Source organism: Mycolicibacterium sarraceniae, assembly GCF_010731875.1.
GTDB lineage: Bacteria > Actinomycetota > Actinomycetes > Mycobacteriales > Mycobacteriaceae > Mycobacterium > Mycobacterium sarraceniae.
The window spans coordinates 2,784,171-2,841,452 of record NZ_AP022595.1 but is presented as its reverse complement, the minus strand read 5'-3'; the positions used below and the strand labels follow the sequence as shown (position 1 = coordinate 2,841,452).

50 protein-coding genes and 7 pseudogenes (1 of these 57 cut by a window edge) are annotated in these 57,282 nt (G+C 66.4%); 32 read left to right on the top strand and 25 right to left on the bottom strand.

Going from position 1 to position 57,282, the window contains the following annotated elements; genetic code table 11:
• The 3 genes in view from G6N13_RS14270 to G6N13_RS14260 are tightly spaced (at most 8 nt apart) and all read right to left on the bottom strand, a layout consistent with a single transcriptional unit that may run on beyond the window.
• Positions 1-1,039, bottom strand: the 5' end (the start) of a protein-coding gene (locus G6N13_RS14270) for a beta-ketoacyl synthase N-terminal-like domain-containing protein (protein ID WP_163697980.1). It extends 5,408 nt beyond the left edge of the window; 1,039 of the gene's 6,447 nt are visible here — the first part of the coding sequence; it begins with the start codon at positions 1,037-1,039; the stop codon falls past the left edge of the window.
• Positions 1,036-7,785, bottom strand: a complete 6,750-nt coding sequence (locus G6N13_RS14265) for a type I polyketide synthase (RefSeq protein WP_163697978.1) — start codon at positions 7,783-7,785, stop codon at positions 1,036-1,038. Before G6N13_RS14265 ends, G6N13_RS14270 begins: the two co-directional genes overlap by 4 nt.
• A gap of 8 nt (positions 7,786-7,793) precedes the next feature.
• Entirely contained in the window at positions 7,794-9,404 is a 1,611-nt protein-coding gene (locus tag G6N13_RS14260) for a PfaD family polyunsaturated fatty acid/polyketide biosynthesis protein (protein WP_163697976.1), read from the bottom strand.
• A gap of 268 nt (positions 9,405-9,672) precedes the next feature.
• Between G6N13_RS14260 and G6N13_RS25170 the strand changes: the two are divergent.
• The 6 genes and pseudogenes from G6N13_RS25170 to G6N13_RS14235 form a co-directional block, all read left to right on the top strand.
• Positions 9,673-9,876, top strand: a pseudogene (locus tag G6N13_RS25170) (IS21 family transposase); the annotation flags it as partial.
• A gap of 182 nt (positions 9,877-10,058) precedes the next feature.
• A complete protein-coding gene (locus G6N13_RS25725) occupies positions 10,059-10,649 on the top strand; it encodes an FAD-dependent oxidoreductase (RefSeq protein WP_268949019.1) in 591 nt (196 codons plus the stop codon).
• Positions 10,579-10,785 (top strand): FAD-dependent oxidoreductase, encoded by a 207-nt coding sequence (locus G6N13_RS25160; RefSeq protein ID WP_235677760.1) that lies wholly within the window; start codon positions 10,579-10,581, stop codon positions 10,783-10,785. The genes G6N13_RS25725 and G6N13_RS25160 overlap by 71 nt, the downstream gene beginning before the upstream one ends.
• 38 nt (positions 10,786-10,823) lie before the next feature.
• Complete coding sequence (locus tag G6N13_RS14245) at positions 10,824-11,054, top strand: hypothetical protein (RefSeq protein WP_163697974.1); 231 nt, start codon at positions 10,824-10,826, stop codon at positions 11,052-11,054.
• A gap of 73 nt (positions 11,055-11,127) precedes the next feature.
• A complete protein-coding gene (locus G6N13_RS14240; protein ID WP_163697972.1) occupies positions 11,128-11,400 on the top strand; it encodes a hypothetical protein in 273 nt (90 codons plus the stop codon).
• Positions 11,393-11,536 carry a hypothetical protein gene (locus G6N13_RS14235; protein ID WP_163697970.1) on the top strand — a complete coding sequence of 48 codons (144 nt, stop codon included), beginning with the start codon at positions 11,393-11,395 and terminating at the stop codon, positions 11,534-11,536. The genes G6N13_RS14240 and G6N13_RS14235 overlap by 8 nt, the downstream gene beginning before the upstream one ends.
• Before the next feature lie 212 nt (positions 11,537-11,748).
• On the opposite strand, the gene G6N13_RS14230 is transcribed toward G6N13_RS14235, so the two are convergent.
• The 3 genes from G6N13_RS14230 to G6N13_RS14220 form a co-directional block, all read right to left on the bottom strand.
• Positions 11,749-12,423, bottom strand: coding sequence for a pyridoxamine 5'-phosphate oxidase family protein (locus tag G6N13_RS14230; RefSeq protein WP_163697968.1), 675 nt, complete (start codon positions 12,421-12,423; stop codon positions 11,749-11,751).
• Positions 12,424-12,427: 4 nt separating this feature from the next.
• Positions 12,428-13,597 (bottom strand): alpha-hydroxy-acid oxidizing protein, encoded by a 1,170-nt coding sequence (locus G6N13_RS14225; protein ID WP_163697966.1) that lies wholly within the window; start codon positions 13,595-13,597, stop codon positions 12,428-12,430.
• Between the two features lie 70 nt (positions 13,598-13,667).
• On the bottom strand, positions 13,668-14,537 hold the full coding sequence (locus G6N13_RS14220) for an LLM class flavin-dependent oxidoreductase (protein ID WP_235678078.1): 870 nt from the start codon (positions 14,535-14,537) through the stop codon (positions 13,668-13,670).
• Positions 14,538-14,632: 95 nt separating this feature from the next.
• On the opposite strand from G6N13_RS14220, the gene G6N13_RS26200 reads away from it, so the two are divergent.
• Positions 14,633-14,953, top strand: coding sequence for a VOC family protein (locus G6N13_RS26200; RefSeq protein ID WP_407663734.1), 321 nt, complete (start codon positions 14,633-14,635; stop codon positions 14,951-14,953).
• Here the strand turns inward: G6N13_RS26200 and G6N13_RS14215 are convergent.
• The 6 genes from G6N13_RS14215 to cysD form a co-directional block, all read right to left on the bottom strand.
• Positions 14,849-15,973, bottom strand: coding sequence for a TDT family transporter (locus G6N13_RS14215; RefSeq protein ID WP_235677759.1), 1,125 nt, complete (start codon positions 15,971-15,973; stop codon positions 14,849-14,851). The genes G6N13_RS26200 and G6N13_RS14215 overlap by 105 nt on opposite strands.
• Positions 15,974-16,087: 114 nt before the next feature.
• Positions 16,088-16,561, bottom strand: coding sequence for an Rrf2 family transcriptional regulator (locus G6N13_RS14210; protein WP_163697960.1), 474 nt, complete (start codon positions 16,559-16,561; stop codon positions 16,088-16,090).
• 40 nt (positions 16,562-16,601) lie between these two features.
• Complete coding sequence (locus G6N13_RS14205) at positions 16,602-16,859, bottom strand: hypothetical protein (RefSeq protein WP_163697957.1); 258 nt, start codon at positions 16,857-16,859, stop codon at positions 16,602-16,604.
• A gap of 569 nt (positions 16,860-17,428) precedes the next feature.
• On the bottom strand, positions 17,429-18,163 hold the full coding sequence (locus G6N13_RS14195) for a 3'(2'),5'-bisphosphate nucleotidase CysQ (protein WP_163697956.1): 735 nt from the start codon (positions 18,161-18,163) through the stop codon (positions 17,429-17,431).
• Positions 18,160-20,010 carry a sulfate adenylyltransferase subunit CysN gene (gene cysN, locus G6N13_RS14190; protein WP_163697954.1) on the bottom strand — a complete coding sequence of 617 codons (1,851 nt, stop codon included), beginning with the start codon at positions 20,008-20,010 and terminating at the stop codon, positions 18,160-18,162. Before cysN ends, G6N13_RS14195 begins: the two co-directional genes overlap by 4 nt.
• Entirely contained in the window at positions 20,010-20,939 is a 930-nt protein-coding gene (cysD, locus tag G6N13_RS14185) for a sulfate adenylyltransferase subunit CysD (protein WP_163697952.1), read from the bottom strand. Before cysD ends, cysN begins: the two co-directional genes overlap by 1 nt.
• A gap of 229 nt (positions 20,940-21,168) precedes the next feature.
• On the opposite strand from cysD, the gene G6N13_RS14180 reads away from it, so the two are divergent.
• Genes G6N13_RS14180 through G6N13_RS14165 form a run of 4 tightly spaced genes read left to right on the top strand, consistent with a single transcriptional unit; the run spans position 21,169 to position 26,605 of the window.
• Entirely contained in the window at positions 21,169-22,146 is a 978-nt protein-coding gene (locus tag G6N13_RS14180) for an oligopeptide ABC transporter permease OppB (RefSeq protein ID WP_163697950.1), read from the top strand.
• On the top strand, positions 22,143-23,072 hold the full coding sequence (locus G6N13_RS14175; protein ID WP_163697948.1) for an oligopeptide ABC transporter permease OppC: 930 nt from the start codon (positions 22,143-22,145) through the stop codon (positions 23,070-23,072). Before G6N13_RS14180 ends, G6N13_RS14175 begins: the two co-directional genes overlap by 4 nt.
• Positions 23,069-24,910 carry an oligopeptide ABC transporter ATP-binding protein OppD gene (locus G6N13_RS14170; RefSeq protein ID WP_163697945.1) on the top strand — a complete coding sequence of 614 codons (1,842 nt, stop codon included), beginning with the start codon at positions 23,069-23,071 and terminating at the stop codon, positions 24,908-24,910. Before G6N13_RS14175 ends, G6N13_RS14170 begins: the two co-directional genes overlap by 4 nt.
• Before the next feature lie 42 nt (positions 24,911-24,952).
• Entirely contained in the window at positions 24,953-26,605 is a 1,653-nt protein-coding gene (locus G6N13_RS14165; protein ID WP_163702107.1) for an oligopeptide ABC transporter substrate-binding protein OppA, read from the top strand.
• On the opposite strand, the gene G6N13_RS14160 is transcribed toward G6N13_RS14165, so the two are convergent.
• A complete protein-coding gene (locus G6N13_RS14160; RefSeq protein ID WP_163697943.1) occupies positions 26,595-27,872 on the bottom strand; it encodes an alpha/beta fold hydrolase in 1,278 nt (425 codons plus the stop codon). The genes G6N13_RS14165 and G6N13_RS14160 overlap by 11 nt on opposite strands.
• 128 nt (positions 27,873-28,000) lie before the next feature.
• Here G6N13_RS14160 and G6N13_RS24320 point away from each other — a divergent pair.
• Positions 28,001-28,380 (top strand): annotated as a pseudogene (locus G6N13_RS24320) (acyl-CoA dehydrogenase); the annotation flags it as partial.
• Positions 28,373-29,153, top strand: a pseudogene (locus G6N13_RS14155) (hypothetical protein); the annotation flags it as partial. The pseudogenes G6N13_RS24320 and G6N13_RS14155, both read left to right, overlap by 8 nt.
• A gap of 6 nt (positions 29,154-29,159) precedes the next feature.
• On the opposite strand, the gene G6N13_RS14150 reads toward G6N13_RS14155, so the two are convergent.
• Both G6N13_RS14150 and G6N13_RS14145 read right to left on the bottom strand, forming a co-directional pair.
• On the bottom strand, positions 29,160-31,781 hold the full coding sequence (locus G6N13_RS14150) for an AAA family ATPase (protein WP_163697940.1): 2,622 nt from the start codon (positions 31,779-31,781) through the stop codon (positions 29,160-29,162).
• Positions 31,778-32,929, bottom strand: a complete 1,152-nt coding sequence (locus G6N13_RS14145; RefSeq protein ID WP_163697938.1) for a metallophosphoesterase family protein — start codon at positions 32,927-32,929, stop codon at positions 31,778-31,780. Before G6N13_RS14145 ends, G6N13_RS14150 begins: the two co-directional genes overlap by 4 nt.
• 147 nt (positions 32,930-33,076) lie before the next feature.
• On the opposite strand from G6N13_RS14145, the gene G6N13_RS14140 reads away from it, so the two are divergent.
• On the top strand, positions 33,077-33,553 hold the full coding sequence (locus G6N13_RS14140) for a SixA phosphatase family protein (protein WP_407663929.1): 477 nt from the start codon (positions 33,077-33,079) through the stop codon (positions 33,551-33,553).
• A gap of 69 nt (positions 33,554-33,622) precedes the next feature.
• Here G6N13_RS14140 and G6N13_RS14135 read toward each other — a convergent pair whose 3' ends face one another.
• Both G6N13_RS14135 and G6N13_RS14130 read right to left on the bottom strand, forming a co-directional pair.
• The gene (locus G6N13_RS14135; protein WP_163697934.1) at positions 33,623-34,171 is read right to left on the bottom strand and encodes a DUF3558 domain-containing protein; all 549 of its coding nucleotides are present in this window, start codon (positions 34,169-34,171) and stop codon (positions 33,623-33,625) included.
• Entirely contained in the window at positions 34,168-34,734 is a 567-nt protein-coding gene (locus tag G6N13_RS14130) for a DUF3558 domain-containing protein (protein ID WP_179964985.1), read from the bottom strand. Before G6N13_RS14130 ends, G6N13_RS14135 begins: the two co-directional genes overlap by 4 nt.
• A gap of 166 nt (positions 34,735-34,900) precedes the next feature.
• On the opposite strand from G6N13_RS14130, the gene G6N13_RS14125 reads away from it, so the two are divergent.
• Together G6N13_RS14125 and G6N13_RS14120 are read left to right on the top strand one after the other, a co-directional pair.
• The gene (locus G6N13_RS14125) at positions 34,901-36,655 is read left to right on the top strand and encodes an ABC transporter ATP-binding protein (protein WP_163697932.1); all 1,755 of its coding nucleotides are present in this window, start codon (positions 34,901-34,903) and stop codon (positions 36,653-36,655) included.
• Positions 36,652-38,559, top strand: coding sequence for an ABC transporter ATP-binding protein (locus G6N13_RS14120; RefSeq protein ID WP_163697930.1), 1,908 nt, complete (start codon positions 36,652-36,654; stop codon positions 38,557-38,559). The genes G6N13_RS14125 and G6N13_RS14120 overlap by 4 nt, the downstream gene beginning before the upstream one ends.
• A 14-nt stretch (positions 38,560-38,573) precedes the next feature.
• Here G6N13_RS14120 and G6N13_RS14115 read toward each other — a convergent pair whose 3' ends face one another.
• Together G6N13_RS14115 and G6N13_RS14110 are read right to left on the bottom strand one after the other, a co-directional pair.
• The gene (locus tag G6N13_RS14115; protein ID WP_163697928.1) at positions 38,574-40,004 is read right to left on the bottom strand and encodes an APC family permease; all 1,431 of its coding nucleotides are present in this window, start codon (positions 40,002-40,004) and stop codon (positions 38,574-38,576) included.
• Positions 40,005-40,042: 38 nt separating this feature from the next.
• The gene (locus G6N13_RS14110) at positions 40,043-41,140 is read right to left on the bottom strand and encodes an alcohol dehydrogenase catalytic domain-containing protein (RefSeq protein ID WP_163697927.1); all 1,098 of its coding nucleotides are present in this window, start codon (positions 41,138-41,140) and stop codon (positions 40,043-40,045) included.
• 125 nt (positions 41,141-41,265) lie between these two features.
• On the opposite strand from G6N13_RS14110, the gene G6N13_RS14105 reads away from it, so the two are divergent.
• Positions 41,266-42,720 (top strand): PucR family transcriptional regulator, encoded by a 1,455-nt coding sequence (locus G6N13_RS14105; RefSeq protein WP_163697925.1) that lies wholly within the window; start codon positions 41,266-41,268, stop codon positions 42,718-42,720.
• A gap of 32 nt (positions 42,721-42,752) precedes the next feature.
• Here the strand turns inward: G6N13_RS14105 and G6N13_RS14100 are convergent, their stop codons facing one another.
• The gene (locus tag G6N13_RS14100) at positions 42,753-43,328 is read right to left on the bottom strand and encodes an ATP-binding transcription factor AbmR (protein WP_163697923.1); all 576 of its coding nucleotides are present in this window, start codon (positions 43,326-43,328) and stop codon (positions 42,753-42,755) included.
• 64 nt (positions 43,329-43,392) lie between these two features.
• Positions 43,393-44,553, bottom strand: a complete 1,161-nt coding sequence (locus tag G6N13_RS14095) for an adenylate/guanylate cyclase domain-containing protein (protein ID WP_163697921.1) — start codon at positions 44,551-44,553, stop codon at positions 43,393-43,395.
• 19 nt (positions 44,554-44,572) lie between these two features.
• Here G6N13_RS14095 and G6N13_RS14090 point away from each other — a divergent pair, with 19 nt between their 5' ends.
• Both G6N13_RS14090 and G6N13_RS14085 read left to right on the top strand, forming a co-directional pair.
• Positions 44,573-44,983 (top strand): TSUP family transporter, encoded by a 411-nt coding sequence (locus G6N13_RS14090; protein ID WP_235677758.1) that lies wholly within the window; start codon positions 44,573-44,575, stop codon positions 44,981-44,983.
• Positions 44,984-45,027: 44 nt separating this feature from the next.
• On the top strand, positions 45,028-45,408 hold the full coding sequence (locus G6N13_RS14085; RefSeq protein ID WP_163697919.1) for a DNA-deoxyinosine glycosylase: 381 nt from the start codon (positions 45,028-45,030) through the stop codon (positions 45,406-45,408).
• Positions 45,409-45,426: 18 nt separating this feature from the next.
• On the opposite strand, the gene G6N13_RS14080 is transcribed toward G6N13_RS14085, so the two are convergent.
• Positions 45,427-46,818 carry an amidase gene (locus G6N13_RS14080; RefSeq protein WP_163697916.1) on the bottom strand — a complete coding sequence of 464 codons (1,392 nt, stop codon included), beginning with the start codon at positions 46,816-46,818 and terminating at the stop codon, positions 45,427-45,429.
• Between the two features lie 36 nt (positions 46,819-46,854).
• Between G6N13_RS14080 and G6N13_RS14075 the strand changes: the two genes are divergently transcribed.
• A complete protein-coding gene (locus G6N13_RS14075; protein ID WP_163697914.1) occupies positions 46,855-47,286 on the top strand; it encodes an HIT family protein in 432 nt (143 codons plus the stop codon).
• 10 nt (positions 47,287-47,296) lie between these two features.
• Complete coding sequence (locus G6N13_RS14070) at positions 47,297-47,734, top strand: nitroreductase family deazaflavin-dependent oxidoreductase (RefSeq protein ID WP_163697912.1); 438 nt, start codon at positions 47,297-47,299, stop codon at positions 47,732-47,734.
• A gap of 16 nt (positions 47,735-47,750) precedes the next feature.
• On the opposite strand, the gene G6N13_RS14065 is transcribed toward G6N13_RS14070, so the two are convergent.
• Both G6N13_RS14065 and G6N13_RS14060 read right to left on the bottom strand, forming a co-directional pair.
• Complete coding sequence (locus G6N13_RS14065; protein ID WP_163697910.1) at positions 47,751-48,782, bottom strand: LLM class flavin-dependent oxidoreductase; 1,032 nt, start codon at positions 48,780-48,782, stop codon at positions 47,751-47,753.
• A gap of 38 nt (positions 48,783-48,820) precedes the next feature.
• Complete coding sequence (locus tag G6N13_RS14060) at positions 48,821-49,648, bottom strand: uracil-DNA glycosylase (RefSeq protein WP_163697908.1); 828 nt, start codon at positions 49,646-49,648, stop codon at positions 48,821-48,823.
• A 54-nt stretch (positions 49,649-49,702) separates the two neighbouring features.
• Between G6N13_RS14060 and G6N13_RS14055 the strand changes: the two genes are divergently transcribed.
• The 4 genes from G6N13_RS14055 (at position 49,703) to G6N13_RS25910 (ending at position 53,005) form a co-directional block, all read left to right on the top strand.
• Positions 49,703-50,944 (top strand): multidrug efflux MFS transporter Tap, encoded by a 1,242-nt coding sequence (locus tag G6N13_RS14055; protein WP_163697907.1) that lies wholly within the window; start codon positions 49,703-49,705, stop codon positions 50,942-50,944.
• Between the two features lie 18 nt (positions 50,945-50,962).
• Positions 50,963-52,324 (top strand): FAD-binding oxidoreductase, encoded by a 1,362-nt coding sequence (locus G6N13_RS14050; protein WP_163697905.1) that lies wholly within the window; start codon positions 50,963-50,965, stop codon positions 52,322-52,324.
• Positions 52,325-52,521: 197 nt separating this feature from the next.
• Positions 52,522-52,773: a hypothetical protein gene (locus G6N13_RS14045; RefSeq protein ID WP_163697903.1), complete on the top strand. Its 252-nt coding sequence runs from the start codon at positions 52,522-52,524 to the stop codon at positions 52,771-52,773.
• Between the two features lie 142 nt (positions 52,774-52,915).
• Entirely contained in the window at positions 52,916-53,005 is a 90-nt protein-coding gene (locus G6N13_RS25910; protein ID WP_163697901.1) for an FAD-linked oxidase C-terminal domain-containing protein, read from the top strand.
• On the opposite strand, the pseudogene G6N13_RS26195 reads toward G6N13_RS25910, so the two are convergent.
• A pseudogene (locus tag G6N13_RS26195) lies at positions 53,002-53,913 on the bottom strand (LuxR C-terminal-related transcriptional regulator). The gene G6N13_RS25910 and the pseudogene G6N13_RS26195 sit on opposite strands and share 4 nt — an antisense overlap.
• Positions 53,914-54,051: 138 nt before the next feature.
• Between G6N13_RS26195 and G6N13_RS25895 the strand changes: the two are divergent.
• From G6N13_RS25895 to G6N13_RS26190, 7 genes and pseudogenes are all read left to right on the top strand, one after another.
• Entirely contained in the window at positions 54,052-54,165 is a 114-nt protein-coding gene (locus G6N13_RS25895; protein ID WP_322789267.1) for a hypothetical protein, read from the top strand.
• 29 nt (positions 54,166-54,194) lie between these two features.
• A complete protein-coding gene (locus G6N13_RS14025) occupies positions 54,195-54,398 on the top strand; it encodes an urease subunit gamma (RefSeq protein WP_163697898.1) in 204 nt (67 codons plus the stop codon).
• The gene (locus G6N13_RS14020; RefSeq protein WP_163697897.1) at positions 54,358-54,753 is read left to right on the top strand and encodes an urease subunit beta; all 396 of its coding nucleotides are present in this window, start codon (positions 54,358-54,360) and stop codon (positions 54,751-54,753) included. The genes G6N13_RS14025 and G6N13_RS14020 overlap by 41 nt, the downstream gene beginning before the upstream one ends.
• A gap of 1 nt (position 54,754) precedes the next feature.
• Positions 54,755-55,836: pseudogene (locus tag G6N13_RS14015) on the top strand (urease subunit alpha); the annotation flags it as partial.
• 307 nt (positions 55,837-56,143) lie between these two features.
• A pseudogene (locus tag G6N13_RS14010) lies at positions 56,144-56,641 on the top strand (cytochrome P450); the annotation flags it as partial.
• 68 nt (positions 56,642-56,709) lie between these two features.
• A complete protein-coding gene (locus G6N13_RS14005; RefSeq protein WP_163697894.1) occupies positions 56,710-56,985 on the top strand; it encodes a transposase in 276 nt (91 codons plus the stop codon).
• 37 nt (positions 56,986-57,022) lie between these two features.
• Positions 57,023-57,271: pseudogene (locus G6N13_RS26190) on the top strand (IS3 family transposase); the annotation flags it as partial.
• Positions 57,272-57,282: the final 11 nt, after the last annotated feature.

The window sequence follows — 57,282 nt, the reverse complement described above, 5'->3', positions numbered from 1 at the left end:
CCGTGATGGTGTGACCGAGATTGCCTTTCAGCGCGCCCAGCTTCAGCGGGACGTCACCGTAGGCGGCCGCGATGCTCTGCAGCTCGGTGGCGTCACCCAGCGGTGTGCCGGTCGCGTGGCAGTCCACGTAGTCGATATCGGCAGGGGTCAGCCCCGCCTGCTCGAGCGCCGAGATCATAGCGCGGGTCTGACCACCCACCGCGGGTGCCAAGAAGCCGCTCTGCCGGCCATCGTTGGAGAGCCCAACACCCATGATCACGCCGAGGATGTGGTCGCCGTCGCGCTCGGCGTCGTCGAGGCGCTTCAGAGCCACCAGGGCTGCGCCCTGTGCGGGAACCAGACCATCGGCCTCGGCGTGGAAGGGACGAGACCGGCCCGACGGGCTCAGCGCCTGCAGCGAGGTGAAGCCAAGATGCAAGAACAGGTCGTCCGAGCCGTTGACCCCGCCCGCGAGCATGACGTCGGCGTCGCCGTCGTGCAGGGCGTCGCACGCCAGTTTGATCGCGTAGAGCGATGACGCGCAGGCAGCGTCGAGCGCATACACCGGGCCATTCATCTCCATCGCACCGGCGACCAGGTGCACCGGCAGCCCGGAGGAGAACCGGTTGCGTGGATCGTCGTTGCCGTTGCCCGTCCAGACGGCCTCGACGAACGCGGTGCCCATGGTGCTCGGATACGACAGGTTGCCCACGATCAGACCGGTCCGCGGTGCCGCGAGCGGCCCGCCCAGTGCCTGCTGCGCACACTGAGCAAGCCACGGCACGATCGGATCGAGCCGGTCGAAATCAGTTATCCGCGAGGCGAATTGGGTCAAGTCGAAGGAAGTCTCCACATAGCCGCCGGTCGCCGACGACACCCGCAGACCTGGTTTGTCGCTGGCCAGCAGCTGGCCGGGATCCACACCGCGCCAACCATCGCGTGGCGTGGGCGTCAGCAGGCAGCGGCCACCCAGCGAGGCGTCGAACAGCTCCTCCGGTGTGGTTGCACCGGGCAGGACACAACTGCGTCCGACGATCGCGACCGGGTCGAACCCGCTCACGCCGGCGTGTCCGCGGCGCCGCCCGCAGCGTAGAACTCCACACCCTCGAGGGTCGCGACGAGTGCGCCGTCGGAGGTTTCGTACGCGATATCGAAATCGACCCGCTTATCGTTCACCGGGTGCGCGGCCAACCGGCAACGCGCGATACTGGCGTCAGCGAACGTCCGGTGCAGCACAACCCGGCCGATCCGGATCGGCAGCACCAGGGGACGTCCCTGCGCGCTCGCCCACACGATGCCCAGCTGCAGGCCGCCATCGATGCCGGCAGCGTCGATCGCCCAGCCGTTCTGCGGCCAGCCGAGATCGCCCAAGCCTTTCAGCGTGGCGCTGCCACCTTCAGTTCCGAACGTGTCGAGCGCCTCGATGACGGCAAACTGCGGCCCGTGGAACAGCGGGCCGGCGTATGCCTCGTCGACGCCGAGCGGCCACGCCGATCCTGACACCTGCGGAACCGACAGTTCCGGGGCCGCAACGGCCGCGGTGTCCACCGTGGCGCGGTAACGCGCCCGACCCGAACCGTCAGTGATCGAGACGGTGTAGGACGAACCGACGGGTTCGAAATCGATGGTGAGAGCTTGCCGTTCACCTTCGGTGAACGTGACTCCCGACAGCACCTGGAAGTCACGGACCACCGGGCACGCATCGGCAACGACACCGCGTGCCGCACGCAGTATCGCGTCCAGCGCGATCACCACCGGCACCACCACCTGGCCACGGACCTGATGGTCGGTGAGCACCGGCAGGTTTTCGGCCGACACATCCCAGTCGAGGCGGGTGGCGCGCAGCCGCGGCTCGGCCGGCGCGGCTACCACGACCGCGGTGGCCGACGACCGGCACAACGCATGGTCGGCGAAGAACTGGGCACCCTCAGCGATCGGGATGACACCCACACCGCCGGCGAGGAACCGGCTCTTCAACGTCGCGTCGACCATCCCGCCATCCCAGGGGCCCCAGCCAAACGCACGCACCACGCACTCGCCGTTACGGCGAGCGGCTTCCCGGGCCGCGATGGCCTCCAGGGCCGCATTGGCCGACGCGTACGCGGACTGCCCGGGATTTCCGGCCCGTGCCGCGATCGAGGAGAACAGCGAGATGAAGCGCAGTTCGTCGGTTGCCGTTGCATCCAGCAATGCTTCTGCACCAACGAGTTTGGTGGTGAACACCTTGACGAACCCATCGTCGTCGAGGTCTTCGAGGCGCTTGTCGGCCAGTACGCCGGCACCGTGGACGACGCCGACGATCGGACCGAAGTTCTGCCGAACCTCGTCGAGCACACTGCGCAGTGCGGCGTCGTCGGTGATGCTGGCCGCGAAGTAGCGGGCCGGGGTGCCTTGCCGCTCTGCGGTCGACAGGGTGGCGCGAACCTCCCGCTCGGCGAGCAGGCTTTCGGCTTGCGCCCGGGCCTGCGAGAGGCTGAGCTGCTCGCCACGAGCCCGTGCCGATGCTGCCAACGCGGTGGCGATCTCGGCTGCGGTGGTACCCGTCGGCTCGTCGCCGGTGAACTCACGCAGGGGCGTGCGTCCGAGGAGAGCCAGCCGCAGGCCATAACGCTTGGCCAGCGCCAGGGCCGACTCCGCCGTGACGCCACGAGCACCACCGGTGACGACGACCACGCCGCCCGGGGTGACACTGATCGCCTCCCCTTCGCCGACTAAGGATTCGATGTCGTCGACGGCAACCAGCCGGGTGCCATCAGCACGCAGGGCGACCTCGATACCGCTGCCACCTGCCAGCAGCTCGGCCGTCAGCCGTTCGGCGTCGAGGGTTTCCATATCGACGGCCCGTACCGAAGCGTTGGGCCATTCCCAGCCGGCGGTCTTCACCAGGCTCGCAACACCGACCGGGACGTCCGCCGCGATGAACCGGGCACCGGTCGACTGGACGGTGACGAACAGCCGCGTCGGCGCGCTGCTCTTAGCGACGCTGCGGGCCGCGTGAAACGCACTCACATGGACCGCGACACAGTCTGCCGGTGTGCGCGCCGGGGCCAGCGCGGCCAGGCTGATGACGGCACCCGCTTCGGCGGGAGCCTCATCGACCGTCCGCGTCTGGATCCCCCGGGAGCTCAGCGAGCGCTGGAGGGCATCGGCGAAGGCAGGGTCTTCACGGGTGATGAAAACGACGCCGTCACGCAGGCCTGCCATCGCCAGCCCGCTGGGCGGGGCAGCCCGAAACTCCGCCTCGGTGCAGGACAGAGCGACCAGCTCCGGCTCAGGCGCTGAATGCTGAACTGCGGCAGCCTGTTCGGTGCGACCGTCGGCGGCGAACCCGGAAACCGTATCGACCACATCCTGCAGAGTGCGCAGGTTCGCGAGTTCCGACGCCGGAATCTCCGGAGCGCCAGGGAACTTCGCCTGCAACGCCGCCAAAATCTCGACCTGCTTGATCGAATCGATCCCCAGCTCGGCTTCCATCTCCATGCCCAACCCGAGCATGTCAACCGGATAACCCGTCTTCTCCGACACAATCTCCAACACCACAGCACCAGCCGAAACCGATGGCTCCGCGACCGCAGCAGGTGCTGTGGCAGCGGCAGGTGCAGCGAATCCGGAGACGGTGTCGACGACATCCTGCAGGGTGCGCAGGTTCGCCAACTCGGAGGCCGGAATCTCCGGAGCACCAGGGAACTTGGCCTGCAGCGCTGCGAGAATCTCGACCTGCTTGATCGAATCGATCCCCAGCTCGGCCTCCATCTCCATGCCCAACCCGAGCATGTCAACCGGATAACCCGTCTTCTCCGACACGATCTCCAGCACAACCGCACCAGCCGACGGACCAGCCGACACAGCCGGCGCAATCACCGGAGCGGCAGGAGAAGCTACCGCAGGCGCAAAGTCCGCGATCGTATCCACCACATCCTGCAACGTCCGCAACCCGGACAGCTCAGAGGCCGGAATCTCCGGAGCACCAGGGAACTTCGCCTGCAACGCCGCCAAAATCTCGACCTGCTTGATCGAATCGATCCCCAGCTCGGCTTCCATCTCCATGCCCAACCCGAGCATGTCAACCGGATAACCCGTCTTCTCCGACACGATCTCCAGCACAACCGCACCAGCCGACGGACCGGCCGACACAGCCGGCGCTACCGCGCCGACAGCCGCAGGTGCAGATACCGCAGGCGCAAAGTCCGCGATCGTATCCACCACATCCTGCAGCGTCCGCAACCCGGACAGCTCAGAGGCCGGAATCTCCGGAGCGCCAGGGAACTTCGCCTGCAACGCCGCCAAAATCTCGACCTGCTTGATCGAATCGATCCCCAACTCGGCTTCCATCTCCATGCCCAACCCGAGCATGTCAACCGGATAACCCGTCTTCTCCGAAACAATCTCCAACACCACAGCACCAGCCGACACAGCCGGCGCAATCACCGGAGCGGCAACAGGTGCGGGCGCCACGGCCTCAGGTGCGGCAACCGCGACGGGCGCGGCAACCGGGGCGGGTGCGGCAACCGGGGTGGGTGCGGCAACCCGTGCGACGGCCACCGGGGGTGCGACGACCGGGGCGGCTACCGCGGGCGCGGCAACCTGTTGCGGCGCAACGGCTGCCAGCGCTCGAGGCACCTGCGCAACGGTTGCCGACTCGCCCACGATATGCGCCATCATCTGAGTGGACATGTCCAGGAAAGCCTGGTGACTCTGGGTCACCACGTCCATATAGCGCTGGTGCTGCTCGGCGGTCTCTTTCTGAATGCTGTCGATGATGCTCCACACATCGCCCGACACCGGAACCGCAATAGCTTCAGCAACCTGTGCCTGAACCGGCACCTGCTGCTGAACCACCGACGGCTGGGCTTGGGCCACCGGCGCGGGCGCGGAGCCCGCGGGTGTCTCCATCCGCTGTACCGCCGGCGCGGGTGCTTGTTTCGCTACCGATGCAGATGCCACTGCCAGCGGTGCGCTCGGCGCGCTCACCCGCGTGCGCTTGGGCGTGATCGAAACCTTGCCGTCCGCGGGCGGGTACGGCTTACCAAGGTTAGCTCCGCCGACCTTGACGGCATGCTTGGGCGGCACAACGAATTTCGCCGGCTCGGCGTAGTGATCAAATAGCGCGACGAGGTCGAGTGCCACACCGTCGGCGGCCAGCGCGGCCAGTCCCCGATGCCAGCCGCGGAGCCCGTCGGCCTTCGGGTCGTCCAGCGCCACCGCGATGTGTGGTGCCGAGCCGAGGATCTTCCCGACAAGACCGGTCAGAACCCGTCCGGGTCCAACCTCCACGAAGCGGGTCACCCCGTCGCGCGACATCGTCTCGATCATTTCTCGGAAGCGCACCATCTGCGCAACCTGATTGCCGAGTTGTTCGGCAACGTCCTCACCGTACGGCTGCGCCGTGGCGTTCGCGTAGACCGGGAAATTCGGCTGCCCGATCTTCAGCGTCTTCAGGTACGACGTCAACGGTGCCGAACTCGCGGCCACGATCTCGGAGTGGAATGCCGAGGCCACCGGCAACCGAACCGCCGTCCAGCCCTTCGCTTTTGCCGCGTTCTGTGCCCATCCGATATCGGAGTCGTAGCCGGCCAGCACCACCTGCTTGGGCGCATTGTCGTTGGCGATGACCAGCGATCCCGATTCCGGTTGGGTGGCCAGCAACGCGCGCACCTCATCGGCGGTCGCCGAGACCGCCAGCATCGCGCCGTCCTTGCCCTGGCCCGCTTCGTTCATCAGCGTGCCGCGCATCCGCGCAGTCTCGACGAGACGCTCGGTGGGCAGGACGCCAGCCGCGGCCAGCGCGGTGACCTCACCGAAGCTGTGGCCGGCGGCCGCCGTGGCACCGACACCCAGGACATCAAGCAGCGCAAGCTGAGCCAGGCTGGTTACGGCGATGGCCGGCTGCGCGTTGGCCATCGCGGTGAGCTCTTTTTTCTGCGCGTCTGCCGCGGACGCTTCGAAGGCGGGCTCCGGGAAGACAACACCGGCCAACTCGATCAGATCACCTTCGAGCCCATCCCACACCGCGAGCGCTTCCGGGAAGCTCAGCGCAAGATCGGCCCCCATACCGACATACTGGCTGCCCTGGCCCGGGAACAGGAATGCCGTCTTACCTTCGCGTGCCGGTCCGAAACCGACGGCGATGTTCGCGTCCTTGAGCTCAGCGGCCTTACCGTCGGCCAGCGCGCTGCGCAGCCGTTCAGCTACGACGCCAAGCGATTCGGCATCGGTGGCAACCAGCCCCGCTCGTGCGGGCTGGGACGCATCGAATTCCTCGGCGGCCTCGAAAGCAATACGGGCAAGGCTCTCGCCGGAGCGGGCGGCCGTCACGATGTCTGCGGCCCGCTTCTGCAGCTCGGCCTCCGACGGTGCGCTGAGCGCCACAAGCTCACTGGGCAGAGCCCGCAGCCGCTTGGCGCGATGCTCGCCCTGGTATTCCTCCAGTGTCACGTGGAAGTTACTGCCGCCGAAACCGAAGGAGCTGACCGATGCCCGTCGGGGCTGGTCGCTCTTACGCACCCAGGGCCGGGTCTGCGCGTTGACGTAGAACGGTGACTCCTCGATCCCCATTGAAGGGTTGGGGCGATCTACCTTCAGAGTGCCCGGGAGCGTCGAATGCTGCAGCGCAAGAACGGCTTTGATGAGCCCCGCGGCACCGGCGGCTGCCTTGGTATGGCCGATCTGGGATTTCACCGACCCTAGTGCGATTCGGGCCGAGCTGTCGGTGAATACCGACTTCAGCCCCGCGAATTCGGCGACGTCGCCGGCTTTGGTCGCGGTGCCGTGCGCCTCGACGAGTTCGACCGTCGACGGGTCGTAGCCGGCGCGCTCGTAGGCGCGCCGGAGTGCCTTGGCCTGCCCCTCGGACCGCGGCGCGTAGACGCTGGACGCGCGGCCGTCGGAGGAGGAACCCAGGCCGCAGATAACCGCATGGATCTGGTCCCCGTCGCGCTCGGCATCGGCGAGGCGCTTGAGCGCCACCATGCCGACACCCTCACCGATGATCGTGCCGTCGGCACCCGCGGAGAACGGCCGGCAGTCACCGGTCGCCGAGAATGCCGGTGTCTTGGAGAAGCACATGTACATCATCACGTCGTTGAGTGCGTCGACCCCACCGGTTAGCACCACATCCGACTCGTGCAGATACAGCCGGTGCAACGCCGACTGCAGCGCCGAAAGCGAACTGGCGCAGGCGGCATCGGTGACGAAGTTGGCGCCACCGAGGTTGAGACGGTTAGCCACGCGACCGGCGATGACATTGCCGAGCAGACCGGGGAACGTGCTCTCCTGCCACGGCACATAGTGATCGGCGATGTCCTGGCAGATCTCGTCTGCCTCGTCCTCGGGTAAGCCGTTCTCCAGCAGTGCTTTACGCCAAATCGGCCGCTGCATCCGCGAACCCATCTGCACCACCAGCTCGGTGGTCGAGGCAACCCCGAGCACCACGTCGACCCGGTCCAGGTCAACCTCCACACCTTCGCGCTGCACCTCGTCGAGCAGCTGCCTGGCGGCGATCAGCGCGAGGATCTGCCCGGTATCAGTCGACGGTAATGCGTTGGGGGGCAGGCCGAATTTCACCGGATCGAAGTCCACGGGGTCGATGAAGCCGCCGCGCTTGCAGTAGGTCTTGTCCGGCACTTTCGGGTCGGCGTCGAAGTAATCCTCGATCAACCAGTGCGAGGGCGGTACCTCGCTGATGGCGTCGCGGCCCGCGGTGATGGTGCGCCAGAAGCCGGTGAGCCCCGACTCGCCCGGGTAGATCGCCGACATGGCGACCACCGCGATCGGAGTGGCAGAGGGCTGGTGCGTGTTGTCAGTCAAGGTGACCCTTATCCGAGGGGACGTGGACGGAAATCAAAGGCGGAAGGCGGCATCGCGACGCCCGAAGCGCGAAGCTGCCCGGCTCGTGTCACAGTTGCCGCGCCCTCAAGGAGATTGAGGGCGATCTGGCGAACCGTGCGCGCCTCCACCGGCTCGAGGAAACTTCCCCGCACCCATTGGTTGAAGGCTCCCATCGCTGGACCACACCAGATCTGGTAGTCAGCGCGGCGTTCAGTGTTACCGTCGCGCGCCCACTGCGAACCCGTGAACAGGTACCAGCGAAATACCAGGGCCATGCGATGTCTGGGGTCCGCCGCAGCGCGCTCCACCTGGTGTGGATCGCTCTTGGCGAAGAACGCCTCGGTATCCGCCCAGATGTCGGCGACACTGCGCCCGAGGACCGTCTTTTCGAGGCTCGCCAACTCCTCCGCAGGGGCTTCCTCGAGAGAGGAGTAGCGGCGATAGAAGTCAGCCAGGCGGTGCCCGCGCTGGGCGAACATCGTGCCGCGCTTGAGAACCTGCACGGTCACGCCCATTTCGAACATATCGGCGGCGGGCGCCATCGCCACATCGGTGGATTCCGCCAGCCCCAGCAGGGTTCGCGCGTCGGGTGACAACCCACTCTCCACCGCCGACTGGTTGACCGAACCGGTCAACACATAGGCCGCGCCTGCGGCGAACGCGGCGGCGACGGCGGCCGGGGTACCCAGCCCGCCGGCTGCTCCGACGCGCGGCAGAACTGAGTAGCCGTAGGCGGCGGCGATGTCGTCGCGCAGGCTGATCAGTCGCGGAAGCAGCACGGTCAGCGCGCGGTTGTCGGTATGCCCGCCCGAATCCGCTTCGGCGGTGATGTCTTCCGCAATCGGGATCCGGCTCGCGAGCGCGGCTTCCTCGGCGGTGAGACGGCCTTCGGCGACCAGCGTGCTCAGCATCGCTTCCGGTGCGGGCGAGAGGAACTGGCGGGCGACCTCATCGCGGGAGACCTTCGCGAAGATATGGCCGGCCCGAACGACCTGCCCGTGCGCGTCGCGACGCAGACCTTTTGCGGCGTAGAGGACAACCGCGGGCGTGAGACGCATGAACGCCGACGCGGACACGTAGCGGACACCGAGGCGATGGAACAGATCGACGGTCGCCAATTCGACGCCGTCGCTCTGGACGTTGTGGATCAGGTTGGCACCCCAACCGGCGGAGTCCCGGCCCAGGGCGGCCTGAATCTCCAGCACACCCGCTTCGACGGTGGCGAGGTCCAATCCGGCACTGCCGTAGAACGCCATCACGCCGGCGCGCACACCCTCGACGGTCATCTGCGGCGTCGCGATGCCGCGGGCCATCTCGCCGACGACATAGGGAAATCGCACACCGTGGGTCGCGGTGAAACTACGCTCGCCGAGCCATTCGGGATAGATCGCCGGCAAGACGGCAAGCAGGCCCTGGCTCAGGACCTCGGGCGTAAGTTCCCCGCCGCCGTCGAGGAGTACAGCGCGCGGCCCCTGGACCGAGTTCACGACGGCAACCGGCCTCCGAATTGCTGCCAGTGCGTCGCCGACGTCGGGTCGATCAAGCAGCGCTACAGAGGTGCCATTCGTCGGATGAGCGTTAGCCAAGGTGGCCTGCATGAGCAGCGACTCTAGCTTTACGCGCTCGACAAATCCTGGTTTTAGAACACGTTGACGCGGCCAGCGACCTACCCGCGGGTAACTCTCTGCGGGGATCCTACGTTGCCGCGTGTCAGCGTCGTTGCCGAACTTGATCGCGCTCACTGAAATTCCCCACTTTCGTTCATCGAAACTCCCTACCTGTGGGGCCCCGCCGAGATGGGCGGACCTGCCTCGATGCTGGTGGTGTCAAACGCCTGCAGCGCTGGCGAAGGAGGCCCTCTTTCGCATGCTCACAGGAGAGACCGATGTGGAGTTAACCGCCCTGCGCAGACGTGGTTGGACGATCCCGGCGATCGCCAAACACACCGGGTTCGACCGCAAGACGGTCCGCAAATACCTGGCCGGCGGCGGCACGCCGGGGGTGCGGGCTCGGTCGGGCCCGGATCCGTTCGAGCCGTTCCTCGACCACGTCACCGCGAGATTGGTCGAGGGGTGTGGCGCTCAACGACCGCAGGCACGGGATTACGGGCTGACGGTTCGACCGTGGAGTCACTCGACGTGGGTTGCACCGTTAGTGCTTAGCAAAAGTCAGCGGGATTCACGCGCCGAACCGTGGCGGGACATCGGCGAATGTGACGTGACCGCCGGTTTTACTCCGCTAACGTCACCGCTATGCGTTCGGTCGCGCGGCGCGGGTTCATGCTGGGTTTCGGTGCGCTCGCAGCGGTGCCTCTGCTCCCAGGATGTGGCAGCGCGGATGAGAAGGGCGGCGACCACGTCGTGATCGTCGGCGCTGGCTTCGCCGGCCTGGCGGCGGCCCGGCGACTGGCCGACGCCGGTGTGCGCGTCACCGTTGTCGAGGCTCGCGACCGGATCGGCGGAAGCATCGCCTTCGACCCACCGCTTCTCGAGGCCAAGTGCCACGCCATCGAGAAGCTCGGATTCGGACTGCTCAACAAGGTGGTCGTCGCCTTCGAGAAGCCGTTCTGGCCCGAGTCCACCCCGATGATCGGACTGGTCGGCAACAACCAACCGGTCACCGATCTGGCCAACGGGCTGGTGTTCGCCGGTAAGCCGCTGCTCGTGAGGCTACGGGGCGGCCAGGCCGTGGTTGCGCGAATCGCTGTCCGATCAGTCCGCGGTGACCGAATTGCTTACTGCCATCGATGCGCCAACCCCCACCGGATCGATCGTGACCCGGTGGGGCACAGATCAATACGCCCGTGGCTCATACAGTTTCATCGCCGTCGGGTCCAGCCCTGACGATATGCACGCGCTGGGCGAGCCGGTCGGCGAACGTCTGTTGTTCGCGGGCGAAGCCACCAACCCCGAGTGGTTCGGCACCGTCCACGGCGCTCATCTCAGCGGTCAGCGGGAAGCCGACCGGATCCTCGGCTAGGGGTTTCGCGGCGCCTGCTGCCAACAGCCTGGACGCCGATGACGGCAACCACCGCAAATACCCCGACGCGCTCGGAGGCTCAGGCCTTGTTGGCGATGCTCGAGCGCGTGCGGGCGAGACTTGTGATGCAGCGGGCTGAGGTGGCGAGGCAGTTACGCGATATGTCCGACCACATCGACGGGATCGACCGCCAGCTCGACGATCTGAGCATCAGCGCGGAATGGCTGTCCGCGGTCGCCGGGCACCCGAGCACCCGGTTGCGGGCCTAGCCCCGCGGGTTTTCCTGACGCCACCCTCGTCGTTCGATACGGTGAGACACCGGTCGGCGAAAGTGGGGGCCACATGCGCAATCCAAGCGGGCGACTCGCCGCCCGCGCCGTGGCGGTGACATCGCTGCCCTTCACCGGAATATCGCGGGCGCCAATACGTTCAGCCGATGATGGCTGCGGGGCCGGGACGTATTTCAACTGGGAAACCAACCAGTGCGAGTACTACGACGATGTGAACGTGTACGTCAACCCGTGCCGCTATATCGGCCCTGCCGGCGTCGGGCCCGCTGGGTCCAGGGCCTTTCGGGCCCGGCCGGCGCTAGTCGAGGGAGAAGACTGTGGTTGAGCGCGACGACACCGATGACCAGGGCCGCCCCAAGAAACCGGAAATCGAACCGCGGCAGCACCACACCGAAGACATCGTCTTCCCCGAGTCATTCCGGAACTTTTGGCGCACACTGCTGGGTCCGTGGGGGCGGTGACACCGCACATCGGACGGTGCGGTCACATACGAGGCATGCAATTTGCCGGGCAGCCGCGGAATCTGATGGTGGTCTACGGAATCATCTGCAGCGCTGTGACACACACGCCACTGATGTCGCGTGTGCTACAGGCATCCGACGAAGCACCGGGTGCGTGGCCATCGGCGTCATCGCGCTGGCGTTCAGCTTCGTCCTTCGTCCCAAAACGCTTGCTAGCGAAGCTGTCTCCCCCGGCGGTTCGACAGCTCACCAACCATCGCACTGACCGACGGCGGTACCGGGGTCGCGGGATCGCAGTCCGGTGCACGCTGCGGCTCGCCGTAGACCGTGGTCAACGGAACCACCCCGGCCCATGCCCCGGCGGCGACATCGTCATCCTCGTCATCGGGCCACCCGTCACCGATCTTGAGCGACCAGTTATCGCCCGTGATAGCCATCCGCAGCGCCATCGTCGCGGCGAGCTCTTTGCGGGAATTGGCCCGAAGTTCGGCCACCCTGCCCGGGATGAACGTATCGGTCAGTGTCTCCAGGTAGGACACCTTGTCGGCATCGGGAATCGGCTCGAACGTCCCGAACAGCACCGCACTGCGGAACTGAAAGGAGGACTCGAATCCGCTGCGCGCCACCAGAACTCCGTCGAGTGCGGTCACCGAGACCGCGGCGGCCGCGCCACCGGCCAGTTGACGCATCCAGGGCGAGCCCGTCGATCCGTGGATGACCAGTTCGTCGTCGATCCGGGCGAAGCCGATCGGAAAGATCACCGGGTGTCCGTCGCGGATCAACGCGATCGTCGCCAGCGGTGTTGCGTCGAGCAGCTCGTCGAGCCTGTGCCGCGAGGTGTTCTGTTTCTCGGGCAGGCGGTTGACGCTGGTGGATGGTTGGGACATCGCTCTACTGTCGCACAGCCCGCAGCGCATCACGAGTCAGATCAGCCAGGGCACGGTAGCCGTCGATCCCCATGATCAGGTCGGCCTCGGCCAGCAGCGAACGCAGCACATGCACAATCCCGTCGGTGCCGGCCAGGGCTGCGCCGTAGGCGTAAGGCCGCCCGACGCCAACCGCCCTAGCCCCCATGGCCAGTGCCTTGACGATATCGGCGCCCGAGCGGATACCGGAGTCAAACAGCACGGGAACTTCACCGGCGGCATCCACCACATCGGGCAGGCAGTCGAGTGCGGGAAGCCCGCCATTGGCTTGGCGCCCACCATGGTTGGAGCAGTAGATGCCGTCGGCGCCGGCGTCGATCGCACGGCGGGCATCGTCGGGATGGCAGATTCCCTTCAGGATCAACGGCAGCGACGTCAACGACCGCAGCCACGGCAGGTCGTTCCAGCTCAGGCAGTTTCCGAAATTGCTGACCCACGCCATTACCGCGTTGCGAGGGTCGGCGTCGATATCCCCGTCGACCTTGCTACGGAACACCGGGTCGCTGATGTAGTTGGCCAAACACTTGCCGCGCAGTTGCGGGAAGTTGGCCGTTGCCAGGTCGCGCGGCCGCCAGCCTGGCACCCAGGTATCCAATGTCACCACGATGCCGGCGTATCCCGCTGCTTCAGCGCGGTGCACGAAGCTCTCGGCCATCTCGCGATCAACAGGGGTGTACAGCTGGAAAAGACCTAAGGTGTCCCCGAATTGGGCTGCCACCTCCTCCAGCGGATCCATCGTCAGTGTCGAGACACACATCGGCACCCCGGTTGCGGCCGCGGCGCGCGCCGCAGCGAGATCACCGTGCTGGTCAGTGGTGCACAGCCCGATCACCCCGATCGGTGCCATGAATACCGGCGCCGGCCAGCGTCGGCCCCACAGTTCCACGCTCGTATCCCGTTCGGTGGCGCCGACGAGCATACGGGGTATCAGGCCCCACTGCTCGAAGGCCGTGACATTGGCGCGCTGCGTGCGTTCATCGCCAGCGCCACCGGCGACGTACGACCATATCGACGGTGAAAGAGCTTGAGCGGCACGGGCTTCTAACTCCGCGAAGGACATCGGCAGACTGGGCTGTGTGCCGGTCAGGCCCTGCAAGTAGATTTCGAGCTGGTAGTTGCCGTACGGCTGGGTCATGACTCCCCCTTGTCCCGCGACATCGACGCTAGGGCGACTTCTACTCGAATTTCTACGCCGAAACTCACGCTTAGGCGGAAATCTCGCCAACAAGATCCGCGACGCGACGCAGCTGGCCGATGTCAGTACTGGTCGGGATGAGGTGCAGCTCGCTGGTGCCGATCGCGGCGAACCCGCGCAGCACCGCGACGAGTTCCTCGTCGGTACCGGCCCACCCGGTGGTCGGCGCCATCGCCTCGACGTACTCGCGCGGAATCCAGTTCATGTAGTGCAACAGGTGCTGCGCGACCCGCGCGCGCGGCGCCGCGCCGTCACCGATGGCGAACCAAAACGACGTCGCGAGATGGGGTTTGGGCTTGCCCGCCTCCGCCCACGCGGCGCGGGCGACATCGAACAGCTCGTTCTGCTTGTCCAGGTCGAGGTCCAGCGAGATGCCGGTGATGCCGTCGGCCCACTGGGCCGCACTGCGCAGAGTCTTGGGGCCGGTGGTGCCGACCAGCAGTCGCGGGCCGCCGTCCCGGGCGGGTGCGGGCCCGACCGGCAACACCGATTCGGTGACCTTCTCCCCCGCCCAGACCCGCTTCATGACCGCCACCCGCTCAGCCATCTGCCGCATGGTCTGGGTTTTCGGGTCGGCACCCGCCGCGCGGTAATCCTCGTGCCGACCGCCAACACCGATGCCGACGGTGAGCCGTCCGCCACTGAGCAGGTCTCCGGTCGCCAGCGCCTTGGCAAGCATCACCGAATTGTGCAGCTGCGGAACGATCACGGTGGCCACCAGCGGGACCCGCTCGGTCCAGCCGGTCAGCGCACCCAGCAGGGTCAGCGAGTCCGGATTGCCGAACGCGATCCGCTCACCCCAGCACAACGAGGAGAACGGTCCCTCGTCGATGGCCTGGGCCCATTGCTTGAGGATCTTTGCGTTGACGTCCGGTTCCATGACCGGCAAGGTCATCCCAATCTGCACGCCCGCGATTCTGGCACGGCGGATGCGGGCGCCGCCCGGGCCAGTCCCGGCTACTGACAGGATGGGCCATGCCGATTGCCACCACCGCGGTTGACCACCTGCGGTTGACCGTCACCGACATCACCGCCTCGCGCCGGTTCTACGACAACGCGTTCGGCTGGCCGGTTTTCGCCGCGTTGCCCGACGACGCCGACGACACCACCCGTGAGCAGCTCGCGTTCCTCTTGCGCGGCGGTTGCGCTGGAACTTTCGGGGCGAACCGTCGGTTTGGGCGTGAAAAAGGATCAGGGCGCAGGGTCTTTGTGTGCCTTGATCGGCCCGGCCGCCGGCGGCGGGTTCAGGAGATCGCCCGTGACGCTGCCCCGGGCGGTGCGCACCGCGACCAGTAGCCAGGTGCTCAGCAGACCGACATAGGCGATCACGGCGGCCACTTTGAACGCGGGCAGCTGGGTGTGCACGGCCAGCTGTGTGGTGCCGGTGACGAACGTGCCGACCGGGAAGGTCAGGCTCCACCAGGTCAGCGCGAACGGCATACCGCGGCGCAGGGTGCGCACGGTCAGCGAGGTGGCCAGCGCGATCCAGAGCACCGCGAAGCCCCACATGGGCACCCCGAACAGGACCGCGAAGGCGTTCATGTCCTCGGCCAGTTCGTGCGGGACGGCCCCCGCCGCGTTAAGGCCGAGAAGTCCTGCGGCGGTGATGGATTGGCCGATCGGGCCGAGAACGATCCACAGCGTGGGAACTCGGGCGGTGCCCGATGTTCCGTAGAGCGCAAGCCTGCTCCAGATCAGCGTGATGATGATGAGCGCGGCCACCAACGACAGCCCGAACATCGCATAACAGCCGTAGAGCATGGTAGTGCGCCCGGTGCCCGGTTCCATGTGCGAGATGAGCAGCGCGCCATTGGCGGCCGAGACCATCGGCGGGACGATTGGCATCAGCCAGCCGCCAAACGCGGCGTCGGGTTCGACGTTGTGCTGGGTGAACATCAAGAACGGGATACTCACCGCGGTGAACAGTCCCCCGATGGTGCCTGCGGTCCACAGCACCCAGCTCAGGTCGACGGCGAGGTGTTCGCCGATGAGGTCGCCGCCGATCAGCACCGCGCCACCGCCAACGGTCATCAGAGCCATCGGCGCCGCACCGTAGAAGTGCGCCATCTGGGGGTTGCGGGCATGGGTGCGCGCGACCGTCGGATACCGCAACCAGTGCACTCCCACCAGCGTGATCAGCACTACGAGCAGCAGTGCCGCGATCACCCAGACCACCTCGGCGAAGCCGCGCAGGCCCCACACGTGAACCGGCAGCGTCGCGCCGGCGTTCGCCACGATCCCGGTGCCCATCACCGATGCGAACCAGTTGGGTCCGATACTGCCGAGTACTTCGACCCGGCTACGCGGTGTTGCCATAGGCCAGAGACGGTACGGCATCCGCCGAGCACAATCGTGGAGGCCGGCATTCATCACCCGGGATAGCTGAAAGCGCTTGAGTGGTAAGGGAATGCACGGCCGGCTCGACGCAAGTCAGCCGCTGTGGCCGCGCCGGCCCTCCTGGCCCAGGTAGTCGTGGGCAAGACTGGCGACATGGTCGGGCAGTTGCCCGCAGGCCACATCGGCCAGACTGGTCTCCTCGAGTACCGAGCGCATGCTGGCGCGCAGCGCCCGCCACACATCTGTCAGTGCCGCCGTCGGCCCACTGTAGGGTAAGTCCCCCAAGCCGATGTCACGCACGCTGGCCAGCGGCCCGTCGATACAGCGCAGCACATCGGCGATGCTGATCTCCGCGGCCGGACGGCCCAGTTCGTATCCGCCGTCGCGGCCGCGATGGCTACGGACCAGCCGATCGGTGCGCAGGTCAGACAGAATGTCGACCAGGAACTGGGCCGGGATTCCCTGGGCCTTGGCCAGATCATCGGTCTTGACCAGCCCACCGGTGTCGACGGACGCCAGCTGGGTCATGGCGCGGACGGCATACTCGGCCTTGGCTGACATCCGCATGCTGTGAATTCTGCCATTGCCCGCCCGGCGCGGGCCCCAGCTAGTGCCGATGCGACCGCTGCGACGGAGGCGCCTTGGAGGTGCGCGCCTGGTTTAGCGATGCCTCGACCCGTCGCCGCAACTGAGACTGCGGCGCCTTCTTGTGCAGGATGACCTTGTCGCCGTCGCTCAGATCGTTGGCACCGTTGACTGTCGCCGGCTTCGTCACATCAGAGCCGGCCTGTTGGGTCGAGTCGGCGGGCGCCGCCGCCTTGGTCGCGACCACGGATCCGCGGCGGTGGCCCAGCGACACCCGCAACGAGTGGTGGCTGCACTGCCCACCGGGGACGATCGACCAATTCGGTCAGCTGCGTGCGGACCTCGGTGCGGATGGCATTGACGATCGTCGATGGCAGCGCCAGTGGGCTCGTCGGAGCGGGCCCTTGCGCAATCGCATCGAGAAGGGCCTGGTCGAGGGCGGCTTTGGAGGTGATGCTGCCTGCCGAGAGCTTCAGCGCAGGGATGCAATCTGCCGACTGCGGTGTCGAAACGGGGTTGGCAACCACGACAGTGGCACCGACGAGCGCCACCCTGTCGTTAGTATCGCGCCAATTCCTCGCCGCACGGTCACTCACTTCCTGGCGATTCCAGGTCCAAGATGAGTGTCGAGTCGGCCAGGCTCGGCGGTTGCAAGGGGAGGCCCGCCAGCGCGCGCAGAGTGGTCAGTTCAGTCATCGTGGTCAGGTTTCCCCTTCGACAGTGCGGAGTCGAGGGCGAGGTGTTATCGGCCGTCGGTGAATTCACCGTCGATCAGGATGAACGCTGTACGGCAGTGAGCCCCCGACCCGTTGGCCCACCGATATCGGGGCCTACCAGGGGGATCAACCGCTAGCCGGCAGCAATTGCCGCCAGCACCGCCTCGGCGTATTCGGGCCGGCACACCACCACGTCGGGAAGCTTCGGGTCCGGCCGGTTGTATTGGAGAGGAGATCCGTCGATGCGCGACGTGTGCAGCCCCGCCGCACGGGCGACGGCCACCGGGGCGGCCGAATCCCATTCATACTGTCCGCCGGCGTGCACGTAGATATCCGCCAGGCCCTGGACCACTGCCGCGACTTTCGCTCCGGCAGAGCCCATTTCGACAAGCACACCGCCCAGGGCGTCCCGAACCTGGAGGGCGACGGCGGGCGGTCGAGTCCGTGACACGACGATGCGCGGGGCGGCCGGTGCGGGCGGCGGTGCCGGCACCGACGGCGTGGCCAGGGTGACGTTCTGGGCAGGCAGCGCGACCGCGCCGGCGCTCAGTTGGCCGTCCTGCCACAACGCCACATGCACGGCCCAGTCCTCGCGGTCGAGCTCGGAGAACTCACGGGTGCCGTCGAGCGGATCGACAATCCATACCCGGCTACTGCGCAGCCGGACCGGGTCGTCGGCACCCTCCTCGGAGAGCACCGCATCGTCGGGCCGCTGCGCGGCCAGCGCCTCCATCAGGAACTCGTGAGACCGTTTGTCGCCAGACGCTTTTCGCTCCGCACCGGACGCGTCGACCAGCTCTGCGCGGACGTCCAGCAGCAGCGTGCCCGCCTGGGTGGCGAGATCGGCGGCGAGTTCGTGATCGCTCACCGCTGCCCCTCCAACAGATCGACGACCTGCTGAGCCAGCTCGTCACACTCACGATCGGGAGTGAGTCGCAGATCCGGGTTCTTCGGGCGCTGGTAGGGGCTGTCGATTCCGGTGAAGTGGGTGATCTCCCCCGCACGAGCCTTCTTGTAGAGCCCCTTCGGGTCGCGACGTTCGCAATCCTCCAGCGGGGTGTCGACGAAGATCTCGAAGAAGTCGACATCCTGGTCGGTGTGGACCTTGCGGGCCAGCTCCCGATGCTCCTCCAGCGGACTGATGACCGGCACCAGAACCGTCAGGCCGGCATCGGCCATCAGCGTGGCGATGTGGGCCAGCCGGCGCAGGTTCTCGGCACGGTCTGCCATCGAGAAGCCGAGGTCGGCATTGAGTCCGTGACGCAGGTTGTCACCGTCGAGAATGTAAGTGGGAGAACCATGTTCGAGCAGTTTCTGCTCTACCAGCACGGCCACTGACGACTTGCCGGACCCGGATAGGCCGGTGAACCACAAGGTGCGCCCCTTGGTCAGCCGGTCACCAGCGGTCACCAGCGACTGATGACGCACCGTGTTGGGTGATGCGGCGCGGCCGGCGGTCGGAGCTGTATCGCGAACCATGCCCGCAGCGACAGTCACATTGGTGTCGGGATCGATGAGGATGAACGATCCGGTGGCCGCATTGCGGGAGTATTCGTCGAGCAGCAGCGGCACCTGGGTGCGCAGGGTCACGCGGCCGAGTTCGTTGAGCTTCAACGCCGTTGCGCTCTTGTCCCGGTGCAGGGTGTTGACGTCCAGGCGATAGTCCAGTGCGCCGACCCGTGCCCGGGTAGTGCGGGTGGTGTGTTTGATGATGTAGTCGCGGCCGGGCTCCAGCGCGTTGTCGTCGGCCATCCAGCACACCATGGCATCGAATTCCTGCGTCGGCATCGGCTGGTTCTGCGGCCGGGCCAACAGGTCACCACGAGAGATGTCGACATCGTCGGCCAGGCTGATCGATACCGCCATCGGCGGGAACGCTTCGGTGACCGGGCCGGTGGGACCGTCGATCGTGGTGATACGACTGGTCTTTCCGCTCGGCAGGACCACGACTTCGTCGCCGGGACGCATCACACCGCTGGCGACGGTGCCCGCGTAGCTGCGGTGGTCGGCGTGTTCTTTCGTCTGCGGCCGGATCACATACTGCACCGGGAAGCGCACGTCGACCAGGTTGCGGTCGCCGGCGATGTAGACGTCCTCGAGGTGGCTCAGCAGCGAGGGGCCGTCATACCAGGGAGCCTTGTCCGACTTGGTGACCACGTTGTCGCCGTTGAGCGCTGACATCGGGATCGTGGTGACGTCGTGAATGTCGAGTCGGGCGGCGAAGGCGTGGAATTCATCGCGGATTGCCTCGAAACGCTGACGGTCCCAATCGATGAGGTCCATCTTGTTGACCGCCAGCACGATGTGCTGAACGCCCAGCAGTGAGGCCAGGAACGCGTGGCGGCGGGACTGCTCGAGCAGGCCGTGACGCGCGTCGACCAGGACGATGACCAGCTGTGCGGTCGACGCGCCGGTGACCATATTGCGGGTGTACTGGATGTGCCCCGGGGTGTCGGCGATGATGAATTTCCGCTTGGCCGTAGCGAAGTAGCGGTACGCGACATCGATGGTGATGCCTTGCTCGCGCTCGGACCGCAGCCCGTCGGTCACCAGTGCAAGGTCGGTGTAGTCGTTGCCGCGTTCCCGCGACGTCCGCTCGACGGCGGCAAGCTGGTCTTCCATCACGGCTTTGGAGTCGTAGAGCAGGCGGCCGATCAGTGTCGACTTACCATCATCGACCGATCCGGCGGTGGCAATCCGCAATAGTGTCGCCATCAGAAGTAGCCCTCCCGTTTACGGTCTTCCATACCAGCTTCAGAGATCCGGTCGTCGGCGCGGGTGGCGCCACGTTCGGTCAGTCGCGACAGTGCGGTCTCGGCGATCACCTCATCGACGGTGACAGCGGTGGACTCCACGCACCCGGTGCACGTGACATCGCCGACGGTACGGAATCGCACCGCGGTCTCGAACACCGGCTCCTCGGCACCCGGTTGCATGAATTCGTGGACGGCCAAGAGCATTCCGTCGCGCTGGAAGACCGGGCGGGTGTGGGAGTAGTAGATCGCCGGCAGGGTGATCTCCTCGGCCCCGATGTAGGCCCAGATGTCGTACTCGGTCCAGTTCGACAACGGGAATACGCGGATGTGCTCACCCTTGCGGTGGCGTCCGTTATAGAGGTTCCACAGTTCGGGGCGCTGAGCCTTGGGGTCCCACTGGCCGAACTCGTCGCGGAAGCTGAACACCCGCTCTTTGGCGCGGGCCTTCTCCTCGTCGCGCCGCGCCCCGCCGAACGCGGCGTCGAACTTGTTCTCGCGGATTCCGCGCAACAGCGTCACGGTCTGCAGTGGGTTGCGCGACGGGCCGTTGTCCACCACCCGGCCGGCGTCGATGTCCTCTTCCACGCTCGCGACCACCAGTCGCAACCCGTACCGCTCGACCAGTTCGTCGCGGGTGGAGATCACCTCGTCGAAGTTGTGCCCGGTGTCGACGTGCATCACCGGGAACGGCAGCCGTCCGGGGGCGAAGGCCTTGATCGCCAGGTGCAGCATCACGATCGAGTCCTTACCGCCCGAGAACAACAGCACCGGCCGTTCGAACTCGGCAGCGACCTCGCGGATGATGTGGATTGCCTCGGCCTCAAGGGACCGTAAGTGGCTCAGCTCGTATTGCCCCGGCGCGGGGCTTTCGACCACCGGACTTGCCATTGGTTTCCTCGTAAAGTTGGTTGGATTGACCAGAATTACAAAGCTAGCCGGTAATGTAGCGAGCACTCTGGATGAAGTCAAGAGTTAAGTGCAGAAGCCGAGACCATGCTGGCATCCACGTCGGGTTGCTTATCCACGAGCCACGGCGATAAACGCCCGGGTCTTGCGGTCGTTCACCCCCGGCATCTCCTACCCTGTGCTGCATGCACCCTGTGGCCGAGCGCGCCCGATGACGCGATTCCTGGCGCGTCGGCTGCTCAACTACCTGGTGCTGCTGGCGTTGGCGTCGTTCCTGACGTTCTCTTTGACCTCGCTGACGTTCACTCCCTTGAACAGCCTGTTGCAACGTAATCCGCGGCCGCCCCAAGCCGTGATCGACGCCAAGGCCGCCGAGCTCGATCTCGACAAGCCGATACCGCTGCGCTATGCCCACTGGGTGGCCGGTGCGGTGCGCGGTGATTTTGGCACGACGGTCACGGGCCAGCCCGTGGCCGACGAACTGTGGCGCCGCATCGGCGTCAGCCTCCGGCTGCTAATCATCGGCTCGGTGTTGGGCACCGTGATCGGGGTGGTGGTCGGCGCATGGGGCGCGATCCGCCAATACCGATTATCCGATCGGGTGATCACACTGCTGTCACTACTGGTGATCAGTACGCCGACGTTCGTGATCGCCAACCTGATGATCCTGGCGGCGCTGAATGTCAATTCGGTTCTGGGGCTTCAGATTTTCTCCTACACCGGAGAAACCTCGCCCGACGCGATCGGCGGCCCGTGGAATCAGTTCATCGACCGGCTGCAACACCTAATCCTGCCCAGCGTCACCCTGGCGCTCGGTGCGATCGCGGGTTACAGCCGCTACCAACGCAATGCGATGCTCGACGTCCTCGGCCAGGACTTCATCCGCACCGCGCGGGCCAAGGGGCTGACCCGGCGGCAAGCCCTGTTCAAGCACGGACTGCGCACCGCCCTAATCCCGATGGCGACGCTATTTGCCTATGGTGTCGCGGGTTTGGTCACCGGGGCAGTGTTCGTGGAGAAGATCTTCGGGTGGCACGGTATGGGTGAGTGGGTCGTGCAGGGCATCGCCACCCAAGACACCAACATCGTCGCGGCGATCACGGTGTTCTCCGGCGCAGTTGTGTTGTTGGCCGGCCTGCTGTCCGATGTGATCTACGCGATCCTGGATCCGCGGGTGAGGGTGACATGACCGGAACGGACACCTCCGCGCGCTCCGGGGTCAAGCCCGAGGAGTTCGCGTCCCGGCGCGCCCTGGTGTTGCGCCGGTTCGCGCGCAACCGGGCGGCGATGGCCTCCCTGATCGTGCTGGCACTGCTCTTCATCGGCTGCTACGCGCTGCCGCCGCTACTGCCCTGGTCCTACACCGAACTCGACTTCTACGCGCTACAGGACCCGCCCAGTACCGATCATTGGTTCGGCACCAACGCATTGGGCCAGGACCTGCTGGCCCAGATTCTGCGCGGAATGCAGAAGTCGATGCTCATCGGGGTGTGCGTAGCGGTCATTTCGACGGGTATCGCTGCCACCGTCGGCTCGATCGCCGGCTACTTCGGCGGCTGGCGCGACCGGACGCTGATGTGGGTGGTGGACCTGCTTCTGGTGGTGCCGAGCTTCATCCTGATCGCGATCCTGACCCCGATCACCAAAGGCTCTGCGAACGTCGCGCTGCTCATCGTGCTGCTGGCCGGGTTCAGCTGGATGGTCAGCTCCCGGATGGTGCGCGGTCTGACGATGAGCCTGCGCGAGCGCGAATTCGTCAAGGCGGCACGGTATATGGGCGTGTCGAGCTCGCGGATCATCAGCCGTCACATCATCCCCAACGTGGCCTCGATCCTGATCATCGACGCCGCGCTGAACGTCGCCGTCGCGATCCTGGCCGAAACCGGTTTAAGCTTCCTGGGTTTCGGTATTCAACCCCCGGACGTCTCGCTGGGCACCTTGATCGCCGACGGCACCAAGTCGGCGACGACGTTCCCGTGGGTGTTCCTGTTCCCGGCCGGCGTGCTGGTGCTGATCCTGGTGTGCGCCAACCTCACCGGTGACGGACTTCGCGACGCCCTCGACCCCGGTAGCGCCAATTTGCGCCGGGGCCGCAAGAAGAAGATCAAGTCATGAGCGAGCGCCTGCTGGAGGTCACCGACCTCGCCGTCAGCTTCCCCAGCGCCGGAGACGATCTCACCGCAGTGCGCGGCCTGAGCTACGAGATCCGGCCGCGCGAGGTGGTCGCGATGGTCGGGGAATCCGGTTCGGGGAAATCCGCGGCGGCGATGGCGGTCATCGGTCTGTTGCCCGAATACGCCACAGTGTCCGGCTCGGTGCGACTGGCCGGGCAGGAACTACTGGGGCTGCCCGACGCCGAGATGTCGAAGATCCGGGGCCTGCGCATCGGCACCGTGTTCCAGGACCCGATGTCGGCTCTGACACCGGTCTACACCGTCGGCGATCAGATCGCCGAGGCCATCACCGTGCACGACCGCAGCGTCGGCAAGCAGGCGGCGCGTAAGCGAGCTACCGAGCTGCTGGAGCTCGTCGGCATCGCCCAGCCTGAGCGGCGGGCGCGGGCCTTCCCGCACGAACTGTCCGGCGGGGAACGGCAGCGAGTGGTGATCGCCATCGCGATCGCCAACGATCCCGACCTGTTGATCTGCGATGAGCCGACGACCGCACTCGATGTGACCGTGCAGGCCCAGATCCTCGAGGTCCTCAAGACCGCGCGTGACGTCACCGATGCGGGCGTGCTGATCATCACCCACGACCTGGGTGTGGTCGCCGAATTCGCCGACCGCGCACTGGTGATGTACGCCGGGCGTGCGGTCGAGGTGGCCGGCGTAAGCGACCTGTATCGCGACCGCCGAATGCCCTACACCGCAGGACTATTGGGCTCGGTTCCGCGGCTCGATGCGCCGCAGGGCACCCGGCTGGTGCCCATTCCCGGCGCGCCGCCCGCGCTGCCGGACCTGGGGCCGGGCTGCCCATTCGCACCACGCTGCCCGCTGGTCATCGACGAGTGCCGGGCCGACGAGCCGGGACTGCTGGAGGTCGGCCACGAGCATTCGGCGGCCTGCATCCGCACTGAGCAGGTCAAGGGCCGGACCGCCGCGGAGATCTACGGCGTGTCCACCCAGCCGGCGGCGGTCGAGGGCGACGATGAGTCCGACATCGTGATCAAGGTACGGGACCTGGTCCGGACGTACCGGCTGACCAAGGGTGTGGTGTTCCGCCGCCAGATCGGCGAGGTGCGCGCCGTCGATGGCCTCAGCTTCGATCTGCCTCGCGGCGAGACGCTGGGCATCGTCGGTGAATCGGGGTCCGGGAAATCGACCACCCTGCATGAGATCTTGGAGCTGTCGGCACCGCAATCCGGCTCTATCGAAGTGCTCGGCACGGACGTGGCCACCCTCACCCCGGCGCGCCGGCGTGAACTGCGCCGGGATCTGCAGGTGGTGTTCCAGGATCCGGTGGCCTCGCTGGACCCCCGGCTGCCTGTCTTCGAACTACTTGCGGAACCCTTGCAGGCCAACGGTTTCAGTAAGACGAGTATCGATGCCCGGATCGTCGAGCTCTTGGAGATCGTCGGCCTGCGGCGCGCGGACGCCAGCCGTTACGCGCAGGAATTCTCTGGCGGCCAAAAGCAACGCATCGGCATCGCCCGCGCATTGGCGTTGCAGCCCAAGATCCTTGCCCTCGATGAACCGGTGTCGGCGCTCGACGTGTCCATCCAGGCCGGCATCATCAACCTGCTGCTGGACCTGCAGCGCGAATTCGACCTGTCCTATCTGTTCGTCTCGCACGACCTGTCGGTGGTCAAGCACCTCGCGCACCGCGTCGTCGTGATGCACCGGGGCGCGATGGTCGAGTACGGCGACGCCGACGACATTTTCGCCCACCCGCAACACGAGTACACGCAGAAGCTGCTGGCCGCTATCCCGCAGCCGGATCCCACTCGCCGCTAGCATCAGGGCGTGACTCGATCGATCCGCCGGCACGCCGGCCGAATGGCAGTGCTGGCAGTCGTGGCAAGTCTGGTGGTGGCGGGCTGCTCGAGCAGCAAGCGGGACGTCCCGTCGGCCGGCGGCAACGCCGAACTCGGCGCGACCAGCGATATCAACCCGCAGGACCCGGCCACGCTGCGTAACGGCGGCAATCTGCGGTTGGCGCTGACGTCGTTCCCGTCGAACTTCAACACCCTCAATATCGACGGCAACGACGGCGACACCTACGCCGTCCTGTGGCCGACCATGCCGCGCGCCTTTGTCATCGCTCCTGACGGCTCAATGAAGGTCAACACCGACTACTTCACCAATGTCGAGCTGACCAGCACCGACCCCCAGGTCGTCACCTACACGATCAATCCGAAGGCCGTCTGGTCCGACGGCACGCCGATCACCTGGGAGGACCTCGCCTCCCAAGTGAATGCGCGCAGCGGTAAGGACAAGGCCTACGCGATCGCCGCGCCTGAAGGCAGCGACAGGGTCGCTTCTGTCACGCGGGGCGTCGACGACCGCCAGGCCGTCATCACCTTCGCCAAGCACTACTCCGAATGGCGCGGCATGTTCGCGGGCAACAACATGCTGTTCCCGAAGGCCGTGACCGCCACCCCGGATGCGTTCAACAAGGGTCAGCTCAACGGACCCGGGCCGTCCGCGGGTCCGTTCGTGGTCTCGGCGCTGGACCGCACCGCCCAGCGCATCGTGCTGACCCGCAACCCGAAGTGGTGGGGCACCCCGCCCTTGCTGGATTCGATCACCTTCCTGGTGCTCGATGATGCGGCGAGAATCCCTGCGCTGCAGAACAACACGATCGACGCCACCGGTCTGGCCTCGCTGGACGAACTCACCATCGCCCGCCGCACCCAGGGCATCTCGATCCGGCGCGCGCCCGGCCTGAGCTGGTATCACTTCACCTTCAACGGCGCGCCGGGTTCGATTCTGTCGGACAAGGCGCTGCGGCTAGCCGTCGCGAAAGGTATTGATCGGCAGGCGATTGCCGATGTGACACAACGTGGTTTGGTCGACAAGCCGGTGCCATTGAACAACCATGTCTACGTCGCGGGCCAGAAGGGTTACCAGGACAACAGCCAGGTGGTGGCCTATGACCCTGAGAAGGCCAAACAGGAGCTCGACGCGCTGGGCTGGAAACTCAACGGCCAGTTCCGGGAAAAGGACGGCAAGCAGCTGGTCATCCGCGACGTCCTCTACGACGCGCAGACCACCCGGCAGGTCGCGCTTGTCGCGCAGAACAGCCTGGCCCAGATCGGGGTGAACCTGCAGGTCGACGCCAAGCCCGGCAACGGCTTCTTCACCAACTACATCATCCCGGGTGACTTCGACATCGCCCAATTCACTTGGGGTGGTGACGCTTTCTCCTTATGCTGCCTCAACCAGATCTACACCACCGGGGCCGAGAGTAACTTCGGCAAGATCAGCAGCCCCGATATCGACGCCAAGGTCGAACAGGTGCTCAACGAACTCGATGCGGACAAGGCGCGTGACCTGGCCAACGAAGTGGACAAGCTGATCTTCGGCGAGGTGTTCAGCCTGCCGCTGTTCCAGTCGGCCGGCAACGTTGCGGTACGCAGCAATCTGGCCAACTACGGCCCGGCTGGGCTGGGCAATTTGAACTACAGCGCAATCGGATTCACGAAGTAGCCGGCTTCGCGAAATCGGGTACCGTCCGCGCCACCACCCGTGGGAGCACCGCGGGCAAGGCGGCTTCGACGCGCGACGCCACTGACATCGCCGACACCATCAGCCGCACCGCCGGGCCGCTGGGCAACGCATCCAATGTCGCCTCCTGCGGCGCCAAGGTATCGATCCGGCCGACGGAGATCGCCTCGGCGATGCGCAACGCCGCCCGCTCCCTGGTGTCGAGCACGCTGTGCCCGCTGGTCGCTAGTCGCACCAGCACCGATCCGGGAATGAGCCCGGCGAGCCGCTCGGCGACCGCGGGCGGCGTGATCAGATCCCGGCCACCTGAGATCACCACGGTGGGCCAGCTGAATTTCGGCATCTCGGCGACCAGGTCGAACGGTTCGGCCTCGAACCGGGCTGCCTCTCCGACTGCGAGATCGCGCATGGCGACCGCCGGATCGAGCGGCAACCCGTCCGGCTCCGCGGCGTAGTTGAGCTCACGGAACGCGATCCGCTCGACCAGGTCGGTCTCATTGCGATACGGCGCCTTTCGGCCGACCATCAACTCGCCGAGCCTGCCCATCGTCCTCCACACCAGCGGACGCCCGCCGATCAGCAGTTCGAGCTGACGGTCCAGCATCCGGGCTCCGCCGAACCCGTAGACGGTCGCGGCGAGCTGCGCGGCGGCCGGGGTCATCACACCCTCGTCGACCAGCCGCCGGACCTTGTCGGCCACCTCCTCGGTGTCCCGCTGCCCGTGCCACAGCACGCTGCGGATGTTGCGGCGCACCACGTCGATGTCGTCATGATCCAGCAGCGGGGAATCCAGGACCATGGCGAACACCCGGGTGGGATGGCGCACGCCAACCCCCGCGGCGATGTAGGTGCCGTAGGACGTCCCGTAGATGATCGCGCTGTCCACCTGGGCGTCGTCGAGCACAGCGGCGACGTCGTCGACGACCTGTTCGATGGTCAGCGCCTCGGGCAGCAGATCGGCGCCGGCGTCGTCCTGCCGCGACATTCCGATGCCCCGGTGCTCGATCATGATCACGTCGAGGCCCACCGCGGCTGCGCGACGGCGAAGGCCCCGGTAGAGCGCGATCGACGCGGCCCCGGGGCCGCCGGGGATGATGACCAGCGGATGCCTGGTCTTGCGGCCGCTACGCACGTAGTAGAGGTCGAATTCGTCCGGTCCACCCGGCGTGACCGGGCGTCGGACCGGCCGCACACCAGGCAGTGCTGCGAGTTTGCCGTGGGCGCGGCGGCGCTTCTCGTTCAACGTCATCGCCGCTGGCCCACCATGGCTTGATTGTGCCTCGCCGGCAGCGGGAATGGAATGCGCCGTCTCCTCTCTTAGGTTCCCGGTGAGCCAGAGCAGTGCCCGTCGCAGCGTCGCAGGCGTAGAACGGGGCAATGGCCCTGGTGGAGCCTGTCAACCGAATCCTGCCCGGCACCCCCGAAGTCGCCGAGCTGTTGGCCCAGATCAAATTCGGTGCCAAAGATCGAGATCTCAACGACAAGAGCCCCTTTGACCAGTTCAATGCCCTCAAGCAAACCGGCTTCGGCACGCTGCGTCTGCCCGCCGCATTGAATGGCCCGAATTTAGTTGTACGTCAATTACTTTCATCCGTTATTGATGCCGTCGACAGCCTGGTGTTCAACACCCGGTCGCTGCCGTTCCCGGTGGTCTCCGGCCGACCGGGGAGAAGTTCTACAGCACCGGGACCCTGTTCGCCGACTACCTCACCGCCACCGCCACCGCCGACCGCGACGGCGTGCAGCTGGTCGATGACTGACGGCATCGGCGGAGTTCAGATCGCGATGACGTTGTTCGACCTGACCGATCCGACCTGACCGAAAAGCCTCGGGACGCCGAGCCGGTCCCTGCCGAATTGACCCCGCTCGCGCCCAGACTGTTGGCGGGTTACCGCGACTCCCTACGCTCCGACCTTGGCTGGGTCGGCAATGCCGTCGCCGACTCGGTGATGAACGCTCCGAAGCTGTCGTTCAACACAATTCGGCAGCCACTGCGGACCGCGGGGGCGGCCGGCGCATTGGCCGCGTCGATATACCGGACGATTCGCCCGGTGACCAGGACCGGGTCGCCGCTGATGAAAGGGCGGACTCTGGTGCGTCGGCTGGGCGTGCTCGACGTGCCGATGCCACGCCGCCGCGAAGCCGCGCACCGAAGTGGCGCTGCACCCAACGACGCATTCGTCGCGGGAGTTGCCGGCGGCCTGCGCCGTTATCACGACAAGCACGGGGTCGGAGGCTTCGACCTGCACCTGACGATGCCGATCAGCCTGCGCACTGACGACGACGGGATAGGCGGGAACCGCATCACCCTCATGCGTTTCGACGTGCCGGCCGGGATAACCAATCCGGCACGGCGGATAAGCAGTATCCACGAATGCACCGACCGGGTACGCAAGGAAGAGTCGTCGCCCTACACGCCAGCGTGCTCAACGTGATGCCACGTTGGCACATCGGTGCAATCCCTGACTACGAGGCGTTGTATGACTGCCTGGTGGCCAGCTTTGACGAAGTACTGGCGTTCGCCGATTGACGCGGCTCAGGCGCTCAGTTCGATCACGTGCGCGTCCTGCACACCGAGGTAGCGGGCCGGTGTGCAGGTGAGCACGATGACCTGGCCGTGATCGCCCACCGTGTCGAACACCACGCCCATCTTGGTCAGCCGCTCGGGATCGGTGAATCCCAACGCGTCGTCGATGACCACCGGCACCGCGTCCTGCGTGGCGACCAGTGCCGCACCAGCCAGCCGGGCCAGAATGCCCAGCTGTTCCTTCGCGCCGCCCGACAGTGAGTCGTAAGGAACCGTGCGACCGTCCAACGTGCGGTTGCAGATTCGTAGATCACTGTCGATCTCGACTTCGAAGGTGGGCCCGAACACCGGTCGGCCAAGCCGCTCGATCTCGGTGCGGAACGGCGCGACATAGCGGGCTCTGGTGGTGTCGCGGTGCCGGGCCATGACCGACCTCAACAACTCGGCGGCCCTGGCGCGCCGCGACACCCGCGAATGCTCGGCGAAGGCATGCTCCCGCGCGATCTGGGCCAGATCGAGACTGCCCTTGCGTCCCTCATTACCCATCACCCCCAGCTCGACGGTGATGTCGTTGAGCGCTTGCCCGATACCGGTCTGCTGACGGTCCAGATCAGCGGCCGCGGCGTTGGCGGAAGCCAATTCCGCTTGCACCGCAGCGGGATCCGCCGCCGCATACCGCCGGGCCAGCTCGGCCACCCTGCTCGCGGCACGCCGCTGCACTTCGATGTCGGCGGCGGCCTGCTCGGCGATCTGCTCGTCACCAGCCAGCACCCGCTGAACCGTGAGGCGCCCCGTTGCGGCGTCGAGCTCAGCGCTGGCGTCGGCGAGCTTGGACCGCAGAACCGTTGCCACGGTGCTCTTCTCCGTCAGTTGGACGTTTGTACCTGCCACTGCGCGCTGATGCAGATCGGCTTGGGCGCGCGCGTTTTCACGCCCCTCGATGGCAGCGACGAACGCGGCCCGCGCGGCTCCGGCATCTACGCCCGCGGCGAGCAGCGCAGGCGAGATACCCTCCCGCAGGGCTGCCAGGCGGGCGCGCATCGCGCCGACCCCTTCGTCTTCGCACAGCCCGGCCAGAGTCGCGGCCAACTGGTCGCGGTTGCTGGTCAGGTCCCGGCGACGGTGCTCGATCACCCGCGCGCCATCGAGATCGGCCGCCCCGCCTTGGCGCAGGTAATCGGCCAGGATTCGTTGTGCTGCAACGAGTTTAGCCTGAGCACCGGATGTGGTGACGCCCGGGTCGATCCGCACACTGACCACCCCGGGTAGCTCCACGGTGGTCGGCGACGAGCTGACCGGCGTCCAGCGCTCGCCAGCTGGCAGCGTGATGGTCTGCTCACCGACGGTCAACGTGACATCGACCACCGCGGTGAACTCCACCGTGGCGGCGGTCAGCGCCAGCTGAGCTTCGATACGGTCGACCAAGGCTGCAGCGGACTCGATATCGGCCATCACGTCACCGGTGAGGGTGATCTGCGAAAGCTCGCGATTCAGCTCGGTCAGCTGTTGCTCAGCCGCCTCGATGCGGTCCAGGCGGGCGGTGAGACGCTGCGCCTGCTCATTTTCGGCCAGCGCGTCCACTACCCGGCGAGTTTCGTCGACGGCTTGCTGGGCCGCAGTCAGGGCGACGGCCGATTCCGCCGCTGCCGCACAGGCTATTTCGACGACCTCGCGGGCAGTGTGTTCGGCCTCGATGGCCGCGGCCAGCTGCGAGCGCACGTCGGTGAGCGCCACGGTGCGTGCGGCCACATCGTCGCGCAGTCGCACACGTTCGGCCTGCGCCCCGCTCGACGCGGCGCAGGTGCCCTGTGCCGCCGTCGCGACGAGCTCGGCCTGCCGGAGCTCGTCGGCGAGCACGGCCAGCGCGCTGGCCGCCGCCTGGGCGGCGGCCAAGCGCTGTCCGATGCCCTGCCTGTGATCAGCCAGCCCGGCCTGCTGCTCGGCCAGCGCGGCGTGCCTGCGCACCCGCTCGTCGACCTCGGCGACCGCGGCCGCACACCGGGCCACATCCTCGTCGGCGGAGCGCAATTGGGCTATCGCTGCCGCCCACTCGCCCGTCGGCCGGCCCGTCGCCGTGAAGTACCGGCCGTATTCGGTGTCGATCCGTTCGATCAGCAGCGGTTCAGTGCCCGACATCGTCGCATCGTCACCTGCCGCCAAATCCAGCGCGCGCGAAAGCGCATCGCATTCGGACAGGTCTACCGCCGCGGTCGAGCTGGACTGCAGTACCCGCTGCGCATGCCACAGCCCGGTGTCGACCGTCTCACCGAGCATGGCCAGCACGCGATCGTGAGCCTCGTCGCCGGTCAGTTGCTCTCGGCGCGGCGACAGGATGGTCAGTTCGGTCTCACACTTCTTGTGAAACCGCTTCCGATACACGAAACGGTATGGACCCGTGCTGATCTCGGCCGTGACCTCCGAGCCGACATCGGCGTGTGTCGGCTTGACCTGCTTGACGTCCTTCTTCGTCGAACGATCCTTGGATTCCAACAGCAGATCGAGCGCCTCGATCATCGACGTCTTGCCAACTTCGTTGGCGCCGCACACCACAACCACGCCATGGTCGGGAAACTCGATGTCGCGGTGCGTGATTCCGCGGTAGTTGGTCAAGACCAGCCGATGCAGTTTCATGCCGCACTCCCCCCGGCCAGCCGCAACAACAGCCCCAGCGCACTCTGGGCGTCCTGGGCGGCGACACCATCGCCGGAGCGGGCGGCGGCGACCAATTCGTCGACCGCGGCCGCGGCGAACCCACCGATTCCTAGATCGTCGAACTCACCGTCGGCGGGCATCACCGCGATACTGGTGTGCCGCTCCCAGGCGCCCAGCCAGGCGAACAGCCGCGCGTACTTGTCCAGGCAGGCATCCAGCGCGGCCCGATCGGTCACGGTGAGCGAACCGGTCAGCCCGAGCCGCACAACCGTGCGTTCCTTGTCGGGCAGCAGGTCGAGATTGAGGTCGAGATCGGCGATATCGCGGCTGTCATCGACCTGGCGGTGCAGTGTGACGAACCGCCACCGGCCAATGTGGCGAGCCTCGACCGTCACCGGATGGGCCGGATCGGCTTCGTCGACATCGACCACCAAGACATGGCCCGGATCGGCCTCGACGTCGTCGAAGTTGGTCACCTCGGGTGAACCCGAGTACCAGACCCGCCCGCTGTCACCAACGGTGGTCCGAGAGTGCTTGTCCCCCAACGCGACATAGTGGACAGACCCACGGTCGAGGGCGTCGGCCAGAGCGGCCATCCGGATCAGCGACGGCTTGCCGGGATCCGGGTCGAGCACGTCGACGCCGCCGTGGGCGACCAGGACGCGGGTGGTGCCGTCGGCGGGGAGATCGGCCAGCACCGCGGCGGCCAGATCGGTGGTCGGCACCTTGGTGCGCCATGGGGCGACGACAAGCTGCACGCCGGGGCGCACCTCCCATACCCCGTCGCGATCCAGCACGATCACGTTGTCCGGACATTCGGCCTTGAACAGCGCGCTGGTGTACACCGACGACGCGTCCAGCGGATCGTGGTTGCCCGGCAACAGGTACACCGGAACGCTGATGTTGCGCATGGCTTCCAGCGACTGGCTGATCACCTTCGGGGCGAGCTGGTTGTGCTCGAAGACATCGCCGGCCACCACGACGAAATCCGCCGAGACCTGCTCGGCGAGCACACCGAGGCCCGCCACCGCATCGCGTCGGGCCGCCGAGTAACGAGGCTGGGCTTCCCCTTCCAGGAAGTGCCGCGTCATGCCGAGCTGCCAGTCGGCGGTGTGGACGAAGCGCATGTCTTCCGGGCCCCTTCCCTGTCTCATCGGTGAGTGCTGCCGCGAGTGTATGGCTCCTCGCCGACAAGTCCGCGGACCTCGACCGGCATGTATGCCCCGACGTTTAGCCTTACTCGCGTGACTGCGCCACAACGCACCCTGATCCTGATGCGCCACGCCAAGTCCGACTACCCCACTGGGGTGGGCGACCACGACCGGCCGCTGGCCGCTCGCGGTATTAGGGAAGCCGGCCTGGCCGGCGCTTGGCTGCGAGCCAACGTGCCCGCCATCGACCTGGTGCTGTGCTCCTCAGCGACCAGAACCCGCCTGACGCTGGACCGCACCGAAGTCACCGCCCCGGTGACGTACTCCGATCGGCTCTACGGCGCCACCGCGGGGACGATGATCGACGAGATCAACCAGGTCGCCGACGAGTTCGGCACCGTGATGGTCGTCGGCCACGAACCCACGATGAGCCATGTGGCGCTAGGCCTGGCCGACCCGGACCAGTCGGACTCCGGCGCCGCCGAACGCATCGCGATCAAGTACCCGACATCGGCCATCGCGGTGTTGCGGGTGCCGGGCAACTGGGCCGGCCTACGGCTCAGGAGCGCCGGGCTGACCGCGTTCCACGTGCCTCGCTAGGGCGCATCGATTCAGACGTGAGAGCGAGTTTTCTGAAGAATCTTCGCTCTGAGTTCCGACTCGGTGGGCCTAGGAGTTCGTCGCCAGTGTCAGCTCCATCAATTTGATGGCCTGACCGCACGCGTCAATCCCGGGTGCCTGCGGGTTGACCCACCAGCCGACGACGCCACCGGCGTCGCTGGCGACTCCGCAGCCACCGTTGGGATCGTTGGTGCGCATCACGATCGACGGCACACCGGCGATCGACCGGTTCTCGAGCTGGTACTTGAGGAACTGGCCGACAGCCCGCTCGTTGTCGAGGCTGCCCTGCTCGAACCAGAACCGGGTGATGTCCACCAGACCGGCGGGGTTGGCGGCCTGCCAGCGGCAGACCGCGCCGACGAACGTGCTCTGGATGTCAAGCGGATCGGCACCCACCGTCTTGGCCAGGATGTCGGTGGTGAGGACGTCACATTCCTTGAGCAGGTTCGGGTACTGCTGCGCAGAGTTGTCATTGCGCGGCGTGGTGCCCGAACCAGACTTCGCCGCGGTTCCGGCCACCGTCTTGGCGCAGCCACTGACCAGCACCAGCGCGGAGAGCGCCACAACTACGACGGCGACGACGCGGCGCGCACTCATTTGGAGTTCACGATCGATTGCCGGGTCAATTCCTTGGCCACATCGCAGGCCGGCGGGAACGGCTTCTCGGCGAAGCTGACCGACCATTCGATGAAGTCGTCGTTGAATTGGATTCCGACCTCGCACAGGTTGTCTCCCAGAGTCGGATCGGTGCCAACCGCGATGAAACCAGTGTGGCCCTCGATATTGATGTCCGCGACGCTGGTGCGCGATAGCTCCTCGGTCTTGCGTTCCCGCCCGATCGGGCTACCCCGGTACCAGGTGAAGGAGAAGTGCGGTCCCAGAATGCCGCCGCCGGCCAGCCACTGGCAGCCGATGGAGTTCTTCGCCGTGTTCACCAGACCCGTCACCCGGGTCTGCTCGGCCATCGTCTGGTCGCTGATGCCCCCGCATTCGGGGAACATCGGGCCGTGCTTGGCGTTACCCGCCTGCGGCCCGGGAGCCTGCGAGGCCTGGGTCTGGCTCGGGCCGCTGCCCGAATCCGAGCATGCGCCGAGAGCCGGGATGGCGGCCACAATGGCTACTGCCCCCGCGGCCACCGCGAGTTTGCGCGTCGCTGTCATGCGCACCTGCTGCGTGTCACAGCATGCACTGTAGCGGCCACCCCCTACCACAACCACCGACATGCCGGTTGACCTGCCGCTTTGACCCGATTTCACGCCGCGGGAGTTGACAGGGCCCGACACGACGCCCCCAACCGTCGGTTGGGGCGTGTGCGACAGTAGCGAAATGCTCCTGGCGCTGCTGAGACGGTATGTCCGGCCGTACCGGTGGCTGGTCGCCGCGGTGATGGGGCTGCAGACCATCAGCACGCTGGCATCGCTCTATCTGCCCACGGTCAACGCCGCGATCATCGACGACGGCGTGGCCAAGGGCGATACCGGGCTGATCGCGGAGTTGGGCCTGGTGATGCTGGCGGTGACCGGCCTTCAGGTGGTGTGTGCGATCGGCGCGGTCTACTTCGGCTCGCGCACCGGTATGGGTTTCGGTCGCGACCTGCGCTCGGCGATGTTCCACCACGTCACCACGTTCTCCGAGCAGGAGACCGCGCGGTTCGGGGCACCGTCACTGCTGACCCGCACCACCAACGACGTCCAGCAGATTCAGGTGCTGATCCAGATGACGACCACCATCCTGGTGACCGCGCCGATCATGTGCGTCGGCGGCATCATTATGGCGATTCACCAGGACGCCGGGTTGTCCTGGCTGCTGGTGGTGAGCGTTCCGGTGCTGGCGTTATCCAATTACTGGATCGTCTCGCGCATGCTGCCGATCTTCCGCAGCATGCAACGGCTGATCGACGGCATCAATCGGGTAATGCGCGAACAGCTCTCCGGCATCCGGGTGATCCGGGCCTTCGCCCGCGAACCCTTCGAACGCGAGAGGTTCGCCGTCGCCAATGCGGCGGTATCCAACACCGCTTTGGCTGCCGGCCGCTGGCAGGCACTGATGTTGCCGGTCACCACCTTGACCATCAACATCTCCAGCGTCGCCCTGATCTGGTTCGGCGGCCTGCGCATCGACAGCGGACACATGCAGGTCGGCTCGCTGATCGCCTTCCTGTCCTACTTCATGCAGATCCTGATGGCTGTGTTGATGGCCACCCTGATCCTGGTGATGCTGCCGCGCGCCTCAGTGTGCGCCGAACGGATCACCGAGGTGCTGGGCACACAAACCGCGGTCAGCAGTCCCGCGTCGCCGCAGCACCCCGACGGAGGCGTCCGCGGTGCGATCACCCTCGACCGTGCGACCTTCCGCTACCCAGGTGCGGAGCGCCCTGTCCTGGAGGATGTTTCGCTGACCGCGCGGCCGGGGACGACGACGGCGGTGGTCGGCAGCACGGGCTCCGGCAAGTCGACGCTGATCGCGCTGATCTGCCGGCTCTACGACGTCACCGACGGCGCAGTACGTGTCGACGGCATCGACGTGCGGGACTACGACACCGAAGTTCTCTGGTCGACACTGGGTTTGGTGCCGCAGCGGGGCTACCTGTTCTCTGGCACGGTCGCCGACAACCTAGCGCTCGGCGCGGCTCCAGGACAGGTGGTAACCGAGGACGACATGTGGTCGGCGCTGCGAGTGGCGGCCGCCGATGACTTCGTGCGCGCCCATCCCGATGGCTTGAGCATGCGGGTTGCCCAGGGCGGCATCAACTTCTCCGGCGGTCAGCGTCAACGGCTGGCGATCGCGCGCGCGGTGATCCGGCGGCCCGCGATCTATCTGTTCGACGATGCCTTCTCCGCCCTGGACGTCCACACCGACGCCCGAGTCCGCGCAACCCTGCGCGAGGTGTCCGCCGACGCCACGGTGATCATTGTCTCCCAGCGCATTTCGACGGTCGCTCAGGCCGACAACATCGTCGTCATCGAGGGTGGCCGGGTCGTCGGGTCCGGTACCCACGAGGAGCTGTTGACCGGGTGCGCGACGTACGCGGAGTTCGCCGACTCTCAGTCGGTGGGCACTGGTGTCGGGGGCGAGCGATGACCGGACCCGGCATGCGCGGCGGCGGCCTGCGCACATTGACTCAGGATCCGCGGCAAGCCCGTTCGCGCGACTTCACCGGATCGGCGCTCCGGTTGATCCGGCGGCTGGCCCCGCAGCGGTGGCCGACCGCGGCGGTGATCGCGTTGTCGATCGGTGGAATCGCGGTCGGTGTCATCGGCCCGCGCATCCTCGGGCATGCCACCGACCTGCTGTTCAACGGTGTCATCGGCCGCCAACTGCCGGCTGGTATCACCAAGGACCAGGCGGTCTCCGCTGCTCGGGCCCGCGGCGACAACACCTTCGCCGACTTGTTGTCCGGAACCAACGTGGTGCCCGGTCGCGGTGTCGACTTCACCGCGGTTGCCCACACCCTACTGCTGGCATTGGCACTGTATGTCGTTGCTGCGCTGCTGATCTGGGCGCAGGCCCGGATACTCAACGTGATCGTGCAGCGCACCATCACGGCGCTGCGCGCCGAAGTCGAGGACAAGGTCCACCGGTTGCCACTGTCCTACTTCGACTCCCGACAGCGCGGTGAGTTGTTGAGCCGGGTCACCAACGATGTCGACAATATCCAGTCGTCGGTGTCGATGACCATCAGTCAGCTGCTGACCTCAGTACTGACCGTGGTCGCGGTGCTGGCGATGATGCTCAGCATCTCCCCACTACTGGCGTTGATCACCGTCGTGACAGTTCCGTTGTCGCTGTGGGTGACCCGGGTGATCGCGCGCCGCTCGCAGCGGATGTTCATCGCCCAGTGGACCAACACCGGTCGGCTCAACGCGCACATCGAAGAGACCTACAGCGGATTCACCGTCGTCAAGACATTCGGGCACCGCGCCGCCGCCCAGGAGAAGTTCCGCGACGCCAACGACGACGTCTACCACGCGAGTTTCGGCGCGCAGTTCTTCTCCGGACTCGTCGCACCGGCGACGGCGTTCATCGGGAACCTCAGCTACGTCGCGGTAGCGGTGGTCGGCGGCTATCAGGTCGCGACCGGCCAGATCACCTTGGGCAGCATCCAGGCCTTCATCCAATACGTTCGCCAGTTCAACCAGCCACTGACCCAGGTCGCCGGCATGTACAACACCTTGCAGTCTGGGGTGGCCAGCGCCGAGCGGGTCTTCGATTTCCTCGATGAGCCGGAGGAATCACCGGACGTGCCAACGACGTTGCCGGACAACGCGCGTGGCCGCGTCGAGTTCCAGAACGTCTGGTTCAGCTATGTCCCCGGGACTCCGGTGATCGAGGACCTGTCGTTGGTCGCCGAACCGGGCAGCACGGTGGCTATTGTCGGACCCACCGGCGCCGGCAAGACCACCCTGGTCAATCTGCTGATGCGGTTCTACGACGTCGACGCCGGACGGATCCTGCTCGACGCCGCCGACATCACCGGTGTGAGCCGGGAAACACTGCGCTCCCGAATCGGGATGGTGTTGCAGGACACCTGGCTGTTCGGCGGCACCATCGCCGAGAACATCGCCTACGGCAAGCCCGGGGCGGCCGAGGACGAGGTGATCGAAGCCGCGCGGGCGGCCTACGTGGACCGGTTCGTGCACACCCTGCCCAACGGCTACCAGACCCGGGTCAGCGATGACGGCGGCAATATCAGCGCCGGCGAAAAGCAGCTGATCACCATCGCCCGGGCGTTCCTGGCCCGCCCCCAGTTGCTGATCCTCGACGAGGCCACCAGTTCGGTGGACACCCGAACGGAACTCCTGATTCAGCATGCGATGACCGAATTGTGCCGGGAGCGAACCAGTTTCATCATCGCGCACCGGCTCTCGACCATCCGCGATGCTGACAACATCCTGGTGATGGAGGCCGGGCGGATCATCGAGGCGGGCAACCATGCCGAGCTACTGGCCCGACGGGGCGCCTACTACAGGATGACGATCGCCTGACGATGCGGGCAGGATCAGCCGACACCTTCGAGGATGTCGGTCTCGGTGTGGCCGATACGGTCGATGACCTCCGGCCTGACCCGCTTGACCCGGAAGAACCACGCCAGCGCGACCGCCACCGTGGCGAGGAAGAGATAAGGAATGACGTTCAACGGGAACGCGGGCACCGGGTAGACATTGGCAAAAAAGGTGTATGCCATCGCCACCACCGCGACAATGGCCGCGGTCCACACCAGCCGGTTCGGCATGCCGGCGCGCTTGGTGTAGGCCACGCACGCAATGGCAACCAATGCATAGGCAACCATGTAACCGTAGGTCCCGTACGTGTCGACCCACACGACGATGTCCATCGGATGGACACCGAGGCACAGCAGCACAATGTCCAGCACGACGGCGGCCGGCCCGGCGATGAGCAGGACTCGGTGGGGGGTGAGATGCCCCTCGTGCGTGCGGCCAAACCGCTCGGCGACAACACCCTCCTTGCCCATCACGTAGACGATCCGGCCAACGACGTTCAACGGTGCCACCACGACCGCGAAGAACGATGCGCCCACGCCGAAGGTCAGAACCGGCGTGAACCAGGACGGCATGCCGATCATTGTGGCGATGTCCTGCAGCGGACTTGGACTGCTTGCCAGGCCCTCGTGCAGCAGTGCGATCTGTGTGTAGGCGGCGAAGACATACAACACGCCGACCACGACCGCGCTCCAGATGATGGCTCGGGGGATCGCGGTGTAGGGATTGCGCGCTTCGCGGCCCAGCGCGTCGGCGGACGAGAACCCGACGAAGCCCAAGATGCCCAGGACCATGCCCGCGGCGACTCCCTGCATCGGGACGCCGGTAAGGGAGAACTGCGACGGGTCCCAGCCGGCCGGCCCCGCCCACACCAGAGCCAGGACAAGCAGGATCGTGATGATGGTGACCGAGATGAGCTCGAGCACCAGCGACACCCGCGCGGACAACCTGATTCCCCGAATCGTGAACAGCGTCGCTAGTCCGCCCAGAACGATCGCCAGCGCGACTTGCCAGCCGACGCCGTTTACCGGCAAGCCCAGCAGCACCAGGAAGTCGCTGGCGTAGGAGACCGCACCGCCGAGTGAACCCGCCGCGATCCCCCAACAGCCGATCAGCAAGGTCACCCCGGCCAGGTAAGCGCCGAACGGTCCGAGGCCCTTGGCGACGTACGTGTAGAGAGAGCCGGCCGACGCATTGCGCCGCGCGAATACCACCACGCAGTACCCGACCGCCAAAATCACCACGGTGGCAAGCGCGAAGGACAGCACGGTGCCGTTACCTGCGCTGACGTAGATCGCAGCGGCGGTGAAGGCGATCACCGCGCTGGGTGCGATGTTGGCGATGGCCTGGGCGGCGAGTTCGGGACCCGACATGACGCCGTGGCGGAGTCCCGCATCGGTAGGCGTTGCCGCGCCGGTGGTGTTCGACATGATGGACGCTCCAGCAGTTTTCGGTGACCGGGGGTGAGTTAGGGGATGAGCAAGGTGCGAAGTGCTTCGCCGGACTCCAGGTCGTCGAAGGCGGCGGCCGCTTCCGCCAATGGGCGCCGGGCCCAGATCAGCGGGTCTAGTTTGAGCTGGCCGTCCATGTACCGGTCGACCAGCGCCGGGATGTCGATCGAGGGACGTACCGACCCATAGTTGGACCCGAGAATCCGCTGGTCGGCCTCGGCTAGCACCAGAGGTTCGAACGCCGCTTTGGCCCCGGTCGGCGGCAGACCCACGATCACCGCGGCTCCGCCCAGGCCGAGCATCTGGATGGCCTGTTCGGTGGTGCTCGTATGACCGAACGCGTCAAAGGCGTAGTCGACCCCGTCGGGGACGAGGGCGAAGAGTTGCTCTACGGGGTCGCCGAGAGACGCGTCGATGCGGTCGGTAGCACCGAATTGCATTGCGAGCCGGGTCTTGTCGGCCAGCACATCGATCGCGATGATGCGCTCGGCGCCGGCCAGTCTGGCTCCCTGGGCGACGTTGAGTCCTACTCCGCCACAACCGATCACCGCGACCGTCGCCCCCGGTTCCACCGCGGCGGTATTAAGAACCGCACCAACTCCGGTTGCGACCGCGCAACCGACCACAGCGATGACATCCAACGGCGCATCGTCGCGGACCTTGACCGCGCCGGATGCCGGGACCACGACCTCCTCGGCAAAGGACGAGACTCCCAGATAGTGGTGCAGCGGGGTGCCATTGCGGGACAGCCGCGATGTGCCGTCGAACAGGACGCCCTTCGGGCCCACGATGGTCGCCACTTTCTGGCAGCGCGCCTCGTGCCCGGATCGGCAATAACGGCATTGACCACACGGCGGCACCCAGGCCAGCACCACGTGGTCGCCGACAGCCAGCGAGGTCACGCCTTCGCCGAGTTCGACAACCACCCCTGACCCTTCATGGCCCATCACCAGTGGTGCCGGCGCATCCCAGTCACCCCGCTTGACGTGCAGGTCCGAGTGGCAGACGCCGGCGGCAGCGATCCGCACTCGAACTTCGCCCGCGTTCGGTGCGGCGAGGTCGACATCGGTGTGCTCGATGGGGCTGTGCTGGTCTCGAAAGACGATTGCTTTCACGAATTTCCTTGTCGGCGTATCGACGTGCAGCGAACGCACCGAATGTTAGGGAACCGGCGACCGTCCCGTCACTGTGAAAATTTGTGGATCTGCTCGGCGATTTCATCATTCTGTACACTCCCCCAATGGCCTACGACGTGCGCGCCGTGGCAGCCTTCCTCGGCTCTGAACTTGCGGCGGGCACGGTCGATGCCGGCGTCTCCGTCGGGGAAGCAATCACTCTCGACCGGCTGGTGGTCGGCAGTTCGCCCGGTTTCGCCAGCCTGGTGATCGGCGCTCCTGGGGAGTTTGCCTCGGCTCTGGACAACGAAGAACGGTCAGCGCCACTGGCCACCTGCGTCGCCGTTGTGGCCGGCGGGGATTCTCAGTCCGACCTTGCGGCGCGGCTGGCGAAGGCGCAGATCAGCGCGATCTTTGTGCCCGATACCCCGGCCGAAGTCATCTACCCAACCGTGGCCGCCCTGATCGCCGCCGATCAAGCAGCCGAAGACCGCCGTGTCACAACGGGTACCAAAGTCCTCACACAGGTTGCCCGGCGCGGAGGCGTGGTGGCGGTCGTCGCCGAGATGGCTCATCGAATCGACGGCTGGGCAGTCTTACTCGACGCGCGCGGTGAGGTCATCACGACCGCGGGGGCGGGAAGTCTGCATGTGCGGGACGCCGTTGCCGTGGCGTTCCACCGTCAGGTGCGAGTCAGGCACACGGGATTACAGGTCCACCCGGTCGGGCAAGGCGAGGACATCAGTGCCCACCTGGTCATCGGCGCCCGCGGACCGACCAGCCGCAGTCGCGATCTCGCATCGCAGGCGGCCGCACTGTTGGATCTTCTGCTCCGCACCGCAGACAACCCGGCTACCGAGCGGCTAGGCCGAGAGGTGATGCTGGCGACATTGCTGCGGGGTGGCTCGGACGCGTCGGCGCTATTGCGGCGGTGGGGCGTGCACGAACGATCGCTGACCGCATTCGCGGTGGCCTCGCGATCGAGAGCCATTGACCCAGAACGGCTCGCGATCCGCTGGCTGGACGATCTCGGGGCCACTCATGTCGTTGCCGAGCAAGGGGGCAAGGTGCTCGGGTTTATTCGCGACGAAAGCGCCGCTGAGCTGGCGGCGATAGTGGAAGGGCTCAGCACCGATGCCCGCACACCACTTCGGCTGGGCCTGGGCTCCCCCGCCAAGGCGCAGATGCTGGCGCGCTCGGCAGCAGAAGCCACCCAAGCGCTGGAAGTGGCGGTGGTGGATGCCCGGCCGGTCGTCTGGTACCGCTCGCTGGCAACAGTGAGCTACGTCCTAGAAAATCTGGGCGACGGCCCCATAGCGCGTATCGCAGCGGTGCTCGATCCGCTTCGAGATGAGGACGGCCGGCACGGCACATTGATCCGGACGCTCGAAATCTACTTGGCCGAACATGGCGTGTGGGGTGCGGCCGCGACCCGGTTGGGAATTCACCGCCAGACGCTGACCAGCCGAATCCAGCGGGTCGAAGCGCTCACCGCAATGTCGATGGCGAACCCCGACGACCGCGCGACCGCGTGGCTGGCCATCCGCGCCCTGGACACCGAAAGCGAAGCGCGCCAATGACGTTCGCGTCTTGTGGCCGATGGCGAGGTGACCTACACCCCGGGACCTTCGGCGCGTAGGTCGTCGACCTCGGACATCGCCGAACGCAGCTTGGCCAGCCACTCGTCGGCATGCTCACCGACCAGACGTACGCACCACGCGAGCGCATCAGAGCGCGACCGGGCGACCCCGGCGTCGACCAGGGTGTCGAGCACCTGACGCTCGGGCTGCTTGAGTCGCGTCATGACCGGAACGGCGATGTGGGTGAACAGGATCCGCTCAAATCCGTCGTCGCCGACCGCCCCGACTTCGACGCCCCAGGAGACCTTGCGGCCATACCTGTCCTGGCCCTCGTCAGCGATGCGCATCCGCTCGGCACGAGTGTCCTCGCGGAACCGAGACGCCCGACCGGAGGCTCGCGCCTCGCTGTCGGGCTTATCGCTGGATTCGGGCAGTCGCCCGACGACGGTGATCTCCTCGCGGTCGACGATCACGGTCGGGTCTGCGGTGAACCAGCCGTCGGGAAGCCGTCCGGCGAACCATTCGCCGGCGTCGGTGGCGTCGGGTTGATCGGCCTGCTGCCAGCCACCGGGGCGGCCGGGCCGACGGTGCGGGTGATTATGGTTCATGCTTACATGATTACTCTCTTACAGAATACGAGCCAGCTATTCGCTGAGGGCGAACGACTGACGCTCACTCAGTCCCGGCGCGACGGGCGCGGAACAACCTGACTTCGCCGGTGATGCCCTTCAGGCGGCGCGCCTTGGCGAAGGACCACCTGAAGTGCTCGTCGATCCCGATCTGCTCGCGGGCGGATTCCGAGAGCAACACCGAGCCTGGACGGGCGACGGACGTGACCCGGCTCGCCAGGTTGACCGGGCTGCCGAACCAGTCACCGGCGCGACTCACCGCCGGACCGTAGGACAGCCCCGCCCGCAACTCCGGTAGTGCCTCGTCGGAATCGATAACCGCGACGAGGGTGAGCATCGCGTCCAGCAGCGCCGCGGTATCCGTCGACACCAACATCACCGCATCGCCGATCGTCTTGATGAATCGCACGGGTGGGACGGCTAGATCGCGCGCCGCTTCGGCCAGCCGGTTGGCCAGCTGCTCGAGTTGCTCCGGGGGAACTTCCTCACCCAGCCGGGTGAACCCTACGAGGTCGGCAAAGGCAATCGCCACCGATCGCGCGCCGGGCAGCGGCGCCCCGGCAGCGCGCTCGTTGGAGTTGACCGCTTCGGTCTCCATCGCGTGCCGCAGCTGCAGCATCAGCATGTCTTGGATCATTGGGCCGAGCAGCGGCCCGGCGCTACGGACGAATTCCTGCACACCTTTGGCCATCTCGAGCTCGGAGCTGCCCGGGTGCAGCGTCGCACTCAGCGCGGCGTAGCGCATCACTTCCGCGGCGTGCGAAAGTCCTTCCGCCAGAACCCGAACGACGGTGAGCATCTGGTCGGGATCGATGCCCAGATCGAGGAAGCGCTTGATGTGGACCGCGGTGTCCCCGTCAGGCCGCATGAATACCTGGGCGTCCGGGTCTTCGACGTAGGGAAGTCCGCTAGCCCGCTGAAACCTCGTCAACTGGTCGATGTCCAGGCCCGTCCGCTCGCTGATCTGGCGGGCGGACAGGTACGTGCCGTCGTCACCGATGATCCGGCGAGCCGGTAGCAGCATGGGCGCAAACGATGCCCGGATCTCCTCGGCGGTGATGCCCTGGTCCAGTAACCAGACGATCAATTCGGCCCGCTCGGCGCGAGCATCACCGGTCAGCCCGTCGAGCAGCCCGGAGGTCTCAGGGTCGACGGCTTCGCTCACCGACCCAACGTATACGGCGTGCACCGCGGGTGCGGTCATCGACGCCGGCAGCTTGCACATGGTCTCGTCACATCAGACATTTACTTCTCTGACATGTGCAACTTTGGCTCGCGTGAGCACCCGATCATTGGGAAAGAAGAACACGACGGGTTCTGCTGCGACCCCCAAGACCAGGACCGAACTCGGGATCGGATGCACCGGTGGAGTAATCGGCGGCCTGCTAGGCGGAGGAAGCGGTGTCTTCTACGTCCCAGCCTTGGAGAAAGTGGCCACCCTGTCCCGACCGTCGCTGCACGGAACGGCCGGAGCGGGCAACATCGCCGTAACCGGTGTCGGCGCTGCGACGTTCGCACTGGCCGGGGGCTCCATCGACTTTCGCGCGGGGATCGTCCTAGTACTACTAGCCGAAGACCTTGCAGCGCTGCCGGCGGTCAGCGACGGGATCCCGCCTGCTAACCGAGGAGAGTGACCAATCCACGTGCACAACGCACACAAGCTTCTTGACCTCCCCTGATGAGCCAGTTGCCACTACTACAGGGATTTTCGCCGATAATCGGCGACCGCCCCGGCACGCCGATCCTCGGCAAGATGCCCAGCGTTATGTCACTGGCCACCGGAGAATATTACAGCAACCCGCGAGATGTCTTCTGGCACTTGGCTTCTGAGCTGTTCGACTTCGACGCCAACGATCCATATGCGCAGCGATCCCCGTCGCTGTGCGGGAGCGGCATTGCCGTGTGGGATGTGCTCAAGCAGTGCCGTCGACCGGGCAGCCTCGATTCGGCCGTCGAACGAGACAGCATGGTGGCCAATGACTTCGCGACCCTCTTCGCCGAACACCCGTCGACCAGTCCCGCTCAGACCATGCGCTACGCCGACAAACTCGCGGCATGAGCGAAAGGCGTTGTGCGGCTATGACACCGGTGGCCGGCGATGCGCCCACGGACGTGCGGTCTCGATCTGGTGACTCAACGACAGCAGCGTCGCCTCATCCGAAGGCCGGCCAACCAGTTGCACCGACACCGGCACCCCGTCGTCGTCCAGGCCCCACGGGACGACGGCAGCCGGTTGGCCGGTCGCGTTGAAGATGCCTTGGAACGGCACCCGCGAGGCGACCCTCGCCAGCGTCGAGACGCCGCCCCGGTGCTGATATTGGCCAATCCTGGACGGCCCCAACGCAGTACCGGGTGTGATGAGCACGTCGACGTGGTCGAAGATCGACTGTACGCGGGCAGCCAGTGCAGGCTCAGCGGCCCGCACGCGGGCGATGCGCGCGTCCGGAATCAACTTCCCGAGCCGGGCGATGCCCTTCGTCCTCGCCTCGAGCCGTTCGCGGTGCGGCAGCGCAGCGACATCCCGGTAAGCGCCGTGCCACATCCGCGGCAGCAAGTGACCATAGACCGCCCACGCCGGATAGTCCGGATCCCGCCAGAACACCTCGTGGCCCAGATCCCGCAACAGCGACTCGACCCCGTCGAGTGCCCTCTGCTGCGCCGGGCCGATACGGCCAAAGACCGTCGGAGGGATCTTGGTACTCAACGCAATTCGCAGTCGTCCCGGCTCCCGGCTCGCGGCCGCGACGAACCCGCCCGACGGTACCGGCAGCGCAGACGTCGCATCCAGGAACAGTGCGGCGTCCTCCACCGTGCGCGTCATCGGGCCGTTGACGGACAGCCCGTTCCAGGCGTCGTCGTGCGGCGCCATCGGCACCCGGTCGCGCTGCGGCTTGAGACCGAAGAGACCACACCAGGTGGCCGGGATGCGAATGGATCCAGCACCATCCGAGCCGAGCGCCATCGGCGCCAGGCCCGCAGCCACCGCGGCACCGCTGCCGCCGCTGCTGCCGCCGGGAGTGCGCGCCAGATCCCACGGGTTGTGTGTGGCGCCGAAGGCCACCGTCTCGGTGAACGGCCACAGCATCATCTCCGGAACCGCGGTCTTGCCCAGGATCACCGCGCCGGCGTCACGCAGCCGGCGCACGACCTCCGCATCGGCCGTCGGCGCAATGCCGTACGCACTGCTGCCGTAGCAGGTGAATTCGCCGGCGACGTCGACATCGTCCTTGATAGCGATCGGCACGCCCAGTAGGGGTTTGCGTTCGCCGGCGTCCAACAGTTCCTGAGCGGTCGCGGCCTCCCGGCGCGCGCGTTCGGCGAACACCACCCGATATGCACGCAACTCCCGGTCCACGCGCGCGATCCGCTCGAGATAGAGCTCCAACACCGCCGGGGCGGTGAGGGTGCCCTTGACGAGCATCCGGGCCTGCTCTGCGGCACCAGCGAAGGCAAGGTCGGTGGAGTCCATCTGCGCGAGCCTAGCGCCGACCGCTACGGTGACGAGATGGCATGCGTGTTCTGCGAGATAGTCGCCGGTACGGCGCCGGCCATCCGCGTCTACGAGGACGACGACGTCCTGGGCATCCTCGATATCCGGCCGTTCACCCGCGGCCACACCCTGGTTTTGCCCAAACGGCACAGCGTCGACCTGACCGACACACCCGCGGAAACGCTGGCCTCGATGCTCGCCGTGGGACAACAGATCGCCCAGGCAACTCGAGCGTCGGAACTCGGCGCCACAGGGAACAACATCGCGATCAACGACGGCAAGTCGGCCATGCAAACGGTGTTCCACATCCACCTGCACGTGATCCCGCGGCGCGACGGCGACAAACTGTCCGTGGCCAAAGGCATGCTGCTGCGCCGCGATCCCGACCGGGAGGCCACCGGGCGGATTGTGCGCGATGCCCTGGCCGCACTGGATACAACCTCGTGAGAGTGGTGAAATGACCTCGCTAGCCGACAGCGCGCTGATGACGTTCGTGAAGGTGCACGACGCGATCTACCGGCGCACCAACGGGTGGATCGGGCACCGGATGCCCGGCGTCCCGCCCTCGTTGATGTTGCACACCGTTGGCGCGAAAACAGGTGCGCCCCGGTCGATTCTGCTGGCGTACTATCGGGACGGCGCCGACTATCTGGTGGTTGCGTCCAACAACGGCGCGGACCGTAACCCGGCCTGGTACCACAACCTGCGAGCCCAGCCGAAAGTCGAAATCAACCTCGGCAGAAGACGTTTGGCGGTGACCACACACATTCTGCTGCCCGGGGACCCGGACTACGCGCGGTTGTGGCAGATCTGCGATTCGAACAACGGCGGCCGGTACGGCAATTATCAGAAGGGCACCACCCGGCCGATACCGGTGGTTCGCCTGACGCCTTGAGCCGAAAACCCTTGGCCTAGAACAATTCCTTGGCCAGCAGCTCCAGCGTGACCTCACGCGCGGGTGCTGTACGCGGGTCGGTGCCGCGGTACGCCGAGGCGACCGGATTGACCATCACCTCGTCGACGTCGAACTCTGAAGCCACCGCGCGGACCTGATCGGCCGCCTCCGACGGCGAGCCGACGACGGCCTTGGCGCGTCCCGACGCGATGATCGCCTCGGCCTGCGGTTGCATCGTCAGCGCCGCCGCGTCTTCCACGAGATCCAGCGGGCCCAGCGGCTGACCGGTTCGCAGCCGCGCCATCATCTGCAGATTTGGCAGCAGCAGCGCCTCGGCCTCGGCACGCGTGGGCGCCACCGCCGCGTTCACGGTCATGAACGTCACCGGCTCGGCGGCCACGGCGCTCGGCCGGAACTCCGAGCGGTAGGTCGCCAGCGCTTGGACAGTGCCCTGTCCGGCGAAGTGATGGGCGAATACGTACGGCAATCCCTTGGCGGCGGCCAGATGCGCTGAATACATCGACGAGCCCAACAGCCACAGCCGTGGCTCCTCCACCGCGGCCGGTGTGGCCTTGAGGATGTAGTCCTGGTTGCGGATCGGGATGCGCACGCCGCGCGCGCTCATCAACGCCGCGACATCGTCGAGGTACTGCGGAAAGTTCTCGATGTCGGAATCGTCACGGGTGCCACGCAGCATGATCGACGTCACCGGGTCCGAACCCGGCGCGCGGCCGATCCCCAGATCGATGCGGCCCGGAGCCGCAGCCTCCAGCAGCGCGAACTGTTCGGCGACGGCCAACGGCGCATGGTTGGGCAGCATCACCCCACCCGAACCCAGTCGCAGCTGTGTGGTCTGGGCAGCAAGGTAAGCGAGGATCACCGGCGGGCTGGTAGCCGCGACCGCCGGCATGTTGTGATGCTCGGCCACCCAGTAGCGGGTGAATCCCAGCCGGTCGGCGGTCTGCGCCAGCCGCACGGTGGCCGCCAGCGCGTCGCCGGTGGTCTGGTCGGTACGCACCGGAACAAGGTCAAGGACAGAAAGCCGCATAGCAACTTCAACGATACGAGCGCCGTGGTTGTTTCCCCTCACCTCCGCAGGCCGGCCCGCTTGGCGGCGTCGGTGAAGATATCGTCGAGCATGGCCGGGGTGAGCCGCCCGGTGAACATGTTCTGCTGGCTGGGGTGATAGCAGCCCAACAGCACCCGGCCCGCCGTCAGCTCGACGACCGCCCCATGGCCGAATTTCGGTTTCCCCGGACCCAGTAGGTCATCGGCGAGCAGCCGCAACGCGGCCTCCCAGCCGAACCCACCCAGGGTGACGATCACCCGCACCGACGGGGCGATCATGGCCCATTCGGCGCTGAGCCATGGCTCGCACGTCGACCGCTCGTCGGGATTCGGCTTGTTGGCTGGCGGGGCGCACCGGACCGCTGCGGCGATGCGAATATCCTTGGTGCTCAAGCCATCCGCGGCATCGACGCTCGTCGCTTGGTTCACCAGCCCGGCCCGGTGCAGCGCCGCGAACAGCTGGTCCCCGGAGCGGTCGCCGGTGAACACCCGGCCCGTGCGGTTGCCGCCCTGGGCGGCCGGCGCCAGTCCCAGCACCAGAATCTTCGGCCGCGCCGCGCCCCACCCGGTGATCGGCCTGCCCCAGTACGGCTGGTCCGCGAACGAGCGCCGCTTGGCGATCGCCACCTCCTCGCGCCACGCAACCAACCGTGGGCAGGCCCGGCAGACGCTGACCAGGGCATCGAGATCGGCCAGATCGCCGGCCGCCGCGGCGAGTGTGGCCACCTGAGCGGCGTCGACTGCCACCGGCGTCCGCGCCGTCGCGGGATCGCCCGGCCAGCCCGTCCCAGGAGGTACCGGTGATTCGAACGGCACCCCGGTGCGCGGATGGGCGTGGAGGGTCACCGGTCCACAGTGCCCCCGCACGCGGCCGTCCGCGAGAAAACTAGGCTCTACCCAGTGACCAACACGCGCCTCCCCGCGCTGCTGATCCTGTCCTCGGCCTTCCTGGCCGCGGGCGCGAACGGAATCTCCATGGTCGCGTTCCCGTGGCTAGTGCTGCAGCGCACCGGAAGCGCGGTGGACGCCTCGATCGTCGCCGGCGCGGCGACGCTGCCCCTGCTGTTCGCCACCCTCATCGCCGGCACCGCCGTCGACTTCATCGGCCGGCGGCTGGTGGCGATGCTCTCCGATGCGCTCTCGGCCATCGCCGTCGCAGCGATCCCGCTGCTGGCCATCGCCTTCGGCACCGACGTGCTGAACACCCTGGTGCTGGCGGCGCTGGCCGCCCTGGGCGCGTTCTTCGATCCGGCCGGTATGACCGCGCGACAATCGATGCTGCCCGAGGCCGCCGAAAAGGCGGGGTGGACCCGCGACCACACCAACAGCGTCTACGAGGCGGTGTTCAACCTGGCCTACATCACCGGGCCGGGCATCGGCGGTCTGCTCATCGCCACGCTCGGCGGGGTCAACACCATGTGGGTCACCTGCGCACTGTTCGGGTTGGCGATCCTGACGATGGGATTGCTGCGACTCGAGGGCACCGGCCGTCCCGCACGCGAAAAGCTCCCGGACAGTGTGGTTTCCGGCGTCCTGGAGGGGTTGAAGTTCGTCTGGCGCAGCCGGGTGCTGCGCACGCTCGGCCTGATCGACCTGGCCGTCACCGGGCTGTACCTGCCGATGGAAAGCGTGCTGTTCCCCAAGTACTTCACCGACCGCAATGAGCCGGCCCAGCTGGGCTGGGTGCTGATGGCCCTGTCCATCGGCGGGCTGATCGGGGCGCTGAGCTGGACGGTGCTGTCGAAGATCTCCAGCAAGCGCCGGACCGTGCTGACAGCGGTGCTGACGTTCGGCATCGCGGTGGCCGTCATCGCGTTCCTGCCCCCATTGCCGGTGATCCTGTCGTTCGCCGCTGTGGTCGGCCTGGTCTACGGACCGATCGGGCCGATCTACAACTCGGTCATGCAGTACCGCACCCCCGAGCACCTGCGCGGCCGAGTGGTCGGGGTGATGACCTCGATGACCTACGCCGCCGGCCCTATCGGGTTCACATTGGCCGGCCCGCTCGTCGACACCTTCGGTCTGAAGGTGACATTCCTGGTGCTGGCGGTGCCGATCCTGGTGATCGGCGTGTTGTGCCCGTGGCTGCCCGCGCTGCGGGAACTCGACGATGAGCCCGAGTCGCAGCCGACCCACGCTTAGGATGGCACCATGGCGGCGATGAGCGCTGTGGCCGGCCTGGCCGCCGAACTGCCCGACGGGGTCGTCGTCACCGACCCGGACATCGTGGCCTCCTACCGCCAGGACCGGGCCGCTGATCCCGCGGCCGGCACGCCGTTGGCGGTGGTCCGGCCCAGCCGCACCGAAGAGGTGCAGACGGTGTTGCGTTGGGCGTCGGAGAACCGCATCGCGGTGGTGCCGCGCGGGGCGGGCACCGGCTTGTCCGGCGGGGCGACGGCCGTCAACGGTGGGATCGTGCTGTCGACGGAGAAGATGCGCGATATCACCGTCGACCCGGTGACCCGCACCGCCGTCGTGCAACCAGGGCTGCTCAATGCCGAGGTGAAGAAGGCCGTCGCGGAGTACGGGCTGTGGTACCCGCCCGATCCGTCGTCGTTCGAGATTTGCAGTATCGGCGGCAATATCGCCACCAACGCCGGCGGGTTGTGCTGCGTAAAGTACGGCGTGACAACCGATTACGTGCTCGGCCTGCAGGTGGTGCTGGCCGACGGGACCGCGGTGCGCCTCGGCGGGCCGCGGCTGAAGGACGTGGCGGGGCTGTCGCTGACCAAACTGTTCGTCGGTAGCGAGGGCACCCTCGGGGTGATCACCGAGGTCACACTGCGACTACTGCCGCCGCAGCCGGCCGCGTGCACCGTGGTGGCCACCTTCGATTCGGTGGAGGCCGCCGCATCGGCCGTGCTGACGATCACCAGCCGCATCCGGCCGTCGATGCTGGAGTTCATGGATGCGGTGGCGATCAACGCGGTCGAAGACAAACTGCGGATGGGACTGGACCGTTCGGCGGCGGCGATGATGGTGGCCGCCTCCGACGACCGCGGGCCCACCGGCGCCGAGGACGCCGAGTACATGGCTCGCGTGTTCACCGAAGCCGGTGCCAGCGAGTGTTTTTCGACCGCCGACCCGGACGAGGGCGAGGCCTTCGTGGCGGCGCGCCGGTTCGCGATCCCCGCCGTGGAGGCCAAGGGCTCACTACTACTCGAAGACGTCGGGGTGCCGCTGCCGGCGCTGGCCGAACTCGTCGCCGGGATAGCCGAGATCGCCGCCGAACACGACCTGACCATCTCGGTGATCGCGCACGCCGGCGACGGCAACACCCACCCGCTGATCGTGTTCGATCCTGCTGACGCTGCGATGTCCGAGCGTGCCCAGATCGCGTTCGGCGAAATCATGGATCTGGCGGTATCGCTGGGCGGGACGATCACCGGCGAGCACGGCGTCGGGCGGCTCAAGAAGCCGTGGCTCGCGGGCCAGCTGGGCCCGGAGGCGATGGAACTCAACCGCAAGATCAAGGCCGCGCTGGACCCCGACGGCATCCTGAACCCGGGTGCGGTCGTCTAACCACGCCGCTATTCGCCGTTGTCAGCTGCGGCCTCGGCGAACCGGCGACACGCCGCGGGCGCTTCGCCACAGCGAACGGTGCGCGGCTCTTGTCGCCGGGCCTCAAGATCTTTCTTACACCCGCATGGGTCAGTGGGCTGCGAGACGCTAGCATCCTCAGCAAATGAATTTAGTTAACTGGACAGGGCGGGGATGACATGAAAAAGGCGATCGCGGTCGCTGCGTTGGCGTTCGGGGCCCTGATGGGCGCGGCAGGAACGGCCAATGCCACTGATTACCTGGAGACCGACTCCAATGGGGTCCCATGGCACTGGGCCACCGAGGCCGAGTGCCAGGCGGACTCCCCGCTCGTCTGGAACGATCCGCACTTCGACCGGGCCTTCCCGTACTGGTTCTGCGGCCCGGGCGACGGCGGCTGGTACCTATACAGCACTGACGTGCCCCACTGACAATCGGTGGGCAGGTCAGCGGCGGGCGTGCTGGCCTGCGACCGGCGGCGGCTGCGATGTTCGATGACGGTATGACCGTCGTCCGCGAATCCGACACCACATTGTGCGGGCCACCCGCCCGCGCGACCGTCGGCCAGTTGCGGTGCGCTCGGCCGGCATCACCGGACTGAACCGCAAGATCAAGGCCGCGCTTGACCCCGGCGGGATCTTGAATCCGGGTGCGGTGATTTAGGCAGTCTTGCCAGGCGGGTGGTGCAGCAGCCGAGCCGAGAGCAGTCCGTGTACGAGCGCGAGCGAGGCGCACGATGCGCGGTTGGCTGCACCCAGTTTGGCCGATGCGCTCTCCAAGTGGTGACCGGCCGTGCGGGCACTGATGAACAGCTGCGACGCGATTTCGGCGCCAAGCTGTCGCCGACGTAGCGCGGTGCCGTGCTGATCCGGCGGACGTGCATCCAAGCGGTGCCGTCATGCCATCGCAGTACCTCGGGGCGGGCCCAGGGCGCCGCCGCACTGAACGCCAGCACCAACTCAGCGATCAGCTCGCCGTCGGCTGCGGCGTCGCATGCGTCCCCGACGCGGAGTAGATGTGCACCGCCACTATCGTCGACGGCCCATGCCTGGGCCTCTGGGGCGATCAACTCGGCCACCATCCGCGGACGCACGGTGAAATCCAGCTCGTGCGCCACTTGCGTTCGAAGAGCATTGATTTCGGTGACATCGCTGTCGCTCGGATAACGCTGGTCGTCACAGTTGACATGGATGGTGCCGACGTAGGTGCTGCCCCGGGTCACCAGGCGCGCGGAGAGACCCTCGTCGAACCCCGCCGGCCGGAAACACCGTGTTGACCGAGTATCCGTCGCTATAGTCCGGGTAATCACGCCATCGCAGTGCACCCAGATCACGGGTACGCATGGCATCGAAGAGTGGATCGTGGTCGATGAACCAGTTGTTCAGATGGTCGATCACGACATCGGGATAGTCGCGATTGGCGATATCGACATGACATTGCTGAATAGGATCCCACAGGCAGATCGCCGACGCTGACGACGCCGCGCGGGAACTCAGTGTGTCCAGCAGGTCGTGGGCGCGAGTTTCGATGCTCCCGGCACCGCCCATGACGTCACCGTAGATCCCTGCCATCGCGTCGTCCTCCGTACTCACCCATGCGCCAACTCGTCATCATCAGGAGGGTGTGTTTCCGCGCAAGCCGGCGCGGTGTTCACCGTCGTCGTTGGCGACTGACTGAACGCGTTTTTCCGGGAGTACAGGGGCGCGGGGTTGACCGCACAGACCATGCCCGTGATGTCGATGTGCGTTGACGAAGAAGAGGTCCGCAGTATCGGTGCCGAAACGCTGACCTACCCGCAGGCTCGGGCCTTGATCGCCGACTAGGTTATCGAAGCAGCAGGGCGGGCGCGTCTGTGGCCGACGCGGCGGCCCACGGTGCCCGGATTCTCACCGACGACGATGTCCCGCCCGGTGTTCCCGACCTGCTGGGTTCGATCCAAGTAGAGGCCTTTTTCAACGACGGAAAGAAGCTCGTCACCGTGCACGACGCGATCCGGCCTGGCACCGGCGACCAGAGTGAGGCTTGCCATCCGCCCCGGCGAAATCCTGCCGGCTGACGGCTATCTCGACCTCAACTTCGGCCGGCCGACGGTAAACCTGGCCGTTACCAACACCGGTGACCGCCCGATTCAGGTGGGGTCGCACTTCCATTTCTTCGAAGCCAACCGGGCGCTGCGGTTTGACCGGGCCGCCGCCTTCGGCACCCGACTGGACATCCCCTCGGGTACTGCGGTGCGGTTCGAAGCCGTTGCGACACAGGAGATAGCGCTCACCTGTTACGGCGGTGACCGCATCGTGATCGGACCGAACATGATGACAAATGGTGCCGCGCAGGGCGTACCCGCACCCGACACCTTGGCGGCGTTGTGGGCCGCCGGGTTCCTGGACACTGCGCAGCCCGGAGGATCCTGACATGGCGTACCGGATCAGCAGGGCCCGCTACGCCGAACTGTACGGTCCCACCACCGGGGACCGGGTCCGGCTGGCGGACACCGAGTTGCTGGCCAAGGTCACCCACGATCACACCGTGTACGGCGACGAGGCCGTTTTCGGGGGCGGCAAGACCATGCGGGAAGGCATGGCGCTACACGGTGACGCGACAAACGCCGAGGGCGCATTGGATTTCGTGATCACCAATGCGCTGATCATTGACGCGGTCCTCGGTATCCACGAGGCGGACATCGGCATTCGCAATGGCCGTATCGCCGGCATCGGCAAGGCCGGCAACCCGCGCACCATGGACGGCGTGAGCAGGGCCTGGCCGGGGCGATCGGCTACAAGATCCACGAGGATTGGGGTGCCACCCCCGCCGCTATCCGAGCCTCCTTGGACGCCGGCGATGAACTGGACCCACAGGTGCAGATCCATACCGACACTCTCAACGAGTCGGGCTTCTACGAGGACCCCATGGCCGCGATCGGCGGCCGCCCGATCCACACTTATCACGCCGAAGGGGCGGGCGGTGGGCACGCACCCGACATCATGCGGGTGGTCGGCGAACCGTATTGCCTGCCGTCCTCGACCAATCCGACAAATCCGCACACGCTCAACACGTTCGACGAGCATCTCGACATGGTGATGGTGTGCCATCACCTCAACCCACGGATCCCCGAAGATGTCGCCTTCGCTGAATCCCGGATCCGGCGCGAGACCATCGCCGCCGAAGATGCCCTGCACGACCTCGGCACCATCTCTGCGATGGGATCGGACTCCCAGGGCATGGGCCGGATCGGCGAAACCATCGCACGGACATGGCAATTGGAGTCGCACATGGGGGCCACCCGTGGCCCGCTACCCGCTGACGAACGTACCGATGCCGACAATGCCCGCATTCTGCGCCACATCGCGAAGCTCACCATCAACCCGGCGCGGCTGTTCGGCATCGACCACGAGGTTGGGTCACTGGAACCGGACAAGCTCGCCGACATCGTGCTGTGGGAGCCGAGGTTCTTTGGCATCCGCCCCGAAGTGGTCTTCAAGGGCGCCTGGGGCCTGGGGCGACCTCGATCCACGAGCTGGACATCGGACTGACCGCCGCTGTGCCGATAGCCGCCAGTTATGTTAGGGCCGCGAAAGGCTTGTGCCGCAGTGCAATCATCCTCTAACCCTCCCAGCGTTGTTGTTTCCACGCATCTAGGCACCGGGCCGTTCCGCTGGCCGCCAGGCAGCGCACGTCCCACTTTCTTGTCCAATTTCACCGAAAAAGGACACTCAGTGGACAAACCATCTGGGATTAGGACAAATCTACTGGGAAGCTACAACGCTCCTTGACACAACCCGACTCTTGTCGTAACCATAAGACATGACCGCAGTTCTGTCTCACAAGGCGGAGGCTAGCTTCGAGCTCGCCACCGCCGAGAACTGGGGCGAACGCTGGCCGATGTACCAGGCCCTGCGTGACCTCGATCCGGTGCACCACGTCGTGCCGGACAACGCCGAGCACGATTACTGGGTGCTGTCCCGGCACGCCGACATCTTCACCGCCGCTCGCGACCACGAGACGTTCTCCTCAGCCCAGGGCCTGACCGTCAACTACAACGAGCTGGAACTGATTGGGCTGCAGGATAACCCGCCAATGGTGATGCAGGATCCGCCGGTGCACACCGAGTTTCGCAAGCTGGTGTCGCGGGGGTTCACCCCCCGGCAGGTCGAGGCGGTCGAGCCCAAGGTGCGCGAGTTCGTCGTCGAGCGCATCGAGCGGCTGCGCGCCAACGGCGGTGGCGATATCGTCACCGAGCTGTTCAAGCCGTTGCCGTCGATGGTGGTCGCGCACTACCTCGGCGTGCCCGAGCAGGACCGCTGAGCTTCCCCAGTTTGAGTGGACACCTGAGATAGCGGGGCCGAGGGTCCTGCTGGAAGGATGTCGGGATGTCTCGAACTCGTCGGTCGTTTACACCGGAGTTCAAAGTGGAGGCTGCTCGGCGGGTGATTGATGGTGGCCGATCGGTCACTGAGGTTGCCCGGGAGTTGAACGTTCATGAGAATCTGTTACGTAAATGGGTTGTAGCTGAACGGGTTCGGGCCGGTGCCGCTCTCGACGCGCGCGAGCTACCGCCGGACGGGGACCGGTCGGCGGTCGAGCACGCGGAGTTGGTGCGGTTACGTGCTGAGCTTGCCGAAAGGACCGTGATATTGCGTTCCTGAAAAAAGTATCGGCGTACTTTGCGGCACAGCAACACCGGTGAGTCGTTTCGAGCTCATCGCCGCGGAGTGCGCCGACCACGACATCTCGAAACTCACCGAGCTGCTGGGTGTTTCGCGGTCCGGTTTCTACGCGTGGGCGGCACGGCAATGCCGGGTCGAGCTGTCTGCGCACCAGCAGTGGCGCCGGGATCTGGAGGTGAAGATCCTGTCCCATTGGAAGGCCTCACGCCGCACGTACGGGTCGCCGCGGATCACTGCCGATCTGCATGCCGAAGGCGTCACCGTCTCGGAGAACAC

Bases quoted from the DNA above. Each gene is read 5' to 3' on its own strand.
- G6N13_RS14260 (WP_163697976.1), bottom strand. From the start codon at position 9,404: ATGCAGGCCACCTTGGCTAACGCTCATCCGACGAATGGCACCTCTGTA.
- G6N13_RS25725 (WP_268949019.1), top strand. From the start codon at position 10,059: ATGCGTTCGGTCGCGCGGCGCGGGTTCATGCTGGGTTTCGGTGCGCTC.
- G6N13_RS14245 (WP_163697974.1), top strand. From the start codon at position 10,824: ATGACGGCAACCACCGCAAATACCCCGACGCGCTCGGAGGCTCAGGCC.
- G6N13_RS14240 (WP_163697972.1), top strand. From the start codon at position 11,128: ATGCGCAATCCAAGCGGGCGACTCGCCGCCCGCGCCGTGGCGGTGACA.
- G6N13_RS14230 (WP_163697968.1), bottom strand. From the start codon at position 12,423: ATGTCCCAACCATCCACCAGCGTCAACCGCCTGCCCGAGAAACAGAAC.
- G6N13_RS14225 (WP_163697966.1), bottom strand. From the start codon at position 13,597: ATGACCCAGCCGTACGGCAACTACCAGCTCGAAATCTACTTGCAGGGC.
- G6N13_RS14220 (WP_235678078.1), bottom strand. From the start codon at position 14,537: ATGGAACCGGACGTCAACGCAAAGATCCTCAAGCAATGGGCCCAGGCC.
- G6N13_RS26200 (WP_407663734.1), top strand. From the start codon at position 14,633: ATGCCGATTGCCACCACCGCGGTTGACCACCTGCGGTTGACCGTCACC.
- G6N13_RS14215 (WP_235677759.1), bottom strand. From the start codon at position 15,973: ATGGCAACACCGCGTAGCCGGGTCGAAGTACTCGGCAGTATCGGACCC.
- G6N13_RS14210 (WP_163697960.1), bottom strand. From the start codon at position 16,561: ATGCGGATGTCAGCCAAGGCCGAGTATGCCGTCCGCGCCATGACCCAG.
- cysN (WP_163697954.1), bottom strand. From the start codon at position 20,010: ATGGCGACACTATTGCGGATTGCCACCGCCGGATCGGTCGATGATGGT.
- cysD (WP_163697952.1), bottom strand. From the start codon at position 20,939: ATGGCAAGTCCGGTGGTCGAAAGCCCCGCGCCGGGGCAATACGAGCTG.
- G6N13_RS14180 (WP_163697950.1), top strand. From the start codon at position 21,169: ATGACGCGATTCCTGGCGCGTCGGCTGCTCAACTACCTGGTGCTGCTG.
- G6N13_RS14175 (WP_163697948.1), top strand. From the start codon at position 22,143: ATGACCGGAACGGACACCTCCGCGCGCTCCGGGGTCAAGCCCGAGGAG.
- G6N13_RS14170 (WP_163697945.1), top strand. From the start codon at position 23,069: ATGAGCGAGCGCCTGCTGGAGGTCACCGACCTCGCCGTCAGCTTCCCC.
- G6N13_RS14165 (WP_163702107.1), top strand. From the start codon at position 24,953: ATGGCAGTGCTGGCAGTCGTGGCAAGTCTGGTGGTGGCGGGCTGCTCG.
- G6N13_RS14160 (WP_163697943.1), bottom strand. From the start codon at position 27,872: ATGACGTTGAACGAGAAGCGCCGCCGCGCCCACGGCAAACTCGCAGCA.
- G6N13_RS14150 (WP_163697940.1), bottom strand. From the start codon at position 31,781: ATGAAACTGCATCGGCTGGTCTTGACCAACTACCGCGGAATCACGCAC.
- G6N13_RS14145 (WP_163697938.1), bottom strand. From the start codon at position 32,929: ATGCGCTTCGTCCACACCGCCGACTGGCAGCTCGGCATGACGCGGCAC.
- G6N13_RS14140 (WP_407663929.1), top strand. From the start codon at position 33,077: ATGCGCCACGCCAAGTCCGACTACCCCACTGGGGTGGGCGACCACGAC.
- G6N13_RS14135 (WP_163697934.1), bottom strand. From the start codon at position 34,171: ATGAGTGCGCGCCGCGTCGTCGCCGTCGTAGTTGTGGCGCTCTCCGCG.
- G6N13_RS14130 (WP_179964985.1), bottom strand. From the start codon at position 34,734: ATGACAGCGACGCGCAAACTCGCGGTGGCCGCGGGGGCAGTAGCCATT.
- G6N13_RS14125 (WP_163697932.1), top strand. From the start codon at position 34,901: ATGCTCCTGGCGCTGCTGAGACGGTATGTCCGGCCGTACCGGTGGCTG.
- G6N13_RS14120 (WP_163697930.1), top strand. From the start codon at position 36,652: ATGACCGGACCCGGCATGCGCGGCGGCGGCCTGCGCACATTGACTCAG.
- G6N13_RS14115 (WP_163697928.1), bottom strand. From the start codon at position 40,004: ATGTCGAACACCACCGGCGCGGCAACGCCTACCGATGCGGGACTCCGC.
- G6N13_RS14105 (WP_163697925.1), top strand. From the start codon at position 41,266: ATGGCCTACGACGTGCGCGCCGTGGCAGCCTTCCTCGGCTCTGAACTT.
- G6N13_RS14100 (WP_163697923.1), bottom strand. From the start codon at position 43,328: ATGAACCATAATCACCCGCACCGTCGGCCCGGCCGCCCCGGTGGCTGG.
- G6N13_RS14095 (WP_163697921.1), bottom strand. From the start codon at position 44,553: ATGACCGCACCCGCGGTGCACGCCGTATACGTTGGGTCGGTGAGCGAA.
- G6N13_RS14090 (WP_235677758.1), top strand. From the start codon at position 44,573: ATGGTCTCGTCACATCAGACATTTACTTCTCTGACATGTGCAACTTTG.
- G6N13_RS14085 (WP_163697919.1), top strand. From the start codon at position 45,028: ATGAGCCAGTTGCCACTACTACAGGGATTTTCGCCGATAATCGGCGAC.
- G6N13_RS14080 (WP_163697916.1), bottom strand. From the start codon at position 46,818: ATGGACTCCACCGACCTTGCCTTCGCTGGTGCCGCAGAGCAGGCCCGG.
- G6N13_RS14075 (WP_163697914.1), top strand. From the start codon at position 46,855: ATGGCATGCGTGTTCTGCGAGATAGTCGCCGGTACGGCGCCGGCCATC.
- G6N13_RS14070 (WP_163697912.1), top strand. From the start codon at position 47,297: ATGACCTCGCTAGCCGACAGCGCGCTGATGACGTTCGTGAAGGTGCAC.
- G6N13_RS14065 (WP_163697910.1), bottom strand. From the start codon at position 48,782: ATGCGGCTTTCTGTCCTTGACCTTGTTCCGGTGCGTACCGACCAGACC.
- G6N13_RS14050 (WP_163697905.1), top strand. From the start codon at position 50,963: ATGAGCGCTGTGGCCGGCCTGGCCGCCGAACTGCCCGACGGGGTCGTC.
- G6N13_RS14045 (WP_163697903.1), top strand. From the start codon at position 52,522: ATGAAAAAGGCGATCGCGGTCGCTGCGTTGGCGTTCGGGGCCCTGATG.
- G6N13_RS14005 (WP_163697894.1), top strand. From the start codon at position 56,710: ATGTCTCGAACTCGTCGGTCGTTTACACCGGAGTTCAAAGTGGAGGCT.